This is a genomic window from Kitasatospora sp. NPDC053057 (assembly GCF_044546945.1).
In the GTDB taxonomy this organism is placed as follows: domain Bacteria; phylum Actinomycetota; class Actinomycetes; order Streptomycetales; family Streptomycetaceae; genus Kitasatospora.
The window spans coordinates 288,309-343,399 of sequence record NZ_JBITZP010000003.1 but is presented as its reverse complement, the minus strand read 5'-3'; the positions used below and the strand labels follow the sequence as shown (position 1 = coordinate 343,399).

Sequence of the window (55,091 nt, the reverse complement as noted above, 5' to 3'; positions counted from 1 at the left end):
GGAGAAGGACAAGTTCGACCTCGGCCGGGCGTTCGGCTCGGTGGAGTCGGTCAAGTCGGTGAGCGAGCTCTACGTCCCGTTGTCCGGAACGGTCACCAAGGTGAACGAGGACCTGAACGACGAACCCGAGCAGGTCAACGACGATCCGTACGGCGGCGGTTGGATGATCGAGCTGACGCTCACCGACACCGAGGAGCTGAAGGAGCTGCTCACACCGGCCCAGTACGAGGCCTACATCAAGGAGTAGCGACCACCCTGACTCCCGGAGGCGCGGCGCCGCCGGTTTCCGGCGGGCGCCGCGGCCTCAGATGCCGCGGTCTCAGATGCCGAGGCCGCGGATGACCAGGTCGACCAGGGCGAAGAAGAACAGGGAGATGCCGACGAAGCTGTTGGTCTGGAAGAAGGCCCGGTTGAGCTTGGACAGGTCGTGGGGCCGGACGATGGTGTGCTCGTAGACGAAGGCGCCGGCGACGACCAGCAGGCCGGTCCAGAACGCCGGGCCGGCGTGGGTGAGGACCGCGAACCAGCCGAGCAGCAGGGTGGTGAGGACGTGGCAGACCCGGGCGCCCCGGATCGCGGCCGGGACGCCGAAGCGGGCCGGCGGGGAGCCGACGCCGTTCTCCCGGTCGGACTCGACGTCCTGGCAGGCGTAGATCAGGTCGAAGCCGCCGATCCAGACGCCGACCGCGACGCCCAGCACCACGGCCTCCCAGGACCAGCTGCCGGTCACCGCGAGCCAGGCGCCCACCGGGCCCATGGCCTGGGCCAGGCCCAGGATGGCCTGCGGGAAGTCGGTGAACCGCTTGCCGTACGGGTAGACCACCATCGGCACCACGGCCACCGGGGCGAGGGCCAGGCACAGCGGGTTGAGCATCGCCGCGGCGCCGAGGAACACCACCAGGGCGACCGCCGACCCGACGTACGCGGTCTTCAACGACACGGCGCCGGTGACGAGTTCACGCCCGGCCGTGCGCGGGTTCCGGGCGTCGAGCTCGCGGTCGATGATCCGGTTGGCGGCCATCGCGAAGGTGCGCAGGCCGACCATGCAGACGGTGACGATGAACAGCTCGCCCCAGTGCACCCGCCTGTCGGCCAGGAACATGGCGGTCAGCGCGGCGATGTAGGCGAAGGGCAGGGCGAAGACCGAGTGCTCGATCATCACCAGGCGCAGGAACGCCTTCGTGCGCCCCGGGGTTTCGACAGCGGCCGTGCTCACAGTCCGTATTCCTTCCAGCGACGCGAGACCAGTGCGGCGGTGGCCGGGTCCGAGGACACCATCTCCGGCCAGCCGCCGTCCCGGGTGTAGCCCTCCTCGGGGAGCTTGCGGGTCGCGTCGATGCCCGCCTTGCCGCCCCAGAACTGCTGGTAGGAGGCGTGGTCGAGGTGGTCGACCGGGCCTTCGACCACGGTGAGGTCGCGGCTGTAGTCGACGTTCCCGAACGCCCGCCAGGCGACTTCCTGGTAGTCGTGGACGTCGCAGTCGGAGTCCACCACGATGATCAGCTTGGTGAGCGACATCATGTGGGCGCCCCAGATCGCGTGCATCGTCTTCTGGGCGTGCTTGGGGTACTTCTTGTCGATCGAGACGATCACGCAGTTGTGGAAGCCGCCGGCCTCGGGCAGGTCGTAGTCGACGATGTCCGGGATGATGATCTTCAGCAGCGGCAGGAAGAACCGCTCGGTGAACTTGCCCAGCGGGCCGTCCTCCGTCGGCGGGCGGCCGACCACGATGGACTGCAGGATCGGACGGCGGCGCATCGTCACGCAGTCGATCGTCAGCGCCGGGAAGGGCTCCTGCGGGGTGTAGAAGCCGGTGTGGTCGCCGAACGGGCCCTCGGGGAGCATCTCGCCGGGCTCCAGCCAGCCCTCCAGGACCACCTCGGCGTCGGCCGGGACCTGCAGCGGGACGGTCTTGCAGTCGACCATCCGCACCCGCTCGCCCGCGATGAAGCCGGCGAACAGGTACTCGTCGATGTCGCCGGGCAGCGGCGCGGTGGCCGCGTAGGTGACGGCCGGCGGGCAGCCGAAGGCGATCGCGACCGGGAGGCGCTCGCCGCGCTTCGCCGCGACCGCGTAGTGGTTGCGGCTGTCCTTGTGGATCTGCCAGTGCATCCCGATGGTGCGCCGGTCGTGCCGCTGGAGCCGGTAGAGGCCGAGGTTGCGGATGCCGGTGTCCGGGTCCTTGGTGTGGGTCAGGCCCAGGTTGAAGAAGGAGCCGCCGTCCAGCGGCCAGGTGAAGAGGGCGGGCAGCTCGTCCAGGTTGACGTCGTCGCCGGTGAGCACGACCTCCTGGACCGGGGCGTCGCCGGGCTTCACGTGCCGCGGCGGGACGTGCGCCATCGAGGCGAGCTTGCCGAAGGCGTCCCGGAAGCCGGTGAAGCCCTGCGGCAGTTCGGGCTTGAGCAGGCCGGCGATCTTCTCGGAGATGTCCTCCGGGCCCTTGAGGCCGAGCGACTTGGCGAGGCGCCGTTCGGTGCCGAAGACGTTCATCGCGAGCGGCATCGACGAGCCCTTGACGTTCTCGAACAACAGCGCCGGGCCCTTGGCCTTCTGCACGCGATCGACGATCTCGCCGATCTCCAGGTGGGGGTCCACCTCCGCCTTGATGCGCTTGAGGTCGCCCTCGCGGTCGAGGGCCCGGAGAAACGAGCGGAGATCGTCGTATGCCATGCCTGTCAGTATCCGCCACCAGATAACCTGGCTTGCGTCAAGGGCCCGGGAAGGCGCCCGCCGCTACCGCCGGGGGGAGATCGCAGCCGTGCTGAGGATTCTTCTGACCATCGTCCTTCCGCTCGCGCTGTGGGTGTGGGCGTTCATCGACTGCCTGGTGACGCCCGAGGGCGAGGTGAAGCACCTGCCGAAGCCGATCTGGCTGATCATCGTGCTGCTCTTCCCGCCACTGGGCCCGATCGCCTGGCTGGTGGCCGGCAAGCGGCGCGGCTTCCTGCCGACCGGCGCGCCGGACGGGCGGTCGGCCGCCGACGGGCAGCCTGGGTACGGCGGCGGCACGCGGGGCGGGCGTCCGCTGGCGCCGGACGACGATCCGGAGTTCCTCGCGTCCCTCGGAAACGGGTCGTTGAAGGGGAACGACAAGGATCACGAGGACATGCTCAAGCAGTGGGAGGCCGATCTGCGCCGCCGGGAGCGGGATCTGCGCGGCGGGGACGAGCCCGAGGACGGACGAAAGAGCTGATCGGAGCGGCTCGGCCGGTCCCCCGGACAGCCCACCCGGGCAGCCGCGGGTGGGCTGCGGCGTTTTTGGCGCTTCCCTACGACTGGGGACCCTCTGACACGAATCGGCCCGTTCCCGGCCTCGCGATTGAGTGACGCTTTAGCCGTACCCTAGACGGCCGTCCTACAGTGCTGTGAGACAGCCCTGACCTGCGCTTTTCTTCATGTTCAGATCATCGGACCATCATCCGCCCGACAACCCTCAGCATTCGAACGGACACCGAGCGCAACGCCTTCGACCCGACCTCTTCTGTGCAGGCCTGACAGCTAAACGAACTCGACCTTGTACGGAATCGACGCCGAAACCAGCGCACGGCCCCTCGTACAGTCATAAGTGAAGAAGTTGATTCGCAGCTGGGGGCACAGCAGACGTTGGCTGTCGGACAGTTCCCTCACCCTTGGAGTGGTTCGAGATGACGGTTGTGCATGAGGCGCCGGTCGGCGGCGAGGTCCCCGAGGTCCCGGTCGACGCCAAGGGGCGGGTCGCCGAGCTCCACGAGCTCCGCGAGAAGGTGCGTCGCGGCCCGAGCGAGAAGGCCACGGAGGCCCAGCACGCGAAGGGCAAGCTGACCGCTCGCGAGCGCATCGAGCTGCTGCTGGACGAGGGCTCCTTCCGCGAGGTCGAGCCGCTGCGCCGGCACCGCGCCCAGGGCTTCGGCCTGGAGGCCAAGAAGCCGCACACCGACGGCGTGATCGTCGGCTGGGGCACCGTGCACGGGCGCACCGTGTTCACCTACGCGCACGACTTCCGGATCTTCGGCGGCGCCCTGGGCGAGGCCCACGCGCAGAAGATCCACAAGATCATGGACATGGCCATCGCGGCCGGTGCCCCGCTGGTCTCGCTGAACGACGGCGCCGGCGCCCGCATCCAGGAGGGCGTCACCGCCCTGGCCGGTTACGGCGGCATCTTCCAGCGCAACACCAAGGCCTCCGGCGTCATCCCGCAGATCTCGGTGATGCTCGGCCCGTGCGCCGGCGGCGCCGCGTACTCCCCCGCGCTGACCGACTTCGTCTTCATGGTCCGCGAGACCTCGCAGATGTTCATCACCGGCCCGGACGTGGTCCAGGCGGTGACCGGCGAGAAGATCAGCCAGAACGGCCTGGGCGGCGCCGACGTGCACGCCGGCGTCTCGGGCGTGTCGCACTTCGTCTACGACGACGAGCAGTCCTGCATCGAGGAGGTCCGCTACCTCCTGTCGCTGCTGCCGCAGAACAACCGCGAGATGCCGCCGTCCGTGGTCAGCGAGGACCCGGTCGAGCGCCGCAACGACAGCCTGCTGGACCTGGTGCCCGCCGACGGCAACCGCCCGTACGACATGCGCAAGGTGATCGAGGAGATCGTCGACCACGGCGAGTACCTGGAGGTCCACGAGCGCTGGGCGACCAACGTGCTGTGCGTGCTGGCCCGGGTCGACGGCCACGTCACCGGAATCATCGCCAACCAGCCGCAGTCGCTGGCCGGCGTGCTGGACATCAACGCCAGCGAGAAGGCCGCACGCTTCGTCCAGATGTGCGACGCTTTCAACGTCCCGCTGGTCACCCTGCTGGACGTCCCCGGCTTCCTGCCCGGTGTCGACCAGGAGCACGGTGGCATCATCCGGCACGGCGCCAAGCTGCTGTACGCGTACTGCAACGCCACCGTGCCGCGCATCTCGCTGATCCTGCGCAAGGCCTACGGCGGCGCCTACATCGTGATGGACTCCCGCTCCATCGGCGCGGACCTGTCCTACGCCTGGCCGACCAACGAGATCGCGGTGATGGGTGCCGAGGGCGCCGCCAACGTCATCTTCCGCCGCGAGATCAACGGCGCCGAGGACCCGGACGCCATGCGCGCCCAGAAGATCAAGGAATACAAGAGCGAGCTGATGCACCCGTACTACGCGGCCGAGCGCGGCCTCGTGGACGACGTCATCGACCCGGCCGAGACGCGCCAGGTGATCGCCTCCGCGCTGGCCATGCTCCGCACCAAGCACGCCGACCTGCCCAGCCGCAAGCACGGCAACCCGCCGATGTAGCAGCGCTGTTCGCAGCAGCGGGCCGCGCCGAGCGCCACCACACACCACAGCAACAGCAACAGCAACAGCAACCGGGGGAGAAACCAGGACATGACCGCTTCCGCCGAACCCCTCGTCCGCATCGTCCGCGGCAACCTCTCCGACGAGGAACTCGCCGCCCTCACCGCCGTTCTGGCGGCCCGCGCGGCCGTCGCCCAGCAGGCCGCGGCCGCCGCGCAGGTCGAGCCGATCGCCCGCTGGCAGCGGCTTGAGCGCCGCCCGGCCTACTACTCGCCGGTCAGCTGGCAGCAGGCCGCCTGACGGTTCCGGGCCTCACCCGACGGCCGGTCACCCCATCCGGGTGGCCGGCCGTCGGGCCGTTCGGGCGGTTCGGGCCGCACCCTCGGGCCGGACCGGGGCGTGCGCGCACTTGTTCGTACCCGTCCGATCGGGCCCGGAGCGGCTCGGTAGGATACCTACCGGACGGTTCGCGCCCGTCTGCCCCGTCGGCCCCCATAGGATCGGCCGCTGCCGAGGTACAGAACTTTCCAGGGAGGCTGCGATGGCCAGGCAGGCCCGCGCGCTGGCGACCCGCCAGGCGGTACTCCTCGCGGCGGCCGAGGTGTTCGACGAGCGGGGCTACGCCGCCGCCACGATGTCCGAGATCCTGGACCGGGCCGGCGTCACCAAGGGCGCGCTGTACTTCCACTTCCACTCCAAGGAGGAGCTGGCGCTCGCCGTGATCGAGGGCCAGGGCGCCTGGATCGCCTCCTGGGTGCCGTCCTCGGACAGCCCGGTGCAGACCCTGATCGACCTCGGGTACGCGTTCGCCCGCGCGCTCCAGGAGGACCCGCTGGTGCGCGGCAGCATCCGGCTGACCATCGAGCACGGCAGCTTCACCCAGCCGCAGATCGCCGCCTACCAGGGCTGGATGGACCTGGTCCGCGAGCTGCTGGAGCGCGCCCGGGAGGCCGGGGACCTCCACCCGGGGATCGACCTGGTGGCCGCTTCCGGGGTGATCACCGGCGCGGTGACCGGGATCCAGCTGAGCTCCCAGGTGCTGGCCGACCGGCAGGACCTGATCCAGCGGATGGCCGACCTGTGGACGCTGCTGCTGCCGGGGCTGGTCCAGCCGCACGCGCTCGCCCGGCTGAGCGTCGCCGAGCGCGGCTGAGCGTCGCCCACCGCGGCCCACCGCGGCCCACCGCGGCGACCGCGGCTGACCGCTCAGACCCGGTAGCCCGCGCAGCCCTCCGGCCCCACCAGAGCCGGCAGCACGGCCGCCCAGAGCCGCCGTACGGCCTCCGGCGCCGGGCGCCCGAACCGGTCGGCGGCCAGCAGCACCTGGCCCGCCACCACCGCGGTGAGCAGCTCGGCGCAGGCGCGCCGGTCCGCCCCCGGGCGCAGCTCGCCGGCCCGCTCGGCGCGGTCCAGCAGGCGGTGGACGACGGCGGTGAGGCTGCGCCAGGTGGCGTCCGGTCCGGCGGCGCAGTCGTCCGGTCGCGGTCCCCGGCGGCCGAGCCGGACGCCGGCCCGCACCACCACGTCCTCGCGCAGCAGCCGGGCCAGCTCGTACGAGAAGTCGATCAGCCCCTGGACGGCCCGGCCCTCGGCGCGCAGGGCGCGCAGCGCGGCCGAGCCGATCTCCCGCCCGGCGGCGGCCCGCACTCCGTCGGCCAGGGCCTGCTTGGAGACGAAGTGGAAGTAGAGGGCGCCCTTGCTCACCCCGGCCCGGCGACTGATGTCGACCAGGCTGGCGGCCTCGAATCCGGCCTGCGCGAAGGTGTCCGCGGCCGCGAGCAGCACGGCCTGCCTGGTCCGCCCCGCGCGTTCCTGCTTGACCACTGACCCCTCCGGACTCCGCCGGTCGCGCTCCCCGCCCCACCCGGCTGCTGTCGGCGCGCCCCTCGGTCGGTGGCGGCGCCTCGCATGCGGACGGCACTCGCCGAAACCGCATGGTTGGTATCTAATCTAGCGCCTGTGTCGCCCCCGCCGTCCAGCGGGGACCGCCCCCCGCCCAAGGTCTGCCCTCCCCGTTTCAGGCATCACCGCAGACCAGGGGCCGGGTAGCGTGGTCAGCCCGGGCACTGCAACGGGGTCACCCCCAGTCGCAGAAGACAAACCGGGTGGTATGTATGTTTTGCTGTGGGGCGTCCGTAGCGGCCGCTCGACCGAGACCCTGGAGCTGGGGCCAGTCATGCCATTGATCGTAGAACCGGACGTTCACGGCCCGTACGCCCACCCCGGCTCCGGCGTACACCCGAGCGCGGGCCCCGGTTCCGGCTACGACTTCCACGACCGGACCGTCTCCCGGCACCTGGTGCACCGCGCCTCCGTCTCCGAGGTCTTCCTCACCGGCTGGCAGGCCACCGGCCCGTACGACTTCCTGCTCGGCGCCCAGTGGCCCCGGCTGCACGGCTTCTACCGGCTCCCCGGGGACCGCTACCACGACCCGGTGCTGATGGCCGAGACCGTCCGGCAGGCCGGGCTGCTGGTCGGCCACGCCGGCTTCGGGGTGCCGCGCGACCACCACTTCGTCATGGAGGACCTCGGCTACGCGCTCGGCGAGGCGGGCCTGCCGGGCCTCGCCGTCACCGCCGGACCGGCCTCGCTGATGCTCACCGTCGGCTGCCAGGACGTCCGGATGCGGCACGGCCGGCTCGCCTCGCTGCGGGTGCACGCCGAGATCACCCGGGACGGCCGGCGGATCGGCCACGGCTCCGGCCAGCTGCGGGTGGTCACCCCCGCCTCGTACGAGCGGCTGCGCGGCCCCGGCCGGGGCGTCGTCACGCCGCTGCTGCCGCCGGAGCCCGCCGCGCCCGAACTCGTCGGCCGGGCGCAGCCCGCGGACGTGGTGCTCAGCCCGACCCTGCGGCCGGACACCTGGCTGCTGCGCGCCGACGCCGGGCACCCGGTGCTGTTCGACCACGAGCTGGACCACGTGCCCGGGATGCTGGTCCTGGAGGCCGCCCGGCAGGCCGCCCAGCGGCTGCACCACCCCGAGCCGGTGGTGCCGGTCGAGCTGGTGACCTCCTTCGACCGCTACATCGAACTGGACCGGCCCTGCTTCGTACGGGCCGTCCGCGAGCAGTCGTCGGACGGCCGCCGCACCCCCGTCCTGGTCCGGTTGCTCCAGGACGGGCGGACGGCGGCCGAGTGCCGGCTGCTCACCGAGCCGGTCGACGGTCCACGGGTGCCGGTCCGGCGGGACGCCTTCGACGGCCGCCCCGCCGTTCCCGGCCTGCTGCCGCTGGCCAGCTGAGCCCGTCAGGCGGGCCGGTGCCCCGTCAGGCGGCCACCAGGGTGGCCGGCCGCCCGGCGTGCATCACGCTGAGGTTGGCCGCCAGCCGGACCGGGTCCTGGGCCAGCCAGAGCCGCAGCGCCGCACCCAGGGCCGCGCTGGCCGACTCGATCCGGACGTCGGTGATCTGGGCGATCCGGGCCGCGCCGGGCACCAGCAGGTCGGCCAGAGCGGTCGGCAGCCAGACGGTCAGCGCGCACGGCGCAGGCATCGCGAGGGCGCTCAGCAGCCGGTAGGCGTCCCCCGGTGCGCTGAGCGTGGGGATGATGTCCAGCAGAGCGTCGGCCACCACTTCGGACACGTCGCTCCGGTGTCCCTGGGCGAGCCGTCGGAGCAGCAGTTGCTCGGCGGCGGTGATTCGGACGGTCAGCATGACCTCGTCGCACTCCATTGCGCGATTTCCTCCTCGTTCCTCCCCGTACCGGCACGGACGGCCGGCACGAACTACCCCTGTCGCACCTCGGCCCGGCTACTTCCTGCGGAAAGCCGGGCCGGTCGGTGCGCCGCCCCGGTCAGATCCCCGCGTACGAGTGCTTGCCGGTGACGAAGATGTTCACGCCGTAGTAGTTGAAGAGCCAGCAGCCGAAGGCCGCCAGCGCCAGGTACGCGGCCTTGCGGCCCTTCCAGCCGGCCGTCGCGCGGGCGTGCAGGTAGCAGGCGTAGGCGACCCAGGTGATGAACGACCAGGTCTCCTTCGGGTCCCACTCCCAGTACTTGCCCCAGGCGGCCTCGGCCCAGATCGCGCCCGCGATGATGGTGAACGTCCACAGCGGGAAGACCAGGGCGTTGATCCGGTAGGACAGCTTGTCGAAGGTGGACGCGGCGGGCAGCCGGCGCCAGATCGACGGCGAGGTGCCCAGCGGGCCGGTGGTCAGGCCGGCCGCCATCCGCTTGTCGAAGGAGTCCTTGCCGATGTACAGCAGGGTGGCGATGAACGCCGCGTAGAAGGCGCCGCCGCAGAAGATCGCGGTGGAGACATGGATCGCCAGCCAGTACGAGTGCAGCGCGGGGACGAGCTGCTCGGAGTCGGTGTACAGCACCTGGGTCGCGATGCCGAGCGTCAGCAGCACGGCGACGGTGACCGGCAGGCCGAGCCAGCGGACGTTCTTCCGCGCGGCCAGCAGGACCACGTACGCGGCCGTCATCGCGAAGGCGAAGGCGCACGAGAACTCGTACATGTTGCCCCACGGCCAGCGGGACACCGAGAGGCCTCGGGCGACGATGCCGCCGCCGTGCAGCAGCAGCGCCAGGACGGTGAGCGAGATCGCGATGCGGCCGGCCAGGTCGGCCTTCTCACTGGTGCCGGCCGCGCCCGGGCCGTCCACGTCGTCGTCGCCGCGCCCGCCGGTGACCACCGTCGCGCCCTCGCCCGCCAGGACGGTGCGGGTGAGCGTGGTGGTGCCGCCCTTCGCCCCGGCCACGGTGACGGTGACCTTCTTGGCGGCCTTGGGCTCCGCGGCGGCGAGGGTCTCGGCCAGGTTGCCCGACTGCTCCTTGGAGCGGACGGCGACCGCGCCCTTGCTGCCGAACGTCCACTCGAACATGTGGGCGAACATGGCGATCGTGTAGACCGCCATCGCCGAATAGATCAGCTTGTTGGAGAGGTCGGCCATCTGTGGGTCGACTCCCGAGGCGAGATGCACCGTCTACTCCTTGGAGTTCTGGTCGGCAGGGACTGCGGGGTCTGAGGCCTCGGCCTCGGCTTCTACCTCGGCTTCGGCTTCCGCGGCTTCGTCCTCCTCCGACGCCGGGGCGTCGTCCTGGAGGTCCACCGCGAGTTCGGCCAGCTCCTCGGCGATCTTCGCCGACTCGCTGCGGGCCAGGCCGGCCAGCTCCACCTGGGTGCCGCCGCCCGGCAGGGCCACCGCCCGCACCCAGATCCGGCGGCGCTGGATGAACAGCGAGCCGATCAGGCCGAGGATCGCCAGGACGGCGCCGGTCAGCGCGATCGCGTTGCCGGGGCGGTGCGAGACGTTGAAGCTCGCCCACTGCTTGTAGCCCTCGAAGGTGACGCTGCCGTAGCCGTTCGGCAGTTCCCAGGCCTGGCCGGGCTTGAGCAGCGCCTTGGCCGGCTGGTCGTCCTGCTTCATCTGGGTGAGCCTGGAGGTGTTCAGCTGGTAGATGTTCTGCGGCAGGCCGGAGTCGGTGCCGAGGTCGCCGGAGAAGGCGTTCAGCACCAGCTCGGGGGCGGCGTCACCGGGGAACAGCGAGATCGGGCCGGTGCCCGCGAAGCTCAGCGGGGCGGTCGGCAGGAAGAAGCCGGAGAAGCCCAGCTGGGTCTTGTTGCCGTCCGGGCCCACGCCGTAGTCGGAGACCTTCACCACGCCGGTCGAGGTCAGGTTGGCGTCCTGCGGCAGGAACGGCACGACGTCGTGGTAGACCACGTCGCCCTTGCCGTTGCGCACGGTGAGGACCGGGGCGTAGCCGTGGCCGATCAGGTAGACCTTGCTGCCGCCGATCTCCAGCGGGTGGTTGACCTCGATCGTGCCCTTCTTCAGCTTCGACTCGTCGCTGCCCTGGTAGTACTCGACGTTCGCGGTGAACTGCCGGGCGGCGCCCATCTGGTCGCCGGTGTTCTGGAACTTGGACGTGAAGTCGTCGAGCTTCAGGTAGAAGGGGTCGAGGTCCTGGTTGCCGTAGAACCGGGTGCCGGTGAAGTCGTCGAGCTGGGTGATGGTGTTGGAGTAGCCCTGACCCTCGACCATCAGCTTGCCGCCGGTGCCGGAGGCCAGGCTGGCCCAGGCGAAGCCGCCGAGCAGCGCGAACAGCGACAGGTGGAACAGCAGGTTGCCGACCTCGCGCAGGTAGCCCTTCTCGGCGGCCACCGAGCCGCCGGACAGGTTGGCGCGGAAGCCGCGCTTGCGCAGCAGCCGGTGGGCGGCGGCGTTCACCTGCTCCGGGTCCGCCCCGGTGCGCCAGGCCGCGTACACCGGCATCCGGGTCAGGTTGCGGGGCGCGGACGGCGGCTGGGAGCGCAGCACGCCGACGAACTGCCAGGTGCGCGGGACGATGCAGCCGGCCAGCGAGACGAACAGCAGGATGTAGATCGCGGAGAACCAGACCGAGCTGTAGACGTCGAACAGCTGGAGCTTCTCGTAGATCGGCGCGACCGCGGTGTGCTGCGCCTTCCAGGTCTGCACCTTGAACTGGTTCTGGCCGTTCTGCGGGATCAACGAGCCCGGGATGGCGGCCAGCGACAGCAGGAACAGCAGGATCAGGGCGACCCGCATCGAGGTCAGCTGGCGCCACATCCAGCGCACCCAGCCGAGCACCCCTATGCCGGTCGGCCCCTCGGACTCGACCGGCGCGGTGCTGAGCCGCTCGGCGGCGGTGTCGTCGTCCGGTGCCGGGGGCAGCTCGGTATCGGTCGTGGTCTTGCTCACGGTCAGATTCCGATCTGGGAGTCGGCGGTCCAGGACTGCAGTTCGCTCATCCAGGAATCCCAGATCCCGGTGACGAGCAGCAGACCGACCGCGACGAGCATGCCGCCGCCGATCCGCATGACGAGCGGGTAGTGCCGCTTGACCCACCCGAAGGCACCCAGCGCCCGGCGGAACGCCAGCGCGGCCACGATGAACGGTACGCCGAGGCCCAGGCAGTAGAAGGTCATCAGCAGGGCCCCGCGCGCCGCGTCCGCCTGGTTCAGGGACAGGGTCTGGACGGCGGCCAGGGTCGGGCCGATGCAGGGCGTCCAGCCGACGCCGAACACCATGCCCAGCAGCGGCGCGCCGAGCAGGCCGACGGCCGGGCGGCGGTGCGAGCGCACCTCGCGCATGCTCAGGCCGGGGACGAGGCCCATGAAGGCCAGGCCCATCACCACGGTGAGCGAGCCGAGCACGATCGAGATGACCCGCTTGTGTTCCTGCAGGGTGTTGCCGAACTGGCCGAACAGCGCCCCGCCGGAGACGAAGACGACGGTGAAGCCGAGGATGAACAGCGTCGCCCCGAGCAGCATCCGGCCGCGCTTGGCACCGCGGGCGTCGGCGAGGTCGGCGGCGGAGAAGCCGGTCACGTACGACAGGTAGCCGGGCACCAGCGGCAGCACGCAGGGCGAGAAGAACGACACCAGTCCGGCCGCGAGCGCGATCGGGGCCGCGGCCAGCAGCGCACCGCTCTGCACGGTGGTGAAGGTGTCGGCCAGCGGGAGGCCGGCCTGCAGTGGCCCACTCACCGCTGCTGCTCCGCGACCACCGGCTGGACGATCGACTCCAGCGCCTCCTGGGTCGTCCCGCCGACGGCGCGGGCGGCGAGCTTGCCGTCGCGGTCGACGATCAGGGTGGTCGGGATGGACTGCGGGTTGAGGCTGCCCCTGGGGAACTTGAGCAGCTGGGTGCCCGCCGGGTCGAAGATGCTCGGGAAGGCGACGCCCTGCTCCTGCTCGAAGCGGACGGCGTTGGTCTTGTCGGTGTCCCTGGTGTTGATGCCCAGGAACTGGACGCCCTTGTCCTTGTACTCGTCCGCGACGGCCTGGAGGTTCTTCGCCTCGGCCCGGCACGGCCCGCACCAGGAGCCCCACACGTTCAGCACCACGACCTTGCCCCGGTAGTCCGAGAGCTTGACCTGGTTGCCCTCCAGGGTCTCCCCGGAGATGTCCGGGGCGTCCCCGCGCTCGCCGATGTCCGCCTTCGACAGGTTGGTCCCCTTGACGGTGACGAAGCCGACCTGGCCTTCGCCGCTGCTCGACGAGCCCGAGGAGGAACAGCCGGTGAGGACGAGCGCAGCGGCGGCGACTGTGGCGGCGGCTGCGGCGACACGGGGACGAGGGCGCGTCATGGCAGACATGTGAAAAGTTTCGCATGGAGTTCCGGGCGGGTTCGGGGGGGTCCTCCCTTGCGCGTCGCACCCACTCTGACCTGCAAAGACTTCGGGCCACCCGGCGCTCGCCAGGTGACCCGAAGTCATACTTACGCACCGCTTACGGGCGTCAGGCGCCGAAGCTCTTGCCCACCGGCTTGTCGCCCTTGCGGCCCTTGCCCACCAGGTGCGCGGGCAGCAGGTCGCGGGCCGGCTCGCGGTAGCCGACCGAGACGATCCGGTCGCCCTCGAAGGTGAAGCTGGTCAGCGAGGCCAGCGAGCACTGCCGGTTGCGCGGGTCGTGCCAGAGCCGGCGGCGCTCGACGAAGGAGCGGACGATCCAGATCGGCAGCTGGTGGCTGACGCAGACCGCCTCGTGCCCGCGGGCGGCGTCCCGGGCCGCGCCGAGCGCGCCCATCATCCGCACCACCTGGTCGAGGTACGGCTCGCCCCAGGACGGCTTGAACGGGTTGGTGAGGTACTTCCAGTAGCCCGGGTTGCGCAGCGAGCCGTCGCCGACGCCGAAGGTCTTGCCCTCGAAGACGTTCTCCGCCTCGATCAGCCGCTCGTCCGCCGCGACGTCCAGGCCGTGCGCCTTGGCGATCGGCGCGGCGGTCTCCTGGGCCCGCTCCAGCGGGGAGGCCACCACGTGGGTGATGTCCCGGTCGGCCAGGTCCTCGGCGACCCGGTCGGCCATCTGCCGGCCCAGCTCGGACAGGTGGTAGTCGGGCAGGCGCCCGTACAGGACGCCCTCCGGGTTGTGCACCTCACCGTGGCGCATCACGTGGACGACGGTGATCTCTTTGGCGCTCACTTCTCAACTGCTCCTGTGGTCTGGAGGGGGACTCAGGCCGTCGCGGCGGCAGCGGCGCGGGCCGCGACCGGCAGGGCGGCGGCGATCCGCTCGATCGCCCGCTCGTCGTGGGTCGCCGAGACGAACCAGGACTCGAAGGCGGACGGCGGCAGGTAGACGCCCTCGGCCAGCATCGCGTGGAAGAAGGCGGTGAAACGGTACGCCTCCTGGGTCCTGGCCTCGTCGTAGTTGGTGACCGCGGCCTCGGTGAAGAACACCGAGAACATGTTCCCGGCGGTCTGCAGCCGGTGCGTCACGCCCTCCTTGGTGAGCGCCTCGGAGACCAGGCCGGAGATCTCGGCGGAAACCCGGTCCACCGTCGCGTACACCTCGTCGGTGCATCCGCGCAGCTGGGCCAGGCCGGCCGCGGTGGCGACCGGGTTCCCGGACAGGGTGCCCGCCTGGTAGACCGGGCCGGCCGGGGCCAGGTGGGCCATCACGTCGGCGCGGCCGCCGAAGGCCGCGGCCGGGAAGCCGCCGCCCATGACCTTGCCGAAGGTCAGCAGGTCCGGCGCCCAGCCCTCGTTCGCCGCCTCCAGGCCGTACCAGCCGGCCTTGGAGACGCGGAAGCCGGTCATCACCTCGTCGGAGACGAACAGCGCGCCGTTGTCACGGCAGAGCCGGGCCAGGCCCGCGTTGAAGCCGGGCAGCGGCGGCACGACGCCCATGTTGCCGGGCGAGGCCTCGGTGATCACGCAGGCGATCTCGCCCGGGTGGGCGGCGAAGGCCTGCTCGACCGCGGCCAGGTCGTTGTACGGCAGCACGATGGTGTCGCCGGCCTGGGCGCCGGTGACGCCCGGGGTGTCCGGCAGACCGAAGGTGGCCACGCCGGAACCGGCGGCGGCCAGCAGCGCGTCCACGTGACCGTGGTAGCAGCCGGCGAACTTGACCACCTTCGCCCGGCCGGTGAAGCCGCGGGCGAGCCGGATCGCGGACATGGTGGCCTCGGTGCCGGAGGAGACCAGGCGGACCTGCTCGACCGGGGCGACCCGGGCGACGATCTCCTCGGCGAGCTCGACCTCGCCCTGGCCGGGCGTGCCGAAGGAGGTGCCGAGGGCGACGGCCCGCTGGACGGCGTCGATCACGGCGGGGTTCGCGTGGCCGAGGATCATCGGACCCCACGAGCACACCAGGTCGACGTACTCGCGGCCGTCGGCGTCGGTGAGGTAGGGGCCGGTGCCGGACACCATGAAGCGCGGCGTGCCGCCGACCGCGCGGAAGGCGCGCACCGGGGAGTTGACGCCGCCGGGCGTGACCACGGAGGCGCGATCGAACAGCGACTGGGACTGGGGGGCTTCGTAGGGGTAGCTCACGTGAGACATGGTCTCAAATCGTGTCCTTGAGCTCTGCATGTCCGGCCCGATCATCTGGAACGATGATCCGGGCAGCGTTGTCTGTACGGTTGTCCATGACGGTTGTCCGTGGCGGTCGTGTACGGGCGGGGCCGCTGGCTGTTCCGGAGCACGGACCAGTCAGACTGTGTGCACAGAGCGCGACGAGCGCTCCGGTTGTGTGCAGGGGTGTGGAGAGGACTGCCGCCTACCGCGGGTGGGTACGGCGGCGCATGACGGGTAAGGAGCACGTCCGGTGCGCGCCGGACGTGCGGGGGTCTGTCGATTCCGGCGAATTCCGGTGAGGATGGTCCGAGTGTCCGAGGCGCAGGACGGCTTCGACGAGGCGGCGGGTGGCTCCCGCAGGCCCGCCGAAACCGCACGCGGGGGTACGGGAGCGGGTACGGGTCGTGGTCGTCGCGGCGGCGAGAGGCGGGGTGAGGGACGCGTGGGGGTGACCTACAAGTACTTCGGCGCACCGGACCGCGCGACCGCCGCCAGAGTCCCCACCGCCCTCGGTCCGGGCGGGCTCGGCCTGGACGCCGGCGAGCTCGGCGCACTGGGGCGGCTCGGCGACCTGATGGAGACCAGCGGCTCCCCCACCGGCCACCTCTCCACCAAGATCAAACCCGAGACCATGAGCGCCATGGTCCTCACCGGCATCCAGGGCGTCCCGCTGCACCAGGTGCCGCCGCTGGAACTCGTCGTGCTGCACCCCGACTACGCCGTCGTCCAACTCCCCCACAACGTGGTCGAACCGCTGCGCAAGGCGGACGAGACGGAACTCGGCGCCGCCGCCTTCATCTGGTCCACCGTCCCCGACCGCCGCGGTCCGCGCGACGCCTTCGTGATCTATACGATGCTGCACGAATGGCAGGACTTCGCGAACCGGCTGCACGAGGCCGGGCACCAGCTGTACTGCCTCGTCTGGCCGTAACAGAGGCACAAACCGGGGGAAAACTTCATGACTTACGCAGCACCGGCCGCGGGAGCTCCCTCCCGCGGCCGGTTCGAAGCCGTCTACCCGCTGCTGCTCATGGGCGTCGGGCTGGCGTGCACCTGGTGGTCGGCCGGCGAAGTCCGGGACGTCCAGCGCATGCTGAGCAAGTGCCACGACAGTGACGGCGCCCCCGGGTACATCCTCCCGCTCGACTGGACCGGCGTGGCGCTGGGCGCCGTCGCCGTCGGCTGGGCCGTCTGGATCGTCGCGGCCGCCTTCCGGCGGCGGTCGGTGGTGCCGGTGGGCTGCCTGCACGCCGCGCTGGCAGCCCTGTTGCCGGTCCTGGTGCTCGTTCTCGCGCTCCAGGTCGTCAGCGCGGGGGACGACGGCGACTACACCCACCACCGCCACCACTACTGCTCCGGCTGACGTCGATCTCCCTGCGGACTCCCGTAGTTGACGGTCGGCCGGAGTACCACCGCCGCCAGGACCAGCGCCACCGCGAGCAGCCCGGCGGCCACCGTGAAGGCGAGCCGGAAGCCGCCGGTGAGCGCCTCGGCCGCGGGGTGCCCGGCGGCGGCGAGGGCCCCGGCACGGCCGTCGGCGAGGGTGGTGAGCACCGCGACGCCGAGCGCGCCGCCGACCTGCTGGGTGGTGTTGAACAGGCCGGAGGCGGTGCCCGCGTCCTCCGGGCCGGCGCCGGACATGCCGAGCACCGCGAGCGCGGAGAGCACCAGCCCGCCGCCGCCGATCAGCAGCATGGTCGGCAGCAGGTGGACGGGGTAGTCGGCGTCGGCCGGCAGCCGGGCCAGCAGGCCGAGCGCGACGACCAGCATCGCGAGGCCCGCGAGCAGCACCGCGCGCTCGCCGAACCGGGCGCCCAACCGGGCGGAGAGCAGCAGGGACACCGCGCCGATGGCGACCGCCGCGGGGAGCATCGCGAGACCGGTGGCGGCGGCGCCGTAGCCGAGGACCTGCTGCAGGTAGAGGGCGACCAGGATCTGGAAGCCGAACATCCCGGAGATGGTCAGGAGTTGCACGGCGTTGGCGCCGGAGACGCTGCGGGAGCGGAACATCCGCAGTGGCAGCAGGGGTTGGGCGGCCCGGGCCTGACGGAGCAGGAAGGCGGCCAGCAGGGCGAGCGAGAGCCCGCCGAGGCCGAGGGTGCGGGCGGAGGTCCAGCCGTGGGCGCCGGTGCCGACGATGGTGTAGATGCCGAGCATCAGGGCGGCGGTGATCAGCGCGGCGCCCAGGGCGTCGGCGCCGGCCCCCAGGCCCGGGCCGCGGTCGGGCGCCAGCACCCGGGCGGCCAGCAGGACGGCGGCGAGGCCGAGCGGCAGGTTGATCAGGAAGATCCAGTGCCAGCTGAGGGCCTGGGTGAGCACTCCGCCGAGGACCTGTCCGATCGAGGCGCCGGCCGCGCCGACGAAGCTGAACGCGCCGATCGCGCGGCCGCGCTCGCCCGGCTCGGGGAAGAGCGTGACGACCATGCCGAGGCTGACCGCCGAGGCCATCGCGCCGCCGACGCCCTGGAGGAAGCGGGCGGCGATCAGCATCCCCTGCCCGGTGGCGACGGCGCAGAGCAGCGAGGCGGCGGTGAAGAGGGCGAGTCCGGCGACGAAGACGCGCTTGCGGCCGATCAGGTCGCCGAGCCGGCCGGCCAGCAGGAGCAGTCCGCCGAAGGCGATCAGATAGGCGTTGACCGTCCAGGTGAGGTCGGCGGGCGAGAAGTGCAGGTCGTCCTGGATGGCGGGCAGTGCCACGGTGACGATCGAACCGTCCAGGACGATCATCAGCATGCTGGCGCAGAGCACCGCGAGGGCCAGTGCGCGGGGGCGGGCGGGGGCCGCGGGCGCCGTGTCGGGCGCGGCCGGGGCGTGCGTGGTCATGGCGGGTCTCCCGGTTCGTCGAGTGCCGGGAAGGACGCTATCAGATTGTTTTGTTCGGGACTATCTACCTCGGGAGGAGATGCTGAGGGGTTTCAGCCACGGGAACGACGGGCGCGGCGGACGGTCCGTTCGCTCTCGACCGGCTCCGCCAGGTGCCCGTCCACCAGGTGGGTCAGGGCGGAGACGAAGACCTCCTGCTCTGGCCGCGGCAGCGACTCCAGCAGCTCGCGGTGGACCCGGTCGGCGATCGCGGTGCCCTGCTCGACGGCACGCCCGCCCGCCTCGGTGACCGAGATGATCCGGGCCCGGCGGTCGGTGGCGGACGGGCGGCGCTCGGCCAGGCCCGCCTTCTCCAGCTCGTCGACGGTGACCACCATGGTGGTCTTGTCCAGGTCCGCCAGCTCGGCCAGCTGGATCTGGGTGCGCTCGGCCTCCTGCGCGTGGAACAGCACGCAGTACGCACGGGGGGTGATCCCGAGCTCGGTGAAGGCGGCCGCCATCCGGGTCGCCAGCACGTGGCTCGCGTGGTCCAGCAGGCCGGAGATGTCGCGGATCTGGCGCACGGGTGGGGTCGTCGTCATGCGTCCGAGGTTAGCAACGGCCCGTCTGCTGCCGGATGATCCCGTAGCCAACCAACGCCGGGTTACGGGATACCCAACTCGAACAGCGCATAGCCCGCGTACCAGCCCGCCGCGATCACCGGCATCGCGAACATCCCGACCAGCGAGGAGGTCCGCACCCGGCGCAGCGCCACCGCCAGGCCGATGAACAGCGGGAAGGCCGGCAGCAGGTAGCGCGAGATGTTGCCGAAGATCTGGTTGCTGCTCAGCGCGGTGAAGATGGTCAGCGCGGTGTACACCCACAGCACCAGTGGCGGGCGGACCCGCCAGAGCAGCACCAGCAGGCCGGGCAGGGCGATCAGCAGCGCGATGGCGATCAGGTCCGGGACGGGGTTGGACTGCCAGAAGTCCCAGTGGCCGGTGATCACGTCCATGATCGTGCGCAGGGTGGAGGCGCCGAAGTCGAAGTAGCGGTTCCAGGCGCCGCGCTGGAGCTTGAAGTAGCCGCCCCAGTCGCCCATCCGCCAGCCGACCCAGGCGACGTAGCCGAGCAGGCCCCACGGGGTGATCAGCATCGCGGTCAGCGGGCGGGCCACCCCGTCGGTGCGGCGGACCAGCGCGACCAGCGCGGCGATCGAGACCGCGGCGATCAGCGCGGCGGCGGTCGGCCGGTTGAGTCCCGCGACCAGGGCCAGCAGGCCCGCGGCGAGCCAGCGGCGGGTCATCACGCAGTAGCAGGCCCAGGCGGACAGCGCGACGAACAGCGAGTCCGAGTAGACCGCCCACTCCACGCCCGAGCCCGGGAACAGGCCCCAGATCACCGCGGCGATCACACCCGCCCGGAAGCCGCCGAGCCGCTCGGCGATCGCGAAGATCCCGGCCGCGGCCACCAGCGAGGCCAGCACCGAGACCACGATCCCGGAGCCGTACGGGCCGAGCCCGGTCACCGCGCCGACCAGCCGCATCAGCCAGGGGTAGAGCGGGAAGAAGGCGGAGGAGTTCTCGTAGTAGGTGGCCAGTGGGAAGCCGTGCAGCGGGATCAGCTGCGGGTCGTACCCGTTCTCGGCGATCCGCTGGTACCAGATGCCGTCCCAGGTGCCCAGCACGTCCCAGGCGTGGGCGCCGCCGCCGCGGCCGACCTGCTTGTTCAGGTAGTCGCCGGTGTGCTCCAGCAGCACCAGGAAGACGGTCAGGCCGATCGCCTTGACCACCGCGTACGCGCCGAGCGCGGGCGCGAAGCGGTCCACCAGTGCCCCGAACCGCCCGGGCGCACGGGACGCCCGATCCTCGGGGCGCTCCGCCTCCGCCACCGGCTCGGTGCTGGACGGCTCGGTGCTGGACGACTCGGTACTCGATGCCGTGCTCATCTGCTGTGGGTACTCCCCGCCCCGCTCATGGTGCGCGCGGCTCTGGCGCAACGATTTCCCGTGAGCCTACGGCACGGCCCTCCCCGGCCCACCCTCCCCCGCCTGGCCCGGAAAACCCGTAGCGGGCGGACTGCGGCGCCCGCGACGATGCGGCCATGCCGCTCCAGCCGCCGAAGCATCAGATCCGGGCGCTCCACACCGCCGACACGATCACCCGACCGGATCCGGCGGGAGCGGGATCCGGCGCTGCTGCCGGTCGAGACGCCGCCCCCGACGAGCGCGGCCGTCGCCGCCCGGTTGGGGGCGGCGACGGCCTGAGCCACGTCAGCCGTGGACGTAGAGGATGCCGAGCTTGGTGAGTTGCCAGAGCTGGGCGGGGGCGCCGGTGTCGGTGGCGAGTTCGACGTAGGGGTTGCCGTTGGCGTCGAGGGTGGTGCCGGCGGCCAGGACCTTGGTCGGGTCCGCCGAGTCGGCGATCTTGTAGCTGCCGTTGCCGGCCGGCTTGAACACCCAGTGCTGGTTGGCGCCGCCGTTGCAGCCCCACTGCTGGATCCGGGTGCCGGGAGCGGTGGCGGCCGCGTTGGCGTCCAGGCACATGTCGCGGTTGCCGCTGAAGTCCAGCTCGTAGCTGCCGCCGGACTTGGCCTCCAGGACGAAGGACTGGTTCAGTGCGCCGCTCGCCGGGTAGCTGATGGCGGCCCGGCCGTTGGTGGAGTCGCCGTAGGTGCCGCCGCCGGAGAGGTCGAGCGCGTTGCCGGTGGCCGCGTTGGTGAGCTGGTACCAGGAGCCGTCCTCGGGGGCGTCGCCGAAGGGCTTGCCGGGGGTGAGCGGCTGGATCGAGGTGGTGTTCTGCTGGTTGAGCGTGCAGTACGCCTCGGTCTGGTCGGGCTTGGCGAAGAACTGGCCGAGGCAGACGCCCTCACCGCGGTAGCCGGCCACCCGCAGGTGGTACGACTGGCGGACCATGTTCATGCACAGTCCGGGGATGCCGATCTGCGAGTCGCAGCCGTTGCGCGCCCACTCGGAGAGGTTGATGACGTCCCCGTTGGAGTACTCGTACGGCGAGGTCGTCCACTCCGCGCACACCTCGTGCCCGAAGGCGACCCGCCGCTGGTCCAAGTACCGCACGCCGGGCACCTGTTCGGCCGCGCCGCGGAGCGCGTCGCTGAACGTCGGGACCACCCAGTCGTGGCCCCAGGCGAGGTCCTCGGGGAAGGCCGGGCAGCCGTCGGCGATCTTGCCGAGGTAGTCGTTGCGCCGGATGTCCGGGGTGATCGGGTTGAAGTACGACTGGTAGACCAGTTGGTACGAGGAGTCGGCGTAGCCCGCCTTGCGCATGGTCTGCCGGATGTTCTGCAGCGCGGCGACGACCTTGGGCTGGACCAGTTGGGCCCGCCGGCGGATCTCGTCGCTGCCGATGGTGTCCCGGCAGCCCTGGTCCTTGGGGATCGGGAAGTACTGCGCGAGGCAGTGCATCATGATGCCGCTGAAGTCGAAGTCGTCGTTGGCGCCGATCGTGACGACGACCATCTTGACGTCGTACTTGGCCGCCGTGTCGGCGAGCTTGACGTCCTGTTTGGGCTCGCCGAAGTCGCCGCTGCCACCACCGGTGATCTTGGCGAGCGCGGGGTCGCTGACCAGGTCGCCGGTCTGGGCGCCGGAGCAGGCGAGGTCGATCGGGGTGACCCCGGGGATGTCGGTGACGAAGATCTCCGACTTGGGGTGCCGATGGCAGTAGTTGGTGGGGGTGTCGGTCTCCGGGAAGTAGCCGTCGCCGGTGTCGGTGCCGGCGCCCTCCCCGGAGATGGCGCTGTCGCCGAGGGCGACGATCGCGGCCGGGCGGGTGGCGCCCGGGGCCGGAGCGGGGGCGTTGTCGGCGAGGGCGGCGGGGGCGCCGGCCAGACCGAGGGCCGCGACGAGGACGCCGGTGGCGAACAGCGCGGCGGACCGGGACGAACCCGTTCGCGCTCGTCGCGCCGCGGACGTGCGGAACCTGATCACACGCGACTCCTTGCGGGGGTGGGGAGACCGTCCGGCCGGGGGTGCCGGGCGGCGCGGAGCAAGAGAGGTGCCGAAAAGGTGAGCAGGTCTCACATCCTAGGTACTGACAAGTAGTGCAACAAGGCTCGTGACAACACCGGGAACTGACGCCGCACCCGCCGCCCGGGGCGCGGAAAAGCCGCCGCTCCGCGCCCCAGGAGGGAAGCGCGGAGCGGCGGCTCCTACCGGCCGAACCGGGTGTGGATTCAGCCCACGTTGGCGCAGTGGTTGCCGAACGCCGGGTTCAACAGGCCAGCGGCGTCGACGGTGTTGCCGCACAGGTTGACCGGAATGTGCACCGGCACCTGGATCTGGTTGCCCGAGATGACACCGGGAGAGCCGGCGGCGACACCCTCGGCGCCGGAGCTGGCCATGGCGGTGCCGGCGCCGGCGGCCACGATGCCCACCACGGCCGCGCCGACGGCGGCGGTCTTCTTGATGCTCATGCGAGCCTCCTGACTGTTCAACAGAGATGCACGGGGAGTGCGACATCTAGAACGAGACCCGTCCGGCCCGGTTGCGACGGCGCACGCACTGTCACCCGTCCGGAGCAATGGGGCCGCTGACCGGCATTCGGGTGATCGACGGGCCGGACCGTTTCCCCCCGCGCGCCACCTCGTTCTGCCTGGCGGAAGACGATCCATCCGGTCCTACTCATGAATCGAGTACCGCCCATGCACAGCTCGCCCACGGCCTCGTCGGCACCGAGGCCACCGGCAAGTCGGTCGCATGGCGGGCCCCCCGAACCCGGCGTTCGGCGACACCGCTGAACGCCTGACCGGGAATTCCTCGTCGCGCCTTTGCCCGAACCCTTCCCGGCCGTGCGGGAATTGTTCGCCTGGCGCTGGAAGAACGCGGCGGCTGCGTCGACGCCCGAGCCATGGGCGGAACACGCCGGTGTGCGCCGTCGGAGTGACAATCACGGCAATCCCTGAAGCCATCGGGCCAGCATTCCTACTCGCCCGGCTCCCGACATTTCCGTTCCGTCGGGCAGAAACTCGGAGGAAAATCATGCGCAACTTCAAGAGGGCCACCGCCCTGTCGCTGGCCGCCACCGGCCTGGTGCTCGGCGCCGCCGGTGGCGCGTTCGCCAGCTCGGGCGCCCAGGGCGTGGCCGCCGGCTCTCCCGGCGTGCTCTCCGGCAACCAGATCCAGATCCCGGTGCACATCCCGATCAACCTGTGCGGCAACACCCTCTCCGCCGCCGGCCTGCTGAACCCGGCCTTCGGCAACAAGTGCGCCAACCTCGGCTGACCCGGCGGTCGCCGCTCCGGCGACCGCCGACTCACCGAGCCCGTGCCAACGCTCCGCAGTGCCGGAGCGCGGCACGCTCCACCCATGTGTGATCGAGGAGATCAACCCCCATGCAGAACGTGAAGAAGGCCGCTGTCCTCTCCGCCGCCGCTGTCGGCCTGGTGCTGGGCGCGGCGGGCTCCGCCGCCGCGAGCGCGGGCGCCGAGGGCGTGGCCGCCGGCTCCCCCGGTGTCGTCTCCGGCAACCAGATCCAGGTGCCGATCCACATCCCGCTCAACCTGTGCGGCAACACCCTCTCCGCCGCTGGCCTGCTGAACCCGGCCTTCGGCAACAGCTGCGCCAACGTGGACATGCACCCGAAGCCCGCGGACGACTGCTGATCCCCGATCGGCACGCGTTCGGCCGTCCTGCCCCCCGACCAGTCGGCCGGGGGGCAGTTCGGCATCCCCGGACAGGACGTCCGGAACCTCAGGGCCCGCCTCTCGGGTTCGGTCCGGCCGGGCCCCACTCCACCGAAGGGTGATCCGCATGGTTTCGAAGAAGGGCGGGGCCGGACTGGCCGCCGCCGTGGGCGCGGTGGTGCTGCTCGGCGCCGGTTCGGCGCAGGCCGCCACCCCGAGCCGGCAGCCTGCGGCGGGCCCGGCCTCGCTCGCGAAGACCGACGTCGGGCAGGCGCTGAACGGGACGACGGCCGGGCTCGGTTACGGCGTTGCACCGATCAAGAGCCTGCGTCTGGACCCGTGGGCCAACTCCTCGGCCGACGTGCTCAACAACGGCGCGACCGTCCAGCCGGACCAGGGCCTGGCGCCGGTGGGCACCGGCACGCTGACCGGACCGCTGAGCGCGGGCGGCGGCGTCAAGGACCTCCCGCTGGTCAGCGGGCTGTCCGGCGTCCTGCCGGGCTGAGCGTTCGGACGCGGGGGGGGCCCCCCCCCCCCCCCGGGGGGGGGGGGGGGGGGGGGCGGCGGGGGGCCGGGGGGGGGGGGGGGGGGGGGGGGGGCGCGCCCGCCCCCCCCCCCCCCCCCCCGGCGGGGCGCGGTGTGGCGGGGCCCCCCCCCGCGTCCGGGGTGGGCTCAGAGCTGGGCCTGGCCGGCCAGGCCCGCCAGGCCGCTCTGCTGCACCAGGCTGGTGGCCGTCCCGGTGGCCGCGTCGGTCGCGTTCGTCTGCTGCAGGACGCCGGTGGCCATCGCGGTGGTGGTGTCGGCCAGGTCGTTCACCGCGTCGGTGGCGGAGAGCCGGCTCTGGTCGCCGCCGAGGCTCGCGGTGGCCCCGGGGACGGTCTGCACGGCCGCGGGCACCAGGCGCGGGTCCACCTCGTCCACCCGGAGCCGGCCGTCCGCGAGCTGGCCGCTGCCGTCCTGCACCAGCGCCAACGGCTTGCCCACGTCCAGGCCGGGGGTCTTGGCCTGCAGCGGCGCGGCCGGGGCCTCCAGCAGCACCTCGCCGAGGTCGGCGCCCTGGTCGACCAGCGGGAGCGGCAGCTGGGCCTTGGCGCTCGGGCCGACCTTGCCGGTGGCCAGCTGGGGCACCAGATGGTCCGGCACCAGCCCGTTGTCGGTGGTCCGGCCGGCCACCGGCGGCATCACCAGCGAGGTCGGGATGCCGGCCGTGACGTGGCTGCCCAGCGGGGTCAGCGGCACGTCCGCCGGGACCTGCTGGGTGGACAGCTTGTCCTCCAGGGCTCCGACCTGGTCGGGGCCTACCGGGGCGGCGGAGGCCGCTCCCTGGGAGGCGAGCACGCCCGCACCGACCGCCAGCAGCATCGCGCCGGCCCGCTTGGAGAACTTCATGCTTTTCACCGTTCTGCCTGTCCGTACTGGGTACGTCCTGGGGATCCAGGACTGGAGATCCATCGGGGAGGGCTGCGGGGCCGCAGCCGGAAAGCAATCTGCTCAACGAATGACCGTGAGTTCGGATTGCGGGCGTTAACCGATTCGGCGCAATAATCCCACCGGAAACCATCCCCGGACGCGCCTCCCGGACTCTTTTCAAAAATCCCCGTAACCTTCCGTGCCGTCATTCTTTGATCTGGACGTCAGTGACTGCAGACCGGGTCTGAGCGTTCTACGCGTTGCTACGCACGGAAACCGAAAGCATTTCAGAGAGGGATCTCCCCATGATCCAGAAGTCCTTCGCCGCCGCCGGCCTGGCCGTCGCCGCGCTGGCCGCCGCCGCCGCGCCCGCCTCGGCCATCGCCGACTCGGACGGCGCCGCCGCCACCATCCAGGGCAACGGCGGCAGCAACTTCACCGGCACCGTCGGGAACAACAGCCCGAACTTCCACTTCCTGGACAACGCGAACGTCTGCCTCCCCGAGATCCACAACATCGCTGTGGGCGCGGTCGGGGGCATCGCGGTCCCGATCGAGGTCCCGATCGCCAACAGCGGCGGCAAGCAGTACTGCACCCAGGGGCAGGGCACCCAGAGCCACGGCGACGCGGGCGTGTCCCACCTGGTCGGCTGACCGCTCCCCGCGCTGCTCTCCCCAGCACCGCTCCCCGAACCGTCCCCGAATCGCTCCCCGATTCACCCCCGAGAGGAAAACCGGAAATGATCAAGAAGTCCCTCGCCGCCGCCGGCCTGGCCGCCGCCGCCCTCGCGATGTCCGCGGGCTCGGCCTCCGCCATCGCCGACTCGGACGGCGCCGCCACCTCCGTCCAGGGCAACGGCGGCACCAACCAGACCGGCACCCACGGCAACGGCAGCCCGAACTTCCACACCCTGGACAACCCGAACGTCTGCCTGCCGGAGATCCACAACATCGCCGTCGGCGCCGCGCTCGGCCTCGCGGTGCCGATCGAGGTACCGGTCCTGAACAGCACCCCGAAGCAGATCTGCAACGTCGGCCAGAACACCCAGTCCTCGGGCGACGCGGGTGTCTCGCACCTGATCGGCTGATCAAGGGGCATGGCACGGACGGAGGGCCCGGGGAGGAAGGTCTCCCCGGGCCCTCCGGGCTTGACCGAGTGATCACGAGTCAGAGGCAGAGCGCCCGCGGGGGCGCTCCCACAGAGAGGGCAGATCCATGAAGAGCAAGCTGGCCAAGGCCGCCCTGACCGCCACCGCCGCGCTGGCGCTCGCGGGTGCCGCCACCCCGGCGTTCGCGCACGTCGGCCTGGAGGGCGGCGGCGGCATCGTCGCCACCGCCGACCAGCCGTTCCTGGCCGGGGCGGAGTGGGGCGTCGCCCACACCAAGGACATCGTCGCGGGCGGCGCCGTCGGCGGCGCTGCCACCTCCACCGACCTGGTCGGCGGCGGCGACGGCTTCGCCCACATCAACGGCTGGAAGTAGCGAAACCGGAAGGCCGGGCCCCGCACTGGGCGGGGACCCGGCCTTCCGTCCGCCGTAACCCGCCAAGAGGCGAGCGGGCGAGTAACCGCCTACTGCTGCTTGAGCATCCGGGCGGCCTCGACCGCCCAGTAGGTGAGGATCTGCTCGGCACCGGCCCGGCGGATCGAGGTGAGCGTCTCCAGGATGGTGCGCTCCCGCTCGATCCAGCCGTTGGCGGCGGCGGCCTCCACCATCGAGTACTCGCCGGAGATCTGGTACGCGGCCACCGGCACCGGCGAGGCGTCGGCGACCTGCCGCAGGACGTCCAGGTACAGCATGGCCGGCTTGACCATCACCAGGTCCGCGCCCTCGGCGAGGTCCAGCTCCAGCTCGCGCAGCGCCTCGCGGGCGTTCGCCGGATCCTGCTGGTAGGTCTTGCGGTCGCCCTTGAGCGAGGAGTTGACGGCCTCGCGGAACGGGCCGTACAGCGCGGAGGCGTACTTGGCCGTGTAGGCGAGGACGCTGACGTCCTGGTACCCGGCCTCGTCCAGCGCCCTCCGGATGACGGCGATCTGGCCGTCCATCATCCCCGACGGGCCGACCATGTGGACGCCGGCCTCGGCCTGGACCACGGCCATCTCGGCGTAGCGCGCCAGGGTCGCGTCGTTGTCCACGCTGCCGTCCTCGGCCAGCACGCCGCAGTGGCCGTGGTCGGTGAACTCGTCCAGGCAGAGGTCCGACATCACCACCAGCCGGTCGCCGACCTCCGCGACCACGTCGCGGATGGCCTGCTGCAGGATCCCGTCCGGGTTGGTGCCCTCGGAGCCGACGGCGTCCTTCACCTCGGGCAGGCCGAACAGCATGATGCCGCCCACGCCGGCCTCGGCGGCCTCCACCGCGGCCTTCCGCAGGCTGTCCCGGGTGTGCTGGAGCACGCCCGGCATCGAGGTGATCGGCCTCGGCTCGGCGATGCCCTCGCTGACGAAGGCGGGCAGGATCAGCTCCGCCGGGTGCAGTCGGGTCTCGGCGACCAGCCGGCGCATCGCCGGGCTCTGCCGCAGACGACGGGGGCGAACGTACGGGAATTCAGCGGACACGGCTTCTCTCTCCGAACGGTTGTGCAGTGCTGGAGGCGGCGAACCGCCGCCCCCAGCACCATAGTTGGCCCCACCACGTTAATTGAGGGGGCTCAGCGAGCCTTGCGGCGGGACCCCGGACGGCGCTCGCTGGGCCGGTAGACCGGCTCGCCCGCGGCCGTCGCGGTGTCGCGGCGCTTGGCTCCGAAGTCTGCCAGCGCCTGGGCCAGCGCGGCCGCCGACGGCGCCGGGGCCATCACGTCGACCCGCAGGCCGTGCTCCTCGGCGGTCTTGGCGGTGGCCGGGCCGATGCAGGCGATGACCGTGACGTTGTGCGGCTTGCCGGCGATGCCGACCAGGTTCCGGACGGTCGAGGACGAGGTGAACAGCACCGCGTCGAAGCCGCCGCCCTTGATCGCCTCGCGGGTCTCGGCCGGCGGCGGCGAGGCGCGCACCGTCCGGTACGCCGTCACGTCGTCGACCTCCCAGCCCAGCTCGACCAGGCCGGCCACCAGGGTCTCGGTGGCGATGTCGGCACGCGGCAGCAGCACCCGGTCGATCGGGTCGAAGACCGGGTCGTACGGCGGCCAGTCCTCCAGCAGCCCGGCCGCGGACTGCTCGCCGGAGGGCACCAGGTCCGGCTTCACGCCGAAGTCCACCAGGGCCTGCGCGGTGGTCTCGCCGACCGCCGCGACCTTGATCCCGGCGAACGCCCGGGCGTCCAGGCCGTACTCCTCGAACTTCTCCCGGACGGCGCGCACCGCGTTCACCGAGGTGAAGGCGATCCACTCGTACCGGCCGGTGACCAGGCCCTTGATGGCCCGCTCCATCTGCTGCGGGGTGCGCGGCGGCTCGACCGCGATGGTCGGCACCTCCTGCGGCACCGCGCCGTACGAGCGCAGCTGCTCGGACAGGCCGTGGGCCTGCTCCTTGGTGCGCGGCACAAGGACGTTCCAGCCGAACAGCGGCTTGGTCTCGAACCACGAGTGCGAGGCCCGGTGGGCGACCTGCTCGCCCACCACGGCTATCACCGAGGTCGCCGGGTCCACCGGGGCGGACACCGGCGAGGGCAGCACCCGGGCGGCCTTGAGGTCGGCCGCGATGGTGGACAGCGTGGAGGTGAAGGTCCGCTGACGGGTGGTGGTGCCGGACAGCGTGGCGCTGAGCGCCGACTCCGGCTTGCGGCCGTTGGAGACCAGCGCACCGGCGGTGGCCGGCAGCTGGCCCAGGGTGGTGCGCACCACCAGGGTGGTCTCCGGCGCGCCCAGGTCGACCGGGGCGCCGGACAGCAGCTGGGCGCCGTCCACGAAGCGCACGTCGGTGCCGGCCGCGCCGCGCAGCGGGACGCCCGCGTACGCCGGGACGCCGACCGACTGGGCGACGCCCGGGATCACCTCGAAGGGGATCCCGTCGCCCGCGCAGCTGAGCATCTCCTCGGCGGCACAGCCGTCCAGGCCCGGGTCACCGTCGACGGTGCGGACCACGTGCTTGCCGGCCCGGACCGCCTCGGCGACCAGCTTGGCCAGGTCGAAGTCGGCGCCCTCGGCGACCGGGGCGTGCACCTGCACGCCGACCGGGCAGTGGGTGCGCACGGCCGCGGCGGTCAGCGGGTCGGCGACCAGGATGTCGGCCGAGGACAGCACCTCGACCGCGCGCAGGGTCAGCAGGCCCGGGTCCCCCGGGCCCGCCCCCAGGAAGGTGCACCGTCCGGTGGGCTGGCCGGCCGGGAACAGGGCGTCGGTGGCGGCGGTGGGGCTCATCGGGCTCGCTCCCCCATCAGGGTGGCCGCGCCCCCGTCGAGCAGCCGGGCGGCCAGGGCGTGGCCGAGGGCCCGCGCCTGCTGCTCGGCGGTCTCGTCGAGGACGATCGGACCGTTGGCGGACATCTTCAGCAGGGCGGCGCCGTCGGGGTCTCCGACCACACCGTCCAGCTGCAGTTCGTTCTCCCGGCCCCAGGTGGCCAGTGCGGCCACCGGAGCCGAGCAACCGGCCTCCAGGGTGGCCAGCAGGGCGCGCTCGGCGGCCACTGCGACCCTGGTGGGGGCGTGGTCCAGCGCGGCGAGCGCGACGGTCAGCTCGGCGTCGGCGGTGGCGCACTCGATCGCGAGCGCGCCCTGGCCGGGGGCCGGGATCATCAGCTCGGGGTCGAGGTGCTGCGAGATCTCGGCGCCGCGGCCGAGCCGGTTGAGGCCGGCCGTGGCCAGCACCACGGCGTCCAGCTCGCCATCGGCCACGTAGCCGATCCGGGTGTCCACGTTGCCGCGGATCGCGACGGTCTCCAGCTGCGCCCCGCGGGCACGGGCCCAGGCGTTCAGCTGGGCCATCCGGCGCGGCGAGCCGGTGCCGATCCGGGCCGGGCGGCCGGCGCCGGCCAGCTTCTCCACCAGCTCGTCCAGGGTCAGGCCCTCGGCCGCGACCAGGGCGTCCCGGGCGTCCTCGCGCTCGGGGACGGCGGCCAGCGTCAGACCCTCGGGCGCGGCGGTGGGCAGGTCCTTGAGCGAGTGCACGGCGAAGTCGATCCGGCCCTCCAGCAGGGCGTCCCGCAGCGCGGAGACGAACACGCCGGTGCCGCCGATCTGCGCGAGCGCCTCCCGGGAGGTGTCGCCGTAGGTGGTGATCTCGACCAGCTCGACGGGGCGGCCGGTGAGCCTGGTCACCTCGCGGGCGACCATGCCCGACTGGGCCATGGCGAGCGCGCTGCGCCGGGTGCCGAGCCGCAGGGCGGCGGGCGGAGCCTGCTCGGTGAGCGGTTGACCATTCATGAGGTGATCGTCCCGGTGGTACTCGTGGGATGGCTGACGGTTCATCTGGTGCCCCCGCCCGAAGGCTGGGGCCGGCCGCCGACGGGCGTGCCCGACACGGCGTGCACGGCCGCCGGGTCGAGGTCGAACAGCTCGCGCAGGGCGTCCGCGTAGGAGGCGCCGCCGGGCTCGGCGGCCAGCTGCTTCACCCGGACGGTCGGGGCGTGCAGCAGCTTGTCGACGACGCGACGGACGGTCTGGGTGATCTCGGCGCGGGAGCGCTCGTCGAGGTCGGGCAGCCGGGAGCCCAGCCGGCCCAGTTCGGCGGCGACCACGTCGGAGGCCATCGCCCGCAGCGCGACCACGGTCGGCGCGATCCGGGCGGCCCGCTGGGCGGCGCCGAAGGCGGTCACCTCGTCGGAGACGATCCGGGTGACCTCGTCGACGTCGCCGGCGCCGGGGCTGGCGGCGTGCGCGTGGGAGAGGCTCTCCAGGTCGACCAGCAGGGCGCCGTCGAGCTCGTGCACGGCGTGGTCGACGTCGCGCGGCATGGCGAGGTCGAGCAGGGCCAGCGGCTGGTCCGACGTGCGGACGGCGACCGCGGCGGCCACGTCCTCGGCCCGGACCACCACGCCGGCCGCGCCGGTGCAGGAGATCACCAGGTCGACGTCGGCCAGTGCGTCCGGCACCTTGGCGAGGTCCAGGGTGCGGGCCACGTCCGGGCCGAGGATCTCCACCAGGCGCTCGGCGCGGGCCGGGGTCCGGTTGGCGATCAGCAGGTCGGTGACGCCGGAGCGGACCAGGGTGGCGGCGGCCAGCGAGCTCATCGAGCCGGCCCCGACCACCAGCGCGCGCTTGCCGGCGATCTCGCCGGCGCCCGCGGCGACCTGCTCCAGGCCGAAGGTGACCAGTGACTGGCCGGCCTTGTCGATGCCGGTCTCGCTGTGCGCCCGCTTGCCGACCCGCAGGGCCTGCTGGAACAGCTCGTTCAGGCCGCGCCCGGCGGTGTGCTCGTCCTGGGCCTTGGCCAGCGCGTCGCGCAGCTGGCCGAGGATCTGGCCCTCGCCGACCACCATCGAGTCCAGGCCGCAGGCCACCGAGAACAGGTGGTGGACGGCGCGGTCCTCGTAATGGACGTACAGGTGGGAGGTCAGCTCCTCCAGGTCCACCCCGCTGTGGTGGGCCAGCAGCAGCGACAGCTCGGCGACGCCGGCGTGGAACTTGTCCACGTCCGCGTACAGCTCGATCCGGTTGCAGGTGTTGAGCAGGGCGGCTTCGGCGACGGTCGAGGACGCGGCCGCGTCGTGCAGCAGCCGGGTCGGGACCTCACCGGTCAGCGCGGCGCGCTCCAGCACGCCGACCGGTGCCGTCCGGTGGCTCAGTCCGACGACGAGAAGACTCATGCCCGCCCCCCACAGCTCTCGGTGTTCATGCCGGCATCACCGCGGACAGCTCGCCCTCGCCGCCCTTGGCGGTCTTGCCCTTGGTGGCCTGCTCGGCCGCCTGGTCCTTGGCCGTCGGCTCGACGCCGCCGCGGCTCTTGCCGTTGCCGCCGGCCGCCCGGCGCAGCTTGGCCGCGGCCGCTCGGACCGGGCCGGGGGCGCGGTCCAGCACCGACTCGGTGCGGTCGGGCTCCTCCCCGGCCTTGCGCTGCTCGTGGAAGGCGAGGATCTGCAGCTCGATGGAGAGGTCCACCTTGCGCACGTCCACGCCGTCCGGGACGGTCAGCACGGTCGGGGCGAAGTTCAGGATGCTCGTAACGCCTGCCTCGACCAGCCGGTCGCAAACCTGCTGGGCGGCACCGGGCGGGGTGGTGATCACACCGATCGAGACGTGCTGGCTCTCGACGATCGACTCCAGCTCGTCCATGTGGCGCACCGGGAGTCCGGCCGCGGTGGAACCGACCACGTTCGGGTCGGCGTCCAACAGGGCGGCGACCCGGAAGCCGCGGGAGGCGAAGCCGCCGTAGTTGGCGAGGGCGTGGCCGAGGTTCCCGATGCCGACGATGACGACCGGCCAGTCCTGGGTCAGGCCGAGCTCGCGGGAGATCTGGTAGACGAGGTACTCGACGTCGTAGCCGACGCCGCGGGTGCCGTAGGAGCCGAGGTAGGAGAAGTCCTTGCGCAGCTTGGCCGAGTTCACACCGGCCGCGGCGGCCAGCTCCTCGGAGGAGACCGTCGGCACCGAGCGCTCGGAGAGTGCGGTGAGGGCCCGCAGGTAGAGGGGGAGCCGGGCGACGGTCGCCTCCGGGATGCCCCGGGCACGCGAGGGTCGGCGCGCGGCGCCCTGGTCAGGCGTCTGCGAACTGCTCTGTGGTGATCGGCCGATTGCCACGGTGCTCCTGTGGGTGAAGCTGGGCTTTGGCAGCCAGGCTAAGCGTTTGTGAACGTGTGCACAAAGATGGTGTCCGATTTGTCCCCGCACAGTGATGCGCATCACGCCGTCGAACACATAGCACCGGCCTGTGCCAGGACGAGCTCCGGGGCCGCGGAACCGGGTAGCCAGGGGCCGTACGGCGCCTCCCGGCGCAGCAGCGGGACGGAGCCTCCGGACGGACGGGAGCGGGCCCGGCCCAGCCTCGGCCACGGCACCCGGGCGGCCTCGCGCAGCGGGCCGGCCCAGTCGTCCGGTGGACAGGACGGGGCGCCCACGCAGTGCCGCAGCAGCTCGGCGGTCACCCGGGCGTCGCCCAGCGCGGTGTGCGCCGGGTACCAGCCCAGACCGGCCGCCTCCGCGCAGGCCGCCAGGCCGTAGCCGCGGACCTCCGGCAGGTGGGCGCGGGCCAGCCGCATCGTGCACAGCAGCGGGACGGGCGGCAGCGGCACCCCGATCCGGGCGAACTCACGGTCCAGGAAGGCGTGGTCGCAGCTGACGTGATGGCCGACCAGCACCCGGCCGGCCAGCAGCTCCAGCAGCCGCGGAGCGATCTCCCGGAACCGCGGGGCGCCCTCGACGTCCGCCTGGCGTATCCGGTGCACATGGGTCGGGCCGACCGGGCCCAGCGGATCCAGCAGGGTGGCGAACTCGCCCTCGGGGCAGAGCCGCTCGTTCAGCAGCACCACCGCCACCTCGACCACCCGGTGCCGCCACGGGCTGCGGCCGGTCGCCTCGACGTCCACCACGGCGAAGCCCCGGCCACCGGGCAGGGCTTCGGACGTCGCGGGGATCGGGCGGGGAAGCATGGCGGCACTCCTCGTGTGCTCAGCCCCCCACGGGCGCAAACGCGTTCGATCGTAAGCCGACCGGTGCGCCCCGCCCCACGCCGAAACGGAGTGTCTTTGGCAACGATTCGGCGAACCGCCCCCGCCGGTCGGCGGGGGCGTGGCACACGGACGAACGGCTCCTCAGACGCCCAGTGCCTTGCGCAGGCGGCTCTCGTCGACCCGCCAGAAGTCGTGCTGGCGGCCGTCGATCAGGGTGACCGGAATCTGCTCCCAGTACCGGCGGTACAGCTCCTCGTCCTGGGTGATGTCCTTCTCCTCGAAGGTCGCGCCCAGCTCCGCCGCCACCCGGACGATCACCTCCCGGGCCTCGTCGCACAGGTGGCAGCCGGGCTTGCCGACCAGGGTCACGGTACGGTCCGCCGGCTCGGGGCTCTTACGTCGCAGCAGTGGGCTCACCCCAGCATTGTGCGCCACCCGCCCGATCGCCTCCGGGGAGCTGTTCACCGCACGGGCACCGCTCCGTCACGGCCACTCCCCGCCCGGCTGGATATGCTCGATGACATGGCCGTGCTCCGAAGGCTCACCCAGGCGAGGCGCTCCACCACCGAGCGGAGCGCCCTGGCGGGCGAGGCCGCCGCCGCGGCCGCCGAGGCCGCGCTGCGCGCCGAGCCGCTGTCCCCCCTCGCGACGAACGCCCCCGAGGCGGGTGCCCCCGGGCCCGAGGCGACGGCGGCAGTGGGCACGGCGACCGGGGCCCCCGCGGCGGGCAAGCCCGGGAAGGCCCCCAAGGCGCCGGCCGGGAACCACACCCCCGACCGGGACGACCCCCGCGCCGCCGCCTTCTTCGACTGCGACAACACCATCCTGCGCGGCGCGGCGATCTTCTACCTCGGCGTCGGCCTCTACCGCCACGGCTTCCTCACCCGCCGCGACATCGCCCGCTTCGCCTGGCAGCAGGCCATGTTCCGGCTGCACGGCACGGAGGACCCGGACCACATCTCGGACGCCCGCAACACCGCCCTCGGCATCGTCGCGGGAAAGCGCACCGCCGACCTGGAGGTGATCTGCGAGGAGGTCTTCGAGCAGGTCGTCGCCGACAAGATCTGGCCTGGCACCCGCGCACTGGTCCAGATGCACCTGGACGCCGGCCAGCGGGTCTGGCTGGTGACCGCCGCCCCGCTGGAGGTGGCCCGGATCATCGCCCGCCGACTCGGCATGACCGGCGCGCTCGGCACCGTCGCCGAGGCCCGGGACGGCCACTACACCGGGCGGCTGGTCGGCGACCTGCTGCACGGCCCGGCCAAGGCCGCCGCGGTGCACGCGCTGGCCCGGCGGGAGCGGCTGGACCTCGACCGCTGCGCCGCGTACAGCGACTCGGCCAACGACATCCCGATGCTCTCGCTGGTCGGCCACCCGTACGTGGTGAACCCGGACGGCGCGCTGCGGCGGCACGCCCGGGCGCAGGGCTGGCGGGTGCGCGACTTCCGGACCGGGCGCAAGGCGGCCCGGGTGGGGCTGCCGGCGGCGGCCGCGCTCGGGGTGGCGGCCGGTGCGACGGCGGCGGCGGTGGCGCTGCAGCGCCGTCGCCGACACGGCTGAGCCACGCCCGAGGCGGGCCCGACTCCGGCCGGACACCGGCCCGACTCCCCTGCGGCGAAGCGTTTCCGCCCCTCCCCCGGACGGGTGAGGGGGCGTCAATCATGGGTCTGACCTGGCCCCTCGTACGAGCGAACTCCCCGTTGCCACAGGGCCGTCCGCACCCGATGTACGAACCTGCCACCCGGTGACCGGTTCTGATCGTTCGCCAGGCCCGGAAAGTCGGGGGTTGCCGGGTCCCAAGGCTGGGAAACCGCCCGCAGTGCCGCCGAATTGGTCACCCTGGGCGCCCGAACGGTCACGTTGAGCCGGATGAACGATGACATCCCCGGTCAGTGTCGGCCGAATATGCACAACAAATGGATCCCAAACGACCACTTCGACCACACGGTGTAGCTGTCATTGCACAAAGCGTTATTCTCTCCTGGATGCACGTCACCCATGCATCCCGCTCGAACGGGTGCCATGGGGAGTGCTCTCCGCGCAGGCGGAGGTGATCCGTCCACAGTTCTGCCTCTGGGAGTCCCGTGTACCCACCCGTCCGGAACGACGCGCCTGCACCCTCCCGCCCGTCGTCCGCGCCCCTGCGCCCCCGCACCGGCCTCCGCGGCCGCCCGGCCGCCGAGCGGCAGATCTCCGCCGGCCTGGACCTGCTGCGCACCCTGCTCCGCAGCCAGCTCGCCGCCTCGCCCCAACTCGTGCCCGCTGGCGTGCCGTTCGGCCACCAGCACGGCCCCGGCGTGGCGCTGCGCACCACCGCCGCCGGATCCACCGGCACCGGCTCGCGCGGCCGCACCGGCAGCACCGGCGTCGGCCGCAGCCGCGCCCGCACCGCGCCGAGCCCCGGCTACGAGACCGAGCACAACCCGATCATGGAGCTGGTCGAGCGGGCCCAGGCGGGCGAGAGCGAGGCCTTCGGCCGGCTCTACGACCACTACGCGGACACCGTCTACCGCTACATCTACTACCGGGTCGGCAGCCGGGCCACCGCCGAGGACCTCACCAGCGAGACCTTCCTGCGCGCGCTGCGCCGGATCGGCACCTTCACCTGGCAGGGCCGGGACTTCGGCGCCTGGCTGGTCACCATCGCCCGCAACCTGGTCGCCGACCACTTCAAGTCCAGCCGGTTCCGGCTGGAGGTCACCACCGGCGAGATGCTCGACTCCAACGAGTGCGAGCGCAGCCCGGAGGAGTCGGTACTGGAGTCGCTCTCCAACGCCGCCCTGCTGGAGGCCGTGCGCCGGCTCAACCCGCAGCAGCAGGAGTGCGTGACGCTGCGCTTCCTGCAGGGGCTCTCGGTGGCCGAGACGGCGCGGATCATGGGCAAGAACGAGGGCGCGATCAAGACCCTCCAGTACCGCGCCGTCCGCACCCTGGCCCGGCTCCTCCCGCCCGACGCGCGGTGAGGCGGCGGTGACCAAGGGGGCGATAGGGCCCGGACGGGCCCTGGTCCGGCGACGGCCCGAGAGCCCGTCACCACTCGTACCCGACCGACACGTCCGGGTGAACGGTCGGTCCGATGATCAGTCGTGCGTAACCGACCGCCCGCACCGCTCGTTGGCCAGCATGCAAGCCCCCACCAGGCGTACGGTCAAGCCGAATTGCGACCTGTCACCCGATGGAGTGGCTTTGGCCCGCCGGGGCAACCGTCCGGCAGGCCGGGGTGTCGACAACGACGAAGGGAGGTGTGGCCCGTGACGGCAAACGTGCTGGAGCACCGGCGGGCGAAGGCCTTCGCCGAGGCGCTGGAGGCCCACCAGGCGGAGCAACGCCGCGCGGCCAACGCCGAATCGGCCAACGCCGCTTCCGCCGAGGCGGGTTCGGTCGCGATGGCCGAACTGGTCGGCCTGGCCGACGCACTGGGGGCACTGCCCGGACCAGCCCTGGAGCAGGAGGTCCGGACAGTCCAACGAGCCCAGCTGATGGCCGCGTTCGAGCAGGCCTTCGCGGGCGGGCCGGGCGCCGCGGTGCCCCGCCAGCGCCGCCACCGGGCCATCCGGACGGCGCCGCGCGGCCGGTGGAGCCGCCGCTTCGCGATCGGCGGGCTGGTCGCCGGGCTGGCCGTCGGCAGCCTGGCCGGGGCCGCCGCCGCGAGTTCCAGCGCCCTCCCCGGGGACACGCTGTACGGCATGAAGCGCGGCCTCGAAGGGCTCCGACTGGACCTCGCGGACTCCGACTCGGAACGCGGCGAGCTGCTGCTCGGCAACGCCGCCACCCGGCTCGGCGAGGCCAACGCCCTGGTCGGCCAGACCGGTTCGACCACCGGGCTCAGCCCGGCCACCGTCGACCGGCTCCGCCGGGCGCTGGACGACATGCACGCCGACGCCCTCAAGGGCCGCGACCTGCTGCGCTCGGTCTACCGCAGCAACGGCTCGCTGGACCCGATGCGCGCGCTGGCCGGCTTCGCCCACGACGAGGACGGCCGCTGGAGCGAGCTGCAGGGTCGGCTGCCGGTCCAACTGACCGAGCAGGCGCACCTGGTGGACCAGCTCTTCGACGACATAAGCGAGGACGTCGCGCCCCTGCGCCTGGCCCAGCCCCCCGCCAAGAGCGGTGGTCCGGCCGGCACCGGAGCGGGCGACGACTCGTCCTCCTCGACCGGCGGATCCCCAGCCGGCTCCGGCGCGAACGGCTCCGGCGCCGCACCCGGCTCCGGGCAGTCCCAGGGCAGCGCCGGCAACCGCCCCGGCACCGACCACGCCCCGGCCGACCCCGGCACCGGCAGCACGGCCGGCAGCGGGGCCAAGGGCGGCGGCCTGCCGGGCGCCCTGCCCAGCGGTGCCCCGGACGCGGTCAACGGGCTGGTCGGCGACCTCACCGGCGGGCTCTCCGGCGCGGGCAAGCCCTCGCCGAGCGCCGACGCGGCCCCGCCGCAGGTGCCGCAGCAGCCGTCCGGCCTGCCCAGCGCGCCGACGGCCGCCCAGCAGGGGGTGGACGTGCCCCCGCTGATCCCGGGCCTGCTGCCCGGGCTGCGGATCCTCGGCGGCAGCTGAGCGACGCGGTGTGACGGTGCCCCGGCGGAGTGCGCTCCGCCGGGGCACCGTCACGTCGGAGCACGACGGCGCACGTCGGCGCACGTCGAGCCGCATCGGGTCAGATCAGGTCAGATCAGGTCAGAAGAACACCGAACGCCGCTGCACCAGCAGCTGGTACAGGGTGTGCTGGATGGTCTCGCGCACCTCGTCGGCCAGGTCGAAGACCAGCATCGGGTCGTCCGCCGCCTCCGCCGGGTAGCCGTCGGTGGCGATCGGCTCGCCGAAGCGGATCGTCCACTTGGTCGGCAGCGGCAGCATCCCGAGCGGCCCCAGCCACGGGAAGGTCGGCGTGATCGGCACGTACGGCAGGCCGAGCAGCCGGGCCAGCGTCTTGACGTTGCCGATCATCGGGTAGGTCTCCTCCGCCCCGACGATCGAGCAGGGCACGATCGGCACCTTCGCCCGCAGCGCCGAGGAGACGAAGCCGCCGCGGCCGAAGCGCTGGAGCTTGTAGCGCTCGGAGAACGGCTTGCCGATGCCCTTGAAGCCCTCCGGCCAGACCCCGACCACCTCGCCGCGCTCCAGCAGTGCCTGGGCGTCCTCGTTGCAGGCCAGGGTGTGGCCGGCCTTGCGGGCCAGTTCGTTGACGCCCGGCAGCACGAAGACCAGGTCTGCGGCGAGCATCCGCAGGTGCCGGTGGTGCGGGTGGTGGTCGTGGATGACCACCTGGGTCATCAGGGCGTCCAGCGGGAGGGTGCCGGAGTGGTTGGCGACGATCAGCGCGCCGCCCTCGGCCGGGATGTTCTCGATCCCCTGGACGTCGATCCGGAAGTACTTCTCGGCCAGCGGGCGCAGCAGCGAGAGCAGCACCTCCTCGGTGAGCTCCCGGTCGAAGCCGAACTCGTCCACCTCGTAGTCGCCGGTGATCCGCCGGCGCAGGAAGGCCAGTCCCTCGGTGGCCCGGCCCTCCCAGCCCTTTCCGAACAGCCGGGTGGCCGCCGGGCCGAGCTGCCCGGACAGCGCCCCGCCGACGGCTCCGGCGAGCCGGTCGGCCAGGCCGGGGCCCTCGGGCGAACTCCAGCTGGGGGCGGACTCGATCGGGATGACCTTGGCCTCACCCGGCGCGTTCTCGGCGGCGGCACTCATCGCGGGTTCAGCTCCTCGGGCGGTGGGGGCGGTTCGGTACGGCGTCGGGTACGGCGGCCGGGGCTTCCGGGTCGAGCAGGGCGGCCAGCCGGTCGGTGACGGCGGCCAGCCGCTCGGGCGGCAGCAGGCCGGGGCCCTGGGCGGCGGCGAAGTCGGCGAAGGCCTCCGGAGTGCTGAACGCCGGACGGTAGCCGAACACCTCCCGCAACCGGGTGGTGTCCACCACCCGGCCGTGGGTGAGCAGCCGCAGCTGCTCCGGCGAGACGTCCACCAGCCGGGTCTGCCGCGCCAGCACGGCCATCCAGCTGATCGCGGGCAGCAGCAGCGGCAGGGTGGGGCGGCCGAGCCGGCGGGCGCACTGGGAGAGCAGCAGCACGCCCTCGCCCGCCACGTTGAAGGTGCCGGTGTTGACGGTGCCCGGCTCGGGCTCGTCGACGGCCCGGCAGAGCACCGCGACCGCGTCGTCCTCGTGCACGAACTGCAGCCTGGGGTCGTAGCCGAGCACGGTCGGCAGCACCGGTAGCGCGAAGTACTCGCTGAGCGGGGTGTCCGCGCCCGGGCCGACGATGTTGGCGAAGCGCAGCACCGTCACGGCGACGTCCGGGCGGCGTCGGGCGAAGCCGCGCACGTAGCCCTCGACCTCGGCCGCGTCCTTGGCGAAGCCGCCGCCGGGCGGGTCCTTCGGCTGGATCCGTTCGCTGAACACCGCCGGGTCGCGGGGCGCGGAGCCGTAGACGCCGGTGGTGGACTTCACCACCAGCCGGCGCACCCCGGGGGCCTTCTGGCAGGCGCCGAGCAGCTGCATGGTGCCGATGACGTTGGACTCCTTCACCGCGGAGCGGTTGGTGGAGCCCAGGCCGGTGGCGCTGACGCTGAGGTGCACCACGGTGTCCACCCGGTGCTCGGCGATCACCCGGGAGACCGCCGGGCGGCGCAGGTCGAGCTGGTGGAAGGTGTACGGCGCGGCCGGGCCGTCCGGCTCCTCGACCGGCAGCCGCGGCGGCTGCACGTCCACGCCGACGACCCGGTCCACCCCCGGCCGGCTACGGACCTCGGCGGCGAAGCGGGCACCGAGATGGCGTGCCACGCCGGTGACGAGCACGACCACGCCCACGGTGCTGCACCCCATTCCCTCGACCCGAGCGGCCTGCGTGCACCGTACCGCGCCGCCCCACCGGGCCGTGAAACGACACCGCCCGCCCAGGCACGAAGCCTGAGCGGGCGGTGGAAGCGCTGGGCGCGCTGGGCGCGGCCGGGGGCGCTTACTTCTTGTTGCGACGCTGAACGCGGGTGCGCTTGAGAAGCTTGCGGTGCTTCTTCTTGGCCATACGCTTGCGACGCTTCTTGATGACAGAGCCCACGGAACAACCCTCGCTCACTGAGACTCTCGTCCGTGAGAGACGGAGTCCATACGACTGACGTGAGGGCCTAGCCTACCGTCCGCGTGGCCGGGGCTGTAAATCGCACTCCCGGCAGCCGGGAAACTCCCGGGAAATCCGGGGCGAACGGGGGCGTGTCCACGGCTGCGGACCCGCCCCCGCCCGGCCTGTCGGCTACGCGCTCTCGAGCCGTACGTACGACTCCTTGAGGTACTCGTGCACCGCCTGCTGGGGCACCCGGAAGGACCGTCCGACCCGGATGGCCGGCAGCTCTCCGCTGTGCACCAACCGGTACACCGTCATCTTGGACACCCGCATGACCGCGGCGACCTCGGCCACGGTCAGGAAGACGACTTCCTGCAGGGGGCGCTCGACGGAACTCATGACCATCACCCGACCCTTAACCCGTGTGCAAGGCACCGGCTTCCCCTCCGGTGACTCCACCGGCACACGTGTATCCCCAGAGTAGTTATGGGTGGTACCAGTGGGAAGAGGGTAGATGCAGTCCTCGTACGGTGAGAGATAGGACTGTTGCAGTACGTAGTCACTCGGCGGATCGCACCAGTGGGCGTACGCCCCGCCCGGCGGGCGCGCGGCCGGGGTGGCGGATTCAGGCCAGCAGACCGTGGTGGGGGAACACCGCGCGGCGGCCGGCGAGGATGGCCTGATCGAGTCGGTCCGCCGGATCGTAACCCGAGTCGAAGTCGCGCCAGGCCGGGCGCGCGCCGTCGGTCATCCGCAGCGGGGCGGGGCGGCGGGTGCGGCGGTAGACCTCGGCCCGCCAGGCCTCGGGGGTCTCGGTGGCCGGGTCGACGGGCCGGCCGGCGGCGGTGGCGACCAGGTGGGTCCAGGTGCGCGGGACGACGTCCACCACCGCGTAGCCGCCGCCACCGGTGGCCACCCAGCGGCCGCCGGCGTGCCGGTGGGCCAACTCGTGCAGCTCCTCGGCGATCAGCCGCTGGGCGTCCACGGTGACGGCGAGGTGGGCGAGCGGGTCCTCCAGGTGGGTGTCCGCGCCGTGCTGGGTGACCAGGACCTGCGGCCGGAAGGCTTCGAGCAGCTCGGGCACCAGGGCGTGGAAGGCCCGCAGCCAGCCGGCGTCGCCGGTGCCGGCCGGCAGCGGCAGGTTGGCGGCGGAGCCGGGGGCGTCCGGGCCGCCGGTCTCGGTGGGCCAGCCGGTCTGCGGGAAGAGGGTGGCCGGGTGCTCGTGCAGCGAGACGGTCAGCACCCGGGGGTCGTTCCAGAAGGCCTCCTGGACGCCGTCGCCGTGGTGGACGTCCACGTCGACGTAGGCGACCCGCTCGGCGCCGAGTTCGAGCAGCCGGGCGATGGCGAGGGCCGGGTCGTTGTAGATGCAGAAGCCGGAGGCCTTGCCGGGCATCGCGTGGTGCAGTCCGCCGGCGAAGTTGACGGCGTGCGGGGTCTCGCCGCGCCAGACCGCCTCGGCGGCGGCCACCGACTGACCGGCGATCAGCGCGGAGGCCGAGTGGACGGCCGGGAAGGACCAGTTGTCGTCGGTGCCGAGCCCGTGTCCGGGGTCCGACTGCTCGGGGTGCGCGGCGGCGTGCTTGACCGCCTCGACGTACTCCCGGGTGTGCACCAGTTGCAGGGTGGACTCCCCGGCGGCCGGCGCGGAACGGACGGTCACCCCGGGCCCGGCGGCCAGCCCGAGGGCCTCGACCAGGCGCATGGTGAGCGCCAGCCGGGTCGGATCCATCGGGTGGCCGGGGCCGAAGTCGTAGGCGGTGACGGCCTCGTCCCAGAAGAGGTGCAGGCCGCAGGGGGTGTCACGCTCGGCTTCGGGCATGGCCTCCACCGTAGTGGGTGGGGGCGGACAGGCGGCGGTCAGGGCTCGCCGCGGGGAGGCTCAGGGGGTGCCTTGCGGATCTCTGCCGGGTCCGCGCCGTCACGTGGCGGCGGGTACCGCCGCCGGTGCCGGGGCGAAGCGCTCGGCCAGCGGCAGCACGGCGAGCACCAGCAGCATCGGGGCGAGCAGCGCCCAGCGGTACGAGCTACCGTCCGCGATCGCCCCGACCAGCGGCGAACCGACCAGGAAGCCCACGTAGTTGAAGAGGTTGAGCCGGGCCACGGCGGCGTCCGAGTCGGCCGGGAACAGCCGGCCACCGGCCGCGAACACCTGCGGGATGATCGCGCAGATGCCGAAGCCGAGCACGGTGAACGAGGCGATTCCGGCCCAGGCCGTGGGGGCCACCGCGGCCAGTCCGAAGCCGAGCGCGGCCAGCGCGGCGCCCCCGCGCACCACGGCGACGGCGCCGAAGCGCTGCACCGCACGGTCGCCCAGGGCTCGGCCGAGCAGCATCGCGACCATGTAGCCGAGGTAGGAGAGCTTGGCCAGGTCCTCGCGGGTGCCCAGGCCGTCGGTGAGGTACTTGACGCTGTAGTTGGAGACCGAGGCGTCCGCGATGTACGCGCAGGCCATCGCCAGGCACAGCGGCAGCAGCGGGCGCCACGGGATGGACCGGGCGGCGGCCTCGGCGGCCTCCCGGACGGCGTCGCCGAGTTCGGCCGGTCCGGCGAAGAGGGTGCCGGTCAGCACCGCGAGCGGGGCGATCACCGCGCCGGCCGTGCCGAACAGCACCGGCAGCCCCAGGTCGTAGTGCGAGCCGAGGCCCGCGATCGCCGCGCCGAGGATGCCGCCGAGGCTGAACGCGGCGTGGAACCCGATCATGATCGAGCGGCCGTAGCGGTGCTGCAGGCCCACCCCCAGCATGTTCATGCTGGCGTCCAGCGCTCCCACCAGCAGCCCGAACGCGCCCAGGGCGATGGCGAGTTGCCACAGCGAGTCGCCCAGCCCGGCGCCCGCCAGGCTGAGGCAGATCGCCGGCTGGACGACCCGCAGCACGGCCCGGGCGCCGGTGCGCTTGACCAGCTGCTCGGAGAGGATCGAGCCCACCCCGGCCAGGATCGGCACCGCGGCCAGGAAGACGGGCAGCAGCCCGTCGCTCAGCCCGTACCGGTGCTGGATCTCCGGGATGCAGGTGACCAGCAGCGCGAAGGTGGTGCCCTGGAGCAGGAAGCTGACCGCGAGCGCGGCCCGCCCGACGCGCAGGCCGGGCGTCAGCGGGGACGGGACGGGCTGCACGGACGGCGCGGCACTCATGCGGGAACCTCGCTACTGGCCGGTACGGACGACGGTGGCCGAGAGCGTAGGGGCTGCGCCGCGATTGCGGGAGGGGTCGCGCGCGATCATTTCCCGCCGGAGGCCAGCTCCCGGGAGCGGTCCCGGGCCGCCTCCAGGGCGCCCAGTAGCGCGGCCCGCACCCCGTGGTTCTCCAGCTCGCGGATCGCCGCGATGGTCGTACCGGCCGGGGAGGTGACGGCCTCGCGCAGCTTCACCGGGTGCTCGCCGGAGTCGCGCAGCATCACCGAGGCGCCGATCGCGGACTGCACGATCAGGTCGTGCGCCACCTGCCGGGGCAGGCCGAGCAGGATGCCCGCGTCCGTCATCGCCTCCACCAGGAAGTAGAAGTAGGCCGGGCCGGAGCCGGACAGCGCGGTGGCCGCGTCCTGCTGGGACTCCGGCAGCCGCAGCGCCTTGCCGACCGAGCTGAAGATCTCCTCGGCACGCGCCAGGTGCTCCTCCCGCGCGTGCGAGCCGCCGGAGATGACGCTCATCCCCTCGTCCACCAGCACCGGCGTGTTGGGCATCACCCGGACCACCGGGGTGCCGGCCGCCAGCCGCTCCTCGAACCAGGCGGTCGGGATGCCGGCCGCCGCCGAGATCACCAGCCGGTCCGGGCTGATGTGCGGGGCCAGCTCCTCCAGCAGCGTGCCCATGTCCTGCGGCTTGACCGCGAGGATCAGGGTGTCGGCCAGCTTGGCGGCCTCGGGGTTGGAGGCGGCCACCACGCCGTAGCGGGCGGCGAGTTCGGCCGCGCGCTCGGGCCGGCGGGCGGTCACCAGGACGTCCGACGGGGCCTTGCCGGCCCGCAGCAGACCGGAGAGCAGGGCCTCCCCGATCTTGCCGGTGCCCAGGAAGGCGATCTTCTGTCCGGGTGCTGCGCTGCTGCCCATGGTCCGCTCCTAGCCTAGGTACTGCGGCCATCCTCGCACCGCGCGGCGGCACCCGTCAGGACCGTCCGGTCCGTGGTCCGCGGGCTCCGGGAAGGCCGTTGCCCCTAGGGAGAAAACTCGGGGGTTTCCCCTATGGCCTCCGGGCCCGGCCAGGCGCACCGTGGAGCCATGGCACACGACGGAATGTCCCGACGAGAGAACCGGCAACTCGCCGTCGCCTCGGCGACGGTGGGCCCGTGGCGGACGGCCGCGGGAGTCGGTGCGGTGGTGGGGGCGACGGCCCTGGGGATCGAGGCGATCTCCGGTGACTGGTCGCTGAGCATGCTGGCCGAACCGGCCGGCTGGGGCCTGTTCTTCTTCTTCCTGGTCGGCTGGGCCGGCAACCAGCTGCGCCGGGACGGCGACGACCGGCGGCTGAAGCGGTGGGCGCAGGAACACCCGTGGCAGTCGGCGCTCCCGGCGGCCGGCGGGCTGCTCGTGCTGAACACGGTGGCGCAGATGTTCCTCGGCGACGAGGGTCTGTTCGGCGCGCTCCTCCTGTCGCTCATCCCGGCCGCCGTCCTGATGGGGATCGCCGGGGTGGTGCACGGGGTGAAGCAGGCCCGCGGCAAGGGCTGACGGGCCATTTCCGGACAAAGAGTGGTGAACCCCGCGGCCCCGCACACTGGTCCACCACAAGGTGCGCCCCCGCTCAACGGATCGTCACACCCCGTCGGCATACTGGCGCGATGCCGATAGCCGAAGATCCGGAACCGCGTCCCTCCGAGGGCGGTGAGCCGGGCGGGTCCGACCTGTCCGGAGCGGGCGGGAAGGACCCGTTCGCAGACCTCGTCCTGGACGAGGAGTTCGTCCGCGCCGCCACCGTCAAGGAGCAGTCCGGACGCACCCGGATGCTGGCCGCCCGCTGGAAGCACACCCCGCCGGTCGACCCGGGCGGCCGCCGCTCGGTCAACGACGGCCCGGCTGCGCCCAAGCGCCGGTTCGGGCGCAGGCCCAAGCTGCAGGTGGTCGATCCCTGGGGCAACCCGCGCCCGGCCAAGCGCCGGGGCGGCCGGTGGCGCACCCCGCTGCTGGTGCTGCTGACCGTCGCGGGGCTGCTCGCCTCGCTCAACGTCAACGCGATCGGCAACTGGGTCTCCGGCCACGGCTCCTCGAAGGCCGACGCCACCGCGCCCACCGTCGCCCCGGAGACGGCCCGGCCGACGACGGCTCCGCCGTCCGTCGATCCGAAGCAGCCCACCGTCGCGCACCCGTGGGTGGGTTCACCGGCCGAGGGCTGGCCGTCCGGCGCCGCGGGCATCGAGGTGCCCCAGGCGCGGGCCGTCGGGGCCTTCGACGAGGAGCAGGTCGCCGCCCAGTTGAAGCTGGTGAAGGACTTCCTGGTGGCCTCGAACCTCGACCCCCGGGTGACAGCCGGTGGGCGGCCCGACGCGGCGCTCGCGATGATGGACACCAAGGCGCAGGAGAAGCCCGCCCGGAGCCTCGACACCCCCTCCCAGGAGACCAACCCGACCTGGTGGTTCTCCCGTTTCGACGCCCGTGACGCGATCCCGGTCGACGACACGGTCAAGGTCCAGGGCTGGACGAAGCTGGACGATGACGGCGACGGCGGTGTCCTGGTGCACACCGACTACACCTTCGTGTACGCGCTGCGCCCCGGCCCGGAGGCCGCGAAGCTCGCGGCGGAGGAGCCGACCGATGCCCCGCGTCCGAGCACGTCCACGGCACCCGGCAGCGCCACGGCGAAGCCGGTGAGCTGGACGGTCACCTCGGCCGCGGACGTCGCGGGCGACACCTGGACCACCCGCACCATCGTCCGCCGGGAGACAGACTTCCGGTTCTACGACCCGGCCAAGTACCGCAACAACCCGAAGAAGATCAACATCGGCAGGTCCGACAGCTTCGCGGGCAACAGCTCCTGCACGCTCTACGACGGGTTCTTCCACCCGGCCTTCGCCCAGTTCGACCGTCCCCACCCGGAGCGGACCGGGCCGACCACCGACCCGTACGACCACAGCAAGGACCTGGACGGCGGTTCCGGCTGCAAGACGCTCAGCCGCGGGTGACGGTCAGCGCCTGCGCTTCGCGCCGGGTCGGCCGCTACGGCCGGCCCGGCGCTTGCCGTACTGCTCGACGGCCCGCTCGTGGGCGGCCCGCCTGACCCCCTCGCCGGGCGCCTCGACCAGGCTGCGGGCGAAGTAGGCGGCCAGGCTGCCGGCCCCGCCGATCAGCCAGACGGCGCCGAGCGACTTGTCCTCGGCCATCCAGCCGGTCAGCCGGTCCCTGCCCTCGGTGAGCACCTTCCAGGTGCGCCGGACGGACATCATCGAGCAGACCGCGATCGCGGCGGTCAGCAGGCCGTTCAGGAAGCCGCCGTTGTCGGAGAGCGCGACGCCCTCGACGCCGAAGCGCAGCACCAGCGCGGCGGCGGCGGTGGCGACCAGGGCGCCGGCCGAGACGCCGACCCGGCGCAGCCAGTAGCCGTTGTCCCGGTTGACCCAGGTGGTGCCGAAGAAGCGGATCGGCTCCGGCTCGGGGGCGCCGGCGGGCTTGGGGGCGGGGGTGGGGGGCTGCTCGCTCACGTCGTCGATTATCACCCGATTGCCACGGACGACGGAGGAGCCGTCCCGGACCGCGGGACGGCTCCTCCTGGTACCAACCGGATCTCGCCGGGCTCAGCCGAGCTTGCCGACGTCCCGGACGGCACCCTTGTCGGCCGAGGTGGCCATCGCCGCGTAGGCCCGCAGCGCCTGGCTGACCTGGCGGTCACGGTTCTTCGGCCGGTAGCCGTCCCCGGCCTCCAGCGCGCGGCGGCGCTCGGCCAGGACCTCGGCCGGCACCTCCAGGGAGATCGTCCGGGCCGGGATGTCGATGGCGATGGTGTCGCCGTCCTCGACCAGGGCGATGGTGCCGCCGGAGGCGGCCTCCGGGGAGGCGTGGCCGATGGACAGGCCCGAGGTGCCGCCGGAGAAACGGCCGTCGGTGATCAGCGCGCAGGCCTTGCCGAGGCCGCGGCCCTTGAGGAAGGACGTCGGGTAGAGCATCTCCTGCATGCCGGGGCCGCCCTTGGGGCCCTCGTAGCGGATGACGACGACGTCGCCCTCCTTGACCCGCTTGGCGAGGATCGCCTCGACGGCGTCCTCCTGGGACTCGCAGACCACCGCCGGGCCGCTGAAGGTCCAGATCGACTCGTCGACGCCGGCGGTCTTCACGATGCAGCCGTCCTCGGCGAGGTTGCCGTACAGCACGGCGAGGCCGCCCTCGACCGAGTAGGCGTGCTCGACGCTGCGGATGCAGCCGTTGGCGGCGTCGGTGTCCAGCGACTCCCAGCGCTCGGACTGCGAGAAGGCCTCGGCGGAGCGCTTGCAGCCGGGTGCGGCGTGCCACAGCTCGACGGCCTCGGCGGAGGGCGAACCGCCGCGCACGTCCCAGGTCTTGAGCCACTCGGCGAGCGAGTCGGAGTGCACGGTGTGGACGTCCTCGTTGAGCAGCCCGCCCCGGTACAGCTCGCCGAGGATGGCCGGGATGCCACCGGCCCGGTGCACGTCCTCCATGTAGTACGCGCCGTTGGGCGCGACCTTGGAGAGGCAGGGCACCTTGCGGGAGATCGCGTCGATGGCCCGCATGTCGAAGTCCAGCTCGGCCTCCTGGGCGGCGGCGAGCAGGTGCAGGATGGTGTTGGTCGAGCCGCCCATGGCGATGTCCAGGGCCATGGCGTTCTCGAAGGCGGCGCGGTCGGCGATCGCGCGCGGCAGCACCGAGGCGTCGTCCTGGCCGTAGTGGCGGTTGGCGATCTCGACGACCGTCTGCCCGGCCTTCTCGTACAGCGCCCGGCGGGCGGTGTGGGTGGCGAGCACCGAGCCGTTGCCGGGCAGCGAGAGGCCGATCGCCTCGGTGAGGCAGTTCATCGAGTTGGCGGTGAACATGCCGGAGCAGGAGCCGCAGGTGGGGCAGGCGTTCTCCTCGATGATCGCGATGTCCTCGTCGGAGACGTTCTCGTTGACCGCCTGGGAGATCGCGTCGATCAGGTCCAGCTTGCGCACGGTGCCGTCGACCAGGGTGGCCTTGCCGGCCTCCATCGGGCCGCCGGAGACGAAGACGGTCGGGATGTTGAGGCGCAGCGCGGCCATCAGCATGCCGGGGGTGATCTTGTCGCAGTTGGAGATGCAGATCAGCGCGTCGGCGCAGTGCGCGTTGACCATGTACTCGACCGAGTCGGCGATCAGGTCGCGCGAGGGCAGCGAGTAGAGCATGCCGCTGTGGCCCATCGCGATGCCGTCGTCCACGGCGATGGTGTTGAACTCGCGCGGGATGCCGCCCGCCTGCTTGATCGCCTCGGAGACGATCCGGCCGACCGGCTGGAGGTGGGTGTGGCCGGGGACGAACTCGGTGAAGGAGTTGGCGACCGCGATGATCGGCTTGCCGAAGTCCTCGCGGGCTACGCCGGCGGCCCGGAGAAGCGCCCGGGCGCCTGCCATGTTGCGACCGTGGGTGACCGTACGGGACCTCAGCTCGGGCACTGTGCTCCACTCCTTCGGGGCTCTCGACGGCTCCCCGCGGGAGAGGGAGGTGTGGGGGGCCGCTGGTGGCTTCCGAGCCTACGCCCGCCGTCCGGCCGCCGGACAGTCCGTCCGGGATGCGGGCAGGAGGAACCACCCCCCGAGGTCCCTTGAGGTCAGCCGGGCTTGACGGCCACGGTGAGGTCCAGGATGAAGGGCTCGACCACGACGCCGTCCGGGAAGTCGGCGCGCAGGGCCTCCCGTTCGGCGGCCAGGACAGGGACGCGCTCCTCGGGGGTGAGGGAGGCCATGAAGGAACGGGAGGTGAGGTCGGTGAGCACGTGCTCGACGCTGACCTGCCGCTCCCAGCGCAGCCGGGCGTGCCCGAGCGCCAGCCCGGCCGGGGCGAAGTGGCCGGTGTGCTCGGTGATCCGGCCGTAGCCGTGGTAGCGGCCGGGCAGCGCGGCGATCAGCCGCTCCGCCCGGGCCCGGACCCAGGGCACGGTCTCGTCGGGCACGTTCCACCAGGCGGCGAGCGCGCCGCCGGGCCGCAGCACCCGGACCGCCTCCGGGACGGAGCACTCGGGGCGGGTCCAGTGGAAGGCCTGGGCGTAGCCGATCAGGTCGGCGGAGCCGTCGTGGAAGGGCAGGTCGTCGCCGTTGCCGCGGACCAGTGGGAGCTGCGGCGAGGCTGCCAGGAACTGGGCGGCCATCCCGGCGTACGGCTCGACGGCGATCACGTCCGCGCCGCGGGCGGCCAGCAGCCGGGTCGCGATGCCGGTGCCGGCGCCGACGTCCAGGACCCGGGCCCCCTTGAGGCTTCGGCCCCAGAGCCGCTCCAGCTCGTGGAACAGCTCGTCCGGGTAGCTGGGGCGGGCCCGGTCGTACTCGGCGGCCACCGAGCCGAAGCTCTGGGCCAGTTCACGGAAGTTGTCGAGCTCGCTGTAAAGCCGGTCGTTCGTCACCGATCCCCCTCCGTAAGGAAGTTCGCGCCCCCGCGGGCCCTGGCTCAGCGTACGCGCGAGGGGGTGGCCAGGTGCAAGCGGGTGAAGGCGAGGGCCTCGGCCAGATCGGCCTCGCGTTCGGCGGGGGACGCGGCGCGCCGGGTGTTGACCTCCAGCACCACGTGGCCGTCGAAGCCGGTGCGGGCGAGGTGCTCCAGGAACTCGGCGCAGGGCTGCTTGCCCCGGCCCGGGATCAGGTGCTCGTCCTTGCCGGAGCCGCTGCCGTCGGCCAGGTGGACGTGGGCGAGCCGGTCGCCCATCCGCTCGGCCATGGCGAAGGCGTCGATCCGGGAGGTGGCGACGTGCGAGAGGTCGATGGTGAAGTGCCGGTAGTCCTCGTCGGTGACGTCCCAGCCGGGCGAGTAGGCCAGCACCTCGCGGTCGCGGTAGCGCCACGGGTACATGTTCTCGACGGCGAAGCGGACGTCGGTCTCGCCCGCCATCCGGTTGATGCCCTCGACGAACTCCCGGGCGTACTGCCGCTGCCAGCGGAACGGCGGGTGGACGACGACGGCGCTCGCGCCGAGCTTCTCGGCCGCCGCCCGGGCCCGGACCAGCTTGGTCCACGGGTCGGTGGTCCACACCCGCTGGGTGATCAGCAGGCAGGGCGCGTGCACGGCCAGGATCGGCATCTGGTGGGCGTCGGAGAGCCGGCGCAGGGCCTCCAGGTCCTGGCTGACCGGGTCGTTCCAGACCATCACCTCGACCCCGTCGTAGCCGAGCTTGGCGGCCAGCTCGAAGGCGACGGCGGTGCTCGCCGGGTACACCGAGGCGGTGGACAGCACCACCTTGGTGTCCGGGATGTGCAGGGCCGGGTGCTGGGGCAGCACCAGCCGGTCGGTGGTGCGCAGCAGGGGTGGGCGGGCGGCGTCGCGCTTGGCGGCCTTGACCGAGCGGACGGACTGGACGGCGGCCTTGGCGGCGCCGGCGGCCCGGGCGGTGCGGGTCTCCTTGGGCGGCTGCCGGGGGGTCTCGGGCTTCTTCGCGGTCCTGTCCGCGGTCTTGCCCACGGTCTTGTCCGCGGTCCTGTCCGCGGTCGCGGCGGTGGGTTCCGTCGTCTTCTTCGCGGCCTTCTTCGCGGTGCGCTGGGCCGCCTTGACGGCCTTCACGGCCTTGGTGGCCTTGGTGGCCTGAGCCGCGGTGGCGCTCTTGACCGCCTTGCCGAGCGCCGCCTTGCCGAGCCGACCGCGCGGGCCCGCCGGCCGCGGCTGCCCGTCCGCTCCGGGAGCGCGGCCCTCCTGCGTTCCGTCCTCGCCCGCTGGTTGCACCACGGGAGACAGCGTAAGCGGAGCACGCACCGAACGGGGCGGGATGCCGGGCGGAGTGACCATCGGCACGCCCGGGCGGCCGCGCCTGCGGGGTGAGCCGCGCCTACGGAGTGAGCACGGGCCGGCGCTCGGTGGGGCTGTCCATCGCGTCCAGCCGGCGCAGGATGATGCCCTCGCGCAGCGCCCAGGGGCAGACGTCCAGCTCCTCCAGGCCGAACAGGTCCATCGCCGCGTCGGCGACCAGCGCCCCGGCCAGCAGCTGCTTGGCCCGGCCCTCGGAGACGCCGGGGAGCTGCGCGCGCTCGGCGACGGTCATCGTGGACAGTCGCGGCAGCCACGCGGACAGTCCGCTGCGGGTGAGCCGGCGGTCGGCGTACGGGCCGGCGTCGGCGGGGGCGGCGCCGGTCATCCGGGCCAGCTGCTTGAAGGTCTTGGAGGTGGCGACGGCGTGCCGCGGCGGCCCGAGCCGGGAGATCTCGCCGACCACGTGGGCGATCTCGGCCCGGATGTGCCGCCTCAGCTCGCGCAGTCCGTCCGGGTCGGCGACCTCCCCGGGCAGCCAGCGGGCGGTCAGCCGACCGGCGCCCAGCGGCAGTGAGCAGGCGACGTCCGGCTGCTCGTCCAGGCCGCAGGCGATCTCCAGCGAGCCGCCGCCGATGTCCAGGTTGAGCAGCCGGCCCGAGGACCAGCCGAACCAGCGGCGGACGGCCAGGAAGGTGAGCCGGGCCTCGTCCTGTCCGGAGAGCACCCGCAGTTCGACCCCGGTCTCGTCGGCGACCCGGCGCAGCACCTGTTCGCCGTTGGCGGCCTCGCGCACGGCGGACGTGGCGAACGGCAGGATGTCGACCACGCCCTTGTCCTCGGCGACCCGCAGCGAGGAGGCGACGTGCCCGATCAGCCGCTCGACCCCGGCCTCGCTTATCGCGCCGGACTCGTCCAGCAGCTCGGCCAGGCGCAGCTCGGCCTTGTGCGAGTAGGCGGCGAGCGGGGCGGCACCCGGATGGGCGTCCACCACGAGGAAGTGGACCGTGTTGGAACCTACGTCGAGCACACCGAGTCGCATAACTCTCCACGCTACGCGATTCGGGCGTGGAGCAGATCGGTTGTCACGGTATTCGCGCTGGTCCAGGTCGTTCCCAACCGTTCCGGGTGCGATCGCCGACCGTTGCTCGGTGATCGTCGCTCAGTGGCCGCGGGGTCCGGTCCGGTGCTCGGTGCGGCAGTTGGCGTCCACCCAGCGGCGGGCCGGGCCCGGGGTGTCGGTGATCAGACCGTCGGCATCCCGGTCGGTCATCAGCTGCCAGGCCTCCTCACCGTCCAGCGTCCAGACGTAGACCTCTCGCCCGGCCTTGCGCTCGGCGGCGATCCGGGCGGCGCTGGCCAGGCCGGTGTCCAGGGCGATCCCGTTCAGCTTCAGGTCCTTCGGGTCCTCGGCGATCCCGCCGCTCTGGATCAGCACCACCGGCAGGGCGGGCGCCACGGCGTGGGCCTGGCGTAGGTGGTCGACCGAGAAGGAGTAGAGGACGACGTGCGCCTTGCTGCCGGCCGCGATCCGGGCGATCCGGGCGACGTCCTCGGCGCGCTGCCACTTGATCTCCATCAGCAGCGTGGCGCTGCTGCCGGAGAGCCGCTTCAGCAGTTCCTCCAGGGTCGGGACGGACTGGGCCGGGCCGGGGCCGACGGTCACCCGCAGGGCGGCGACCTGGGCGGCGGTCAGGTCGGCGACGGCGCCCTTGCCGTTGGTGGTGCGGTCCACGGTGGGGTCGTGCATCAGCACCGGGACGCCGTCCCGGGTGGTCTGGACGTCCGTCTCCAGCCAGTCGGCGCCCTGATCGAGGGCGGCCTCGAAGGAGGCCATGGTGTTCTCGGGCGCGTTGAACGGCGCACCCCGGTGGCCGATCACCACCGGGGACCCGCACACCGGCGGCGCGACGGCCGAACGGGCCTGCCGCGCCGGGCCGCCGCCCGCGGCGCAGCCGGCGGCCAGGACCGCGAGCGCGGCGAGGAGGGCCGTTCGGGCGGCGCGGGGCGGGGCGGTCACGGCTCGGTGCTCCAGCTGCTGCTTCGGGTCGCTCGGGTCGCTCGGGTCGCTCGGGTCGCTCGGGTCCTGGGCTCGTCTGGTTCGTGGTCATCTGACAGTTCCGACAACTCCGCGCCGGTGTCCGGTTCCCGGATCCGTCGCCCGAGGTCGGATCAGAGCAGACCGTCCCACAACTGTTCCACGATGACGGCCCACCAGTTCTCCGGATCGCCGTAGACCGTACCGTCCAGCTCCGCCAGCCCCCGCTGCAAGGCGTCCACCGCAGCGCCCGCGGCCGCCGGGTCCAGCCCGCGCAGGGTGGGCCACCAGCCGGCGAACAGCTCCAGGCAGCGGGCGAAGGCGCGCAGGTCGGCGTTGCAGTGGCGGGCCGTCGCGTAGTCGGGGTCCACCGCCCGGACGGCGCCCGTTCCGGCGTCCAGGGTGATCAGCGCCCAGCCGTCCGTGCCCAGCACCAGCTGCCCGGCGAGCCCCGACCGCTCCCGCTCGGCCACTCGGGTGCCGCGGCCCAGCGCCGCGAGGTGCGGGGCGAGCGGCGGCAGGACGGTGCCCGGGCGGGAACCGTCCGCGATCGCCTCCACCCCCGGGTGGTGCAGTGCGAAGAACCCGTCCACCGCCTTCGGCACACCGGCCGACAGCAGCAGCGCGGCCGCGTCCCCGGACAGCTCCGCACGCGCCGTGTCCGCCGGGTCGAAGCGCTGCACGCCCGCCGGGCCGAAGCGCCGGACCAGCCGCTCCGCCAAGGCGGCGTCCGACTCCGCCGGCAGCGGCGGCGCGGCGCGGGGGAACGGCACCCGGTTACGGCCCGGCCCGTCCGGCGAGGCGGGCAACTCCCGTACGGCGGCCGCCCGGTGGTCGAAGCGCGGCCCGTACGGCAGCTCGAAGTCCAGCCGGGCGTGCGGCAGTTCGGCCGCCAGCGCGTACGACCAGTAGCCGCCGGGCAGCGCGCTCAGCCGCAGGTCGGTCCGCACCGCCAGCACGTCCTCGGCCGGGATCCCCTGCTCCCGCAGCCACCACCAGCCGCGCAGCGCCGGGTGCGGCAGACCGGCGGCCGAACGCAGCGCCAGCTCATGGGTCGCACCGGTGCCGTCCCGGTACGTCAGCTCGGCCCGGGCGCCCCGGCCGGTGGCCGGCGGCCTGGTCGGGTCGTAGCCGCCCGCGCCCACGAAGTCCCGGTAGAGCCCGACCACTTCGTCCACCGGCACCGACGGCCACACCGTGAACCGCCCGCTCTCCCGGTCCACCACGGCACACGCGGCGCCCACCTCCCCGGGCGCCCGCCGCTCCCCGCTCCGCGGATCCACCTCCACCCGCGGCGGCTGCGCCCACACCACCCACCCGAGCTC

56 protein-coding genes (2 of these 56 cut by a window edge) are annotated in these 55,091 nt (G+C 72.7%); 19 read left to right on the top strand and 37 right to left on the bottom strand.

Translation table 11 applies throughout. The annotated features are described in order from the left end of the window. Positions 1-247, top strand: partial view of a glycine cleavage system protein GcvH gene (gene gcvH / locus ACIG5E_RS06185; protein WP_396531830.1) — the 3' portion only. 137 nt of this gene lie to the left of the window's left edge; only the last 247 of its 384 coding nucleotides appear in the window; its start codon lies beyond the left edge, outside the window; it ends in the stop codon at positions 245-247. 72 nt (positions 248-319) lie between these two features. Here the strand turns inward: gcvH and mqnP are convergent, their stop codons facing one another. Beyond that, positions 320-1,225, bottom strand: coding sequence for a menaquinone biosynthesis prenyltransferase MqnP (mqnP, locus tag ACIG5E_RS06180; RefSeq protein ID WP_396531918.1), 906 nt, complete (start codon positions 1,223-1,225; stop codon positions 320-322). Next, positions 1,213-2,670, bottom strand: coding sequence for a menaquinone biosynthesis decarboxylase (locus ACIG5E_RS06175; RefSeq protein ID WP_396531828.1), 1,458 nt, complete (start codon positions 2,668-2,670; stop codon positions 1,213-1,215). The genes mqnP and ACIG5E_RS06175 overlap by 13 nt, the downstream gene beginning before the upstream one ends. An 88-nt stretch (positions 2,671-2,758) precedes the next feature. On the opposite strand from ACIG5E_RS06175, the gene ACIG5E_RS06170 reads away from it, so the two are divergent. The 4 genes from ACIG5E_RS06170 (at position 2,759) to ACIG5E_RS06155 (ending at position 6,399) form a co-directional block, all read left to right on the top strand. Continuing rightward, positions 2,759-3,193 carry a PLD nuclease N-terminal domain-containing protein gene (locus tag ACIG5E_RS06170; RefSeq protein ID WP_396531827.1) on the top strand — a complete coding sequence of 145 codons (435 nt, stop codon included), beginning with the start codon at positions 2,759-2,761 and terminating at the stop codon, positions 3,191-3,193. 451 nt (positions 3,194-3,644) lie between these two features. Further along, positions 3,645-5,246 carry an acyl-CoA carboxylase subunit beta gene (locus ACIG5E_RS06165; protein WP_396531825.1) on the top strand — a complete coding sequence of 534 codons (1,602 nt, stop codon included), beginning with the start codon at positions 3,645-3,647 and terminating at the stop codon, positions 5,244-5,246. Between the two features lie 90 nt (positions 5,247-5,336). After that, a complete protein-coding gene (locus ACIG5E_RS06160; protein WP_396531823.1) occupies positions 5,337-5,546 on the top strand; it encodes an acyl-CoA carboxylase epsilon subunit in 210 nt (69 codons plus the stop codon). A 241-nt stretch (positions 5,547-5,787) separates the two neighbouring features. After that, complete coding sequence (locus tag ACIG5E_RS06155; protein WP_396531821.1) at positions 5,788-6,399, top strand: ScbR family autoregulator-binding transcription factor; 612 nt, start codon at positions 5,788-5,790, stop codon at positions 6,397-6,399. A 53-nt stretch (positions 6,400-6,452) separates the two neighbouring features. On the opposite strand, the gene ACIG5E_RS06150 is transcribed toward ACIG5E_RS06155, so the two are convergent. Further along, positions 6,453-7,070, bottom strand: a complete 618-nt coding sequence (locus ACIG5E_RS06150) for a ScbR family autoregulator-binding transcription factor (RefSeq protein WP_396531819.1) — start codon at positions 7,068-7,070, stop codon at positions 6,453-6,455. A 352-nt stretch (positions 7,071-7,422) separates the two neighbouring features. Between ACIG5E_RS06150 and ACIG5E_RS06145 the strand changes: the two genes are divergently transcribed. Continuing rightward, positions 7,423-8,487 carry a ScbA/BarX family gamma-butyrolactone biosynthesis protein gene (locus tag ACIG5E_RS06145; RefSeq protein ID WP_396531817.1) on the top strand — a complete coding sequence of 355 codons (1,065 nt, stop codon included), beginning with the start codon at positions 7,423-7,425 and terminating at the stop codon, positions 8,485-8,487. A gap of 25 nt (positions 8,488-8,512) precedes the next feature. Here the strand turns inward: ACIG5E_RS06145 and ACIG5E_RS06140 are convergent, their stop codons facing one another. From ACIG5E_RS06140 to hemL, 7 genes are all read right to left on the bottom strand, one after another. Beyond that, the gene (locus ACIG5E_RS06140) at positions 8,513-8,917 is read right to left on the bottom strand and encodes a hypothetical protein (RefSeq protein ID WP_396531815.1); all 405 of its coding nucleotides are present in this window, start codon (positions 8,915-8,917) and stop codon (positions 8,513-8,515) included. A 121-nt stretch (positions 8,918-9,038) separates the two neighbouring features. Beyond that, positions 9,039-10,169 (bottom strand): c-type cytochrome biogenesis protein CcsB, encoded by a 1,131-nt coding sequence (gene ccsB / locus ACIG5E_RS06135; protein ID WP_396531813.1) that lies wholly within the window; start codon positions 10,167-10,169, stop codon positions 9,039-9,041. A gap of 3 nt (positions 10,170-10,172) precedes the next feature. After that, positions 10,173-11,909 carry a cytochrome c biogenesis protein ResB gene (locus ACIG5E_RS06130; RefSeq protein WP_396531811.1) on the bottom strand — a complete coding sequence of 579 codons (1,737 nt, stop codon included), beginning with the start codon at positions 11,907-11,909 and terminating at the stop codon, positions 10,173-10,175. Positions 11,910-11,911: 2 nt separating this feature from the next. After that, positions 11,912-12,697 carry a cytochrome c biogenesis CcdA family protein gene (locus ACIG5E_RS06125; RefSeq protein ID WP_396531809.1) on the bottom strand — a complete coding sequence of 262 codons (786 nt, stop codon included), beginning with the start codon at positions 12,695-12,697 and terminating at the stop codon, positions 11,912-11,914. Then, on the bottom strand, positions 12,694-13,299 hold the full coding sequence (locus ACIG5E_RS06120; protein WP_396531808.1) for a TlpA family protein disulfide reductase: 606 nt from the start codon (positions 13,297-13,299) through the stop codon (positions 12,694-12,696). The genes ACIG5E_RS06125 and ACIG5E_RS06120 overlap by 4 nt, the downstream gene beginning before the upstream one ends. A 151-nt stretch (positions 13,300-13,450) precedes the next feature. Next, entirely contained in the window at positions 13,451-14,101 is a 651-nt protein-coding gene (locus ACIG5E_RS06115) for a histidine phosphatase family protein (RefSeq protein ID WP_396531916.1), read from the bottom strand. 65 nt (positions 14,102-14,166) lie between these two features. Continuing rightward, a complete protein-coding gene (gene hemL / locus ACIG5E_RS06110; protein ID WP_396531806.1) occupies positions 14,167-15,495 on the bottom strand; it encodes a glutamate-1-semialdehyde 2,1-aminomutase in 1,329 nt (442 codons plus the stop codon). Positions 15,496-15,811: 316 nt separating this feature from the next. Here hemL and ACIG5E_RS06105 point away from each other — a divergent pair, with 316 nt between their 5' ends. Both ACIG5E_RS06105 and ACIG5E_RS06100 read left to right on the top strand, forming a co-directional pair. Beyond that, a complete protein-coding gene (locus ACIG5E_RS06105) occupies positions 15,812-16,441 on the top strand; it encodes a hypothetical protein (RefSeq protein WP_223886047.1) in 630 nt (209 codons plus the stop codon). 27 nt (positions 16,442-16,468) lie between these two features. Next, positions 16,469-16,873 carry a hypothetical protein gene (locus tag ACIG5E_RS06100; RefSeq protein ID WP_396531804.1) on the top strand — a complete coding sequence of 135 codons (405 nt, stop codon included), beginning with the start codon at positions 16,469-16,471 and terminating at the stop codon, positions 16,871-16,873. On the opposite strand, the gene ACIG5E_RS06095 is transcribed toward ACIG5E_RS06100, so the two are convergent. The 5 genes from ACIG5E_RS06095 to ACIG5E_RS06075 all read right to left on the bottom strand — a co-directional run bounded on the left by ACIG5E_RS06095 (position 16,858) and on the right by ACIG5E_RS06075 (position 22,746). After that, on the bottom strand, positions 16,858-18,333 hold the full coding sequence (locus ACIG5E_RS06095; protein WP_396531802.1) for an MFS transporter: 1,476 nt from the start codon (positions 18,331-18,333) through the stop codon (positions 16,858-16,860). The genes ACIG5E_RS06100 and ACIG5E_RS06095 overlap by 16 nt on opposite strands. 92 nt (positions 18,334-18,425) lie before the next feature. Then, positions 18,426-18,914 carry a MarR family winged helix-turn-helix transcriptional regulator gene (locus tag ACIG5E_RS06090; RefSeq protein WP_396531800.1) on the bottom strand — a complete coding sequence of 163 codons (489 nt, stop codon included), beginning with the start codon at positions 18,912-18,914 and terminating at the stop codon, positions 18,426-18,428. Between the two features lie 62 nt (positions 18,915-18,976). Continuing rightward, positions 18,977-20,260 (bottom strand): glycosyltransferase family 39 protein, encoded by a 1,284-nt coding sequence (locus ACIG5E_RS06085; RefSeq protein ID WP_396531798.1) that lies wholly within the window; start codon positions 20,258-20,260, stop codon positions 18,977-18,979. 324 nt (positions 20,261-20,584) lie between these two features. Beyond that, positions 20,585-22,261 carry an RICIN domain-containing protein gene (locus ACIG5E_RS06080; RefSeq protein ID WP_396531796.1) on the bottom strand — a complete coding sequence of 559 codons (1,677 nt, stop codon included), beginning with the start codon at positions 22,259-22,261 and terminating at the stop codon, positions 20,585-20,587. 245 nt (positions 22,262-22,506) lie between these two features. Beyond that, positions 22,507-22,746: a chaplin gene (locus ACIG5E_RS06075; RefSeq protein ID WP_396531794.1), complete on the bottom strand. Its 240-nt coding sequence runs from the start codon at positions 22,744-22,746 to the stop codon at positions 22,507-22,509. 565 nt (positions 22,747-23,311) lie between these two features. Here ACIG5E_RS06075 and ACIG5E_RS06070 point away from each other — a divergent pair. From ACIG5E_RS06070 to ACIG5E_RS06060, 3 genes are all read left to right on the top strand, one after another. Then, positions 23,312-23,554 (top strand): chaplin, encoded by a 243-nt coding sequence (locus ACIG5E_RS06070; RefSeq protein ID WP_396531793.1) that lies wholly within the window; start codon positions 23,312-23,314, stop codon positions 23,552-23,554. Between the two features lie 110 nt (positions 23,555-23,664). Continuing rightward, complete coding sequence (locus ACIG5E_RS06065) at positions 23,665-23,934, top strand: chaplin (protein WP_396531792.1); 270 nt, start codon at positions 23,665-23,667, stop codon at positions 23,932-23,934. A gap of 148 nt (positions 23,935-24,082) precedes the next feature. Continuing rightward, the gene (locus ACIG5E_RS06060) at positions 24,083-24,460 is read left to right on the top strand and encodes a hypothetical protein (RefSeq protein ID WP_396531790.1); all 378 of its coding nucleotides are present in this window, start codon (positions 24,083-24,085) and stop codon (positions 24,458-24,460) included. A 167-nt stretch (positions 24,461-24,627) separates the two neighbouring features. On the opposite strand, the gene ACIG5E_RS06055 is transcribed toward ACIG5E_RS06060, so the two are convergent. Continuing rightward, positions 24,628-25,344: a hypothetical protein gene (locus tag ACIG5E_RS06055; RefSeq protein ID WP_396531788.1), complete on the bottom strand. Its 717-nt coding sequence runs from the start codon at positions 25,342-25,344 to the stop codon at positions 24,628-24,630. A gap of 326 nt (positions 25,345-25,670) precedes the next feature. Here ACIG5E_RS06055 and ACIG5E_RS06050 point away from each other — a divergent pair, with 326 nt between their 5' ends. From ACIG5E_RS06050 to ACIG5E_RS06040, 3 genes are all read left to right on the top strand, one after another. Continuing rightward, positions 25,671-26,018 carry a rodlet layer protein gene (locus ACIG5E_RS06050; protein WP_396531786.1) on the top strand — a complete coding sequence of 116 codons (348 nt, stop codon included), beginning with the start codon at positions 25,671-25,673 and terminating at the stop codon, positions 26,016-26,018. A gap of 86 nt (positions 26,019-26,104) precedes the next feature. Continuing rightward, the gene (locus ACIG5E_RS06045) at positions 26,105-26,452 is read left to right on the top strand and encodes a rodlet layer protein (RefSeq protein WP_396531784.1); all 348 of its coding nucleotides are present in this window, start codon (positions 26,105-26,107) and stop codon (positions 26,450-26,452) included. A gap of 127 nt (positions 26,453-26,579) precedes the next feature. Further along, positions 26,580-26,846 carry a hypothetical protein gene (locus tag ACIG5E_RS06040; protein WP_396531782.1) on the top strand — a complete coding sequence of 89 codons (267 nt, stop codon included), beginning with the start codon at positions 26,580-26,582 and terminating at the stop codon, positions 26,844-26,846. An 89-nt stretch (positions 26,847-26,935) separates the two neighbouring features. On the opposite strand, the gene hemB is transcribed toward ACIG5E_RS06040, so the two are convergent. The 7 genes from hemB to ACIG5E_RS06005 all read right to left on the bottom strand — a co-directional run bounded on the left by hemB (position 26,936) and on the right by ACIG5E_RS06005 (position 34,261). Beyond that, complete coding sequence (gene hemB / locus ACIG5E_RS06035) at positions 26,936-27,922, bottom strand: porphobilinogen synthase (protein ID WP_396531780.1); 987 nt, start codon at positions 27,920-27,922, stop codon at positions 26,936-26,938. Between the two features lie 92 nt (positions 27,923-28,014). Further along, positions 28,015-29,661, bottom strand: a complete 1,647-nt coding sequence (locus tag ACIG5E_RS06030) for a uroporphyrinogen-III synthase (RefSeq protein WP_396531778.1) — start codon at positions 29,659-29,661, stop codon at positions 28,015-28,017. Further along, positions 29,658-30,662 (bottom strand): hydroxymethylbilane synthase, encoded by a 1,005-nt coding sequence (gene hemC / locus ACIG5E_RS06025; protein WP_396531776.1) that lies wholly within the window; start codon positions 30,660-30,662, stop codon positions 29,658-29,660. The genes ACIG5E_RS06030 and hemC overlap by 4 nt, the downstream gene beginning before the upstream one ends. 41 nt (positions 30,663-30,703) lie before the next feature. Further along, a complete protein-coding gene (locus ACIG5E_RS06020) occupies positions 30,704-32,044 on the bottom strand; it encodes a glutamyl-tRNA reductase (RefSeq protein WP_396531774.1) in 1,341 nt (446 codons plus the stop codon). 25 nt (positions 32,045-32,069) lie between these two features. Further along, positions 32,070-32,975 carry a redox-sensing transcriptional repressor Rex gene (locus ACIG5E_RS06015; protein ID WP_396531772.1) on the bottom strand — a complete coding sequence of 302 codons (906 nt, stop codon included), beginning with the start codon at positions 32,973-32,975 and terminating at the stop codon, positions 32,070-32,072. A gap of 101 nt (positions 32,976-33,076) precedes the next feature. Then, positions 33,077-33,823: an exonuclease domain-containing protein gene (locus ACIG5E_RS06010; protein WP_396531770.1), complete on the bottom strand. Its 747-nt coding sequence runs from the start codon at positions 33,821-33,823 to the stop codon at positions 33,077-33,079. Positions 33,824-33,985: 162 nt separating this feature from the next. Beyond that, the gene (locus ACIG5E_RS06005) at positions 33,986-34,261 is read right to left on the bottom strand and encodes a glutaredoxin family protein (RefSeq protein ID WP_396531768.1); all 276 of its coding nucleotides are present in this window, start codon (positions 34,259-34,261) and stop codon (positions 33,986-33,988) included. Between the two features lie 105 nt (positions 34,262-34,366). Between ACIG5E_RS06005 and ACIG5E_RS06000 the strand changes: the two genes are divergently transcribed. The 3 genes from ACIG5E_RS06000 to ACIG5E_RS05990 all read left to right on the top strand — a co-directional run bounded on the left by ACIG5E_RS06000 (position 34,367) and on the right by ACIG5E_RS05990 (position 38,394). After that, positions 34,367-35,404: an HAD family hydrolase gene (locus tag ACIG5E_RS06000; RefSeq protein WP_396531767.1), complete on the top strand. Its 1,038-nt coding sequence runs from the start codon at positions 34,367-34,369 to the stop codon at positions 35,402-35,404. A 629-nt stretch (positions 35,405-36,033) separates the two neighbouring features. Then, positions 36,034-36,807 carry an ECF subfamily RNA polymerase sigma factor, BldN family gene (locus ACIG5E_RS05995; RefSeq protein WP_396531914.1) on the top strand — a complete coding sequence of 258 codons (774 nt, stop codon included), beginning with the start codon at positions 36,034-36,036 and terminating at the stop codon, positions 36,805-36,807. Between the two features lie 288 nt (positions 36,808-37,095). Then, complete coding sequence (locus tag ACIG5E_RS05990) at positions 37,096-38,394, top strand: DUF5667 domain-containing protein (protein ID WP_396531766.1); 1,299 nt, start codon at positions 37,096-37,098, stop codon at positions 38,392-38,394. Positions 38,395-38,514: 120 nt separating this feature from the next. On the opposite strand, the gene ACIG5E_RS05985 is transcribed toward ACIG5E_RS05990, so the two are convergent. From ACIG5E_RS05985 to proC, 7 genes are all read right to left on the bottom strand, one after another. Beyond that, the gene (locus ACIG5E_RS05985) at positions 38,515-39,522 is read right to left on the bottom strand and encodes a lysophospholipid acyltransferase family protein (protein WP_396531764.1); all 1,008 of its coding nucleotides are present in this window, start codon (positions 39,520-39,522) and stop codon (positions 38,515-38,517) included. A gap of 7 nt (positions 39,523-39,529) precedes the next feature. Beyond that, positions 39,530-40,636, bottom strand: a complete 1,107-nt coding sequence (locus tag ACIG5E_RS05980; RefSeq protein WP_396531912.1) for an NAD-dependent epimerase/dehydratase family protein — start codon at positions 40,634-40,636, stop codon at positions 39,530-39,532. 148 nt (positions 40,637-40,784) lie between these two features. Next, positions 40,785-40,883 (bottom strand): 30S ribosomal protein bS22, encoded by a 99-nt coding sequence (locus tag ACIG5E_RS05975; RefSeq protein WP_003948845.1) that lies wholly within the window; start codon positions 40,881-40,883, stop codon positions 40,785-40,787. Between the two features lie 192 nt (positions 40,884-41,075). After that, a complete protein-coding gene (locus tag ACIG5E_RS05970; RefSeq protein WP_045699258.1) occupies positions 41,076-41,285 on the bottom strand; it encodes a helix-turn-helix domain-containing protein in 210 nt (69 codons plus the stop codon). A 226-nt stretch (positions 41,286-41,511) separates the two neighbouring features. After that, complete coding sequence (locus tag ACIG5E_RS05965; RefSeq protein ID WP_396531762.1) at positions 41,512-42,708, bottom strand: acetoin utilization protein AcuC; 1,197 nt, start codon at positions 42,706-42,708, stop codon at positions 41,512-41,514. 99 nt (positions 42,709-42,807) lie between these two features. Further along, positions 42,808-44,022 (bottom strand): MFS transporter, encoded by a 1,215-nt coding sequence (locus ACIG5E_RS05960; protein WP_396531761.1) that lies wholly within the window; start codon positions 44,020-44,022, stop codon positions 42,808-42,810. 86 nt (positions 44,023-44,108) lie between these two features. Next, a complete protein-coding gene (gene proC / locus ACIG5E_RS05955) occupies positions 44,109-44,936 on the bottom strand; it encodes a pyrroline-5-carboxylate reductase (RefSeq protein WP_396531759.1) in 828 nt (275 codons plus the stop codon). Between the two features lie 168 nt (positions 44,937-45,104). On the opposite strand from proC, the gene ACIG5E_RS05950 reads away from it, so the two are divergent. Together ACIG5E_RS05950 and ACIG5E_RS05945 are read left to right on the top strand one after the other, a co-directional pair. Beyond that, positions 45,105-45,554, top strand: coding sequence for a hypothetical protein (locus ACIG5E_RS05950; RefSeq protein ID WP_396531757.1), 450 nt, complete (start codon positions 45,105-45,107; stop codon positions 45,552-45,554). A gap of 110 nt (positions 45,555-45,664) precedes the next feature. Next, positions 45,665-47,002 (top strand): hypothetical protein, encoded by a 1,338-nt coding sequence (locus ACIG5E_RS05945; protein WP_396531756.1) that lies wholly within the window; start codon positions 45,665-45,667, stop codon positions 47,000-47,002. A gap of 3 nt (positions 47,003-47,005) precedes the next feature. Here the strand turns inward: ACIG5E_RS05945 and ACIG5E_RS05940 are convergent, their stop codons facing one another. The 7 genes from ACIG5E_RS05940 to ACIG5E_RS05910 all read right to left on the bottom strand — a co-directional run. Further along, positions 47,006-47,518 carry an EamA/RhaT family transporter gene (locus ACIG5E_RS05940; RefSeq protein WP_396531755.1) on the bottom strand — a complete coding sequence of 171 codons (513 nt, stop codon included), beginning with the start codon at positions 47,516-47,518 and terminating at the stop codon, positions 47,006-47,008. Between the two features lie 93 nt (positions 47,519-47,611). Beyond that, a complete protein-coding gene (ilvD, locus tag ACIG5E_RS05935; protein ID WP_396531754.1) occupies positions 47,612-49,456 on the bottom strand; it encodes a dihydroxy-acid dehydratase in 1,845 nt (614 codons plus the stop codon). Between the two features lie 155 nt (positions 49,457-49,611). After that, positions 49,612-50,400, bottom strand: a complete 789-nt coding sequence (locus ACIG5E_RS05930) for a class I SAM-dependent methyltransferase (protein WP_396531752.1) — start codon at positions 50,398-50,400, stop codon at positions 49,612-49,614. A gap of 44 nt (positions 50,401-50,444) precedes the next feature. After that, the gene (locus tag ACIG5E_RS05925; RefSeq protein WP_396531910.1) at positions 50,445-51,248 is read right to left on the bottom strand and encodes a sugar phosphate isomerase/epimerase family protein; all 804 of its coding nucleotides are present in this window, start codon (positions 51,246-51,248) and stop codon (positions 50,445-50,447) included. Positions 51,249-51,810: 562 nt separating this feature from the next. Further along, positions 51,811-52,770 (bottom strand): Ppx/GppA family phosphatase, encoded by a 960-nt coding sequence (locus ACIG5E_RS05920; RefSeq protein WP_396531750.1) that lies wholly within the window; start codon positions 52,768-52,770, stop codon positions 51,811-51,813. A gap of 120 nt (positions 52,771-52,890) precedes the next feature. Next, complete coding sequence (locus ACIG5E_RS05915) at positions 52,891-53,748, bottom strand: glycerophosphodiester phosphodiesterase (protein ID WP_396531748.1); 858 nt, start codon at positions 53,746-53,748, stop codon at positions 52,891-52,893. Positions 53,749-53,900: 152 nt separating this feature from the next. Further along, positions 53,901-55,091, bottom strand: partial view of an SUKH-4 family immunity protein gene (locus ACIG5E_RS05910; RefSeq protein ID WP_396531746.1) — the 3' portion only. The gene runs 102 nt beyond the window's last position; the window shows 1,191 of its 1,293 coding nt (coding positions 103-1,293); its start codon lies beyond the right edge, outside the window — the gene reads right to left on this strand; its stop codon occupies positions 53,901-53,903.

Excerpts from the sequence above, each read along its gene's own strand:
- ACIG5E_RS06175 (WP_396531828.1), bottom strand. The coding sequence starts at position 2,670 with ATGGCATACGACGATCTCCGCTCGTTTCTCCGGGCCCTCGACCGCGAG.
- ACIG5E_RS06165 (WP_396531825.1), top strand. The coding sequence starts at position 3,645 with ATGACGGTTGTGCATGAGGCGCCGGTCGGCGGCGAGGTCCCCGAGGTC.
- ACIG5E_RS06160 (WP_396531823.1), top strand. The coding sequence starts at position 5,337 with ATGACCGCTTCCGCCGAACCCCTCGTCCGCATCGTCCGCGGCAACCTC.
- ACIG5E_RS06155 (WP_396531821.1), top strand. The coding sequence starts at position 5,788 with ATGGCCAGGCAGGCCCGCGCGCTGGCGACCCGCCAGGCGGTACTCCTC.
- ACIG5E_RS06145 (WP_396531817.1), top strand. The coding sequence starts at position 7,423 with ATGCCATTGATCGTAGAACCGGACGTTCACGGCCCGTACGCCCACCCC.
- ACIG5E_RS06140 (WP_396531815.1), bottom strand. The coding sequence starts at position 8,917 with ATGGAGTGCGACGAGGTCATGCTGACCGTCCGAATCACCGCCGCCGAG.
- ACIG5E_RS06120 (WP_396531808.1), bottom strand. The coding sequence starts at position 13,299 with ATGACGCGCCCTCGTCCCCGTGTCGCCGCAGCCGCCGCCACAGTCGCC.
- ACIG5E_RS06115 (WP_396531916.1), bottom strand. The coding sequence starts at position 14,101 with ATGCGCCACGGTGAGGTGCACAACCCGGAGGGCGTCCTGTACGGGCGC.
- hemL (WP_396531806.1), bottom strand. The coding sequence starts at position 15,495 with ATGTCTCACGTGAGCTACCCCTACGAAGCCCCCCAGTCCCAGTCGCTG.
- ACIG5E_RS06105 (WP_223886047.1), top strand. The coding sequence starts at position 15,812 with ATGGTCCGAGTGTCCGAGGCGCAGGACGGCTTCGACGAGGCGGCGGGT.
- ACIG5E_RS06100 (WP_396531804.1), top strand. The coding sequence starts at position 16,469 with ATGACTTACGCAGCACCGGCCGCGGGAGCTCCCTCCCGCGGCCGGTTC.
- ACIG5E_RS06095 (WP_396531802.1), bottom strand. The coding sequence starts at position 18,333 with ATGACCACGCACGCCCCGGCCGCGCCCGACACGGCGCCCGCGGCCCCC.
- ACIG5E_RS06090 (WP_396531800.1), bottom strand. The coding sequence starts at position 18,914 with ATGACGACGACCCCACCCGTGCGCCAGATCCGCGACATCTCCGGCCTG.
- ACIG5E_RS06085 (WP_396531798.1), bottom strand. The coding sequence starts at position 20,260 with ATGAGCACGGCATCGAGTACCGAGTCGTCCAGCACCGAGCCGTCCAGC.
- ACIG5E_RS06075 (WP_396531794.1), bottom strand. The coding sequence starts at position 22,746 with ATGAGCATCAAGAAGACCGCCGCCGTCGGCGCGGCCGTGGTGGGCATC.
- ACIG5E_RS06070 (WP_396531793.1), top strand. The coding sequence starts at position 23,312 with ATGCGCAACTTCAAGAGGGCCACCGCCCTGTCGCTGGCCGCCACCGGC.
- ACIG5E_RS06065 (WP_396531792.1), top strand. The coding sequence starts at position 23,665 with ATGCAGAACGTGAAGAAGGCCGCTGTCCTCTCCGCCGCCGCTGTCGGC.
- ACIG5E_RS06060 (WP_396531790.1), top strand. The coding sequence starts at position 24,083 with ATGGTTTCGAAGAAGGGCGGGGCCGGACTGGCCGCCGCCGTGGGCGCG.
- ACIG5E_RS06055 (WP_396531788.1), bottom strand. The coding sequence starts at position 25,344 with ATGAAGTTCTCCAAGCGGGCCGGCGCGATGCTGCTGGCGGTCGGTGCG.
- ACIG5E_RS06050 (WP_396531786.1), top strand. The coding sequence starts at position 25,671 with ATGATCCAGAAGTCCTTCGCCGCCGCCGGCCTGGCCGTCGCCGCGCTG.
- ACIG5E_RS06045 (WP_396531784.1), top strand. The coding sequence starts at position 26,105 with ATGATCAAGAAGTCCCTCGCCGCCGCCGGCCTGGCCGCCGCCGCCCTC.
- ACIG5E_RS06040 (WP_396531782.1), top strand. The coding sequence starts at position 26,580 with ATGAAGAGCAAGCTGGCCAAGGCCGCCCTGACCGCCACCGCCGCGCTG.
- ACIG5E_RS06030 (WP_396531778.1), bottom strand. The coding sequence starts at position 29,661 with ATGAGCCCCACCGCCGCCACCGACGCCCTGTTCCCGGCCGGCCAGCCC.
- hemC (WP_396531776.1), bottom strand. The coding sequence starts at position 30,662 with ATGAATGGTCAACCGCTCACCGAGCAGGCTCCGCCCGCCGCCCTGCGG.
- ACIG5E_RS06020 (WP_396531774.1), bottom strand. The coding sequence starts at position 32,044 with ATGAGTCTTCTCGTCGTCGGACTGAGCCACCGGACGGCACCGGTCGGC.
- ACIG5E_RS06010 (WP_396531770.1), bottom strand. The coding sequence starts at position 33,823 with ATGCTTCCCCGCCCGATCCCCGCGACGTCCGAAGCCCTGCCCGGTGGC.
- ACIG5E_RS06000 (WP_396531767.1), top strand. The coding sequence starts at position 34,367 with ATGGCCGTGCTCCGAAGGCTCACCCAGGCGAGGCGCTCCACCACCGAG.
- ACIG5E_RS05985 (WP_396531764.1), bottom strand. The coding sequence starts at position 39,522 with ATGAGTGCCGCCGCCGAGAACGCGCCGGGTGAGGCCAAGGTCATCCCG.
- ACIG5E_RS05970 (WP_045699258.1), bottom strand. The coding sequence starts at position 41,285 with ATGAGTTCCGTCGAGCGCCCCCTGCAGGAAGTCGTCTTCCTGACCGTG.
- ACIG5E_RS05965 (WP_396531762.1), bottom strand. The coding sequence starts at position 42,708 with ATGCCCGAAGCCGAGCGTGACACCCCCTGCGGCCTGCACCTCTTCTGG.
- ACIG5E_RS05960 (WP_396531761.1), bottom strand. The coding sequence starts at position 44,022 with ATGAGTGCCGCGCCGTCCGTGCAGCCCGTCCCGTCCCCGCTGACGCCC.
- proC (WP_396531759.1), bottom strand. The coding sequence starts at position 44,936 with ATGGGCAGCAGCGCAGCACCCGGACAGAAGATCGCCTTCCTGGGCACC.
- ACIG5E_RS05950 (WP_396531757.1), top strand. The coding sequence starts at position 45,105 with ATGGCACACGACGGAATGTCCCGACGAGAGAACCGGCAACTCGCCGTC.
- ACIG5E_RS05945 (WP_396531756.1), top strand. The coding sequence starts at position 45,665 with ATGCCGATAGCCGAAGATCCGGAACCGCGTCCCTCCGAGGGCGGTGAG.
- ACIG5E_RS05920 (WP_396531750.1), bottom strand. The coding sequence starts at position 52,770 with ATGCGACTCGGTGTGCTCGACGTAGGTTCCAACACGGTCCACTTCCTC.